Source organism: Rhodococcus sp. Leaf225 (assembly GCF_001426145.1).
Classification (GTDB): domain Bacteria; phylum Actinomycetota; class Actinomycetes; order Mycobacteriales; family Mycobacteriaceae; genus Rhodococcoides.
In genome coordinates this window covers 225368-282470 of record NZ_LMRN01000007.1, presented here as the reverse complement: position 1 = coordinate 282470, position 57103 = coordinate 225368, and the positions used below count along the sequence as shown (strand labels likewise).

Below are 57103 nucleotides of genomic sequence, written 5' to 3'. Positions count from 1 at the left end.
GGGCCCTGGTGGTTCTGCAGGACGAGCCGGAGGCGACCCCCGAGTACGCGGAACCGTCCGACGAGGGTGCGGACACCTCCGTGTCGGCATGGCACTCGGTCCTGCTGAGTCGCCGCGACGACCGCCCCGGTGTGCGAGAGCTGCTGGCGGCGAACGTCTCTCATCACATCCCGCTGAGCGGGACGGGGCGCGGCGACTTCGACTCCACCGTCACCCTGTCCCTCACCCGGTTCCGCGGACGATCGTGCGTCCTGTTCGGGCAGGATCGCACCGGGCAGACGCCGGAGAACACCATGGGTCCGGGCGCGCTCCGAGAAGCGTTGCGCGGCATGCGCCTCGCGGAGCAACTGGGCCTGCCGCTGGTCCTGGTGATCGACACGCTCGGCGCATCGCTGTCACGCGAGGCCGAGGAGCACGGGTTGGCTCCCGGAATCGCGCGCTGCATCTCGACGCTGATCACCCTCCGCACTCCCACCGTGTCGGTCCTGCTGGGGCAGGGCACCGGCGGCGGCGCGCTCGCACTGCTGCCTGCCGACCGCGTCGTGGCCGCACAGCACGCCTGGCTGGCGCCGCTCCCGCCGGAAGGGGCGAGTGCCATCGTGCACCGCGACACCGCACACGCGCCCGCGATGGCCGAGGCGCAGGGCATCCGGCCCGTCGACCTCCGGGCGGCCCGGATCGTCGACACCATCGTGCCCGAGGACCCGGATGCCGCCGACGAACCGCACCGGTTCATGGGTCGCCTGGGGACCGCGATCGCCCGCGCACTCGACACCGTCACCGCCCTCGACCCGGGCGTCCGGCAGTCCGAGCGACTGCGTCGGTTCAGGACGCTGGGGCAGTAGCCTTCGCGCGGTGCCGCCGGACTGCGTCGCGGTTGGAACAGGCCGTACCGCAGTACCGTTGGCGACCGGTACGGGAGAAGTCGGCGTAGACACGGTCGCAGTCGTCCGCCGAACACCGACCGAGACGGTGCATGCCGCGGCCCACCAGATGCAGCGCGGTACCGACGCTCACCAGCGCGCGCACGACGTCCGCGAGCGGCAGATCCGGATCCCGGTAGTGCAGGTGCCAGCCGTCGTCGGCGTGGTTCGTCAACCGCGGGTATGCCGAGGTCTGCGCGAGCAACGCGTTCAGTGCGAGCGCCCGTTGCTCGTGCGTCGGCGCGTCGACCACGCCGAGCCACTCCTCGAAGAACACCTCCGCGCGGGCCAGATCGGTGTGCATGGCCACCGTGTCGTCGGACATGCCCGCCTCGATGCACCGACTCTCGAACTCCACCGCATCGGTCGGGGGCGAGTTCACGATGTCGACGGCCAGCCGGACCGCATATTCTCCGTAAGGGTTGAGGTGCACAAGACCATTACAGCAGACTCGTCGTCATGAGCACCGTGGAATGTCTGCATCGATGGACGGTCGAGTCCCACCACCGCACCAGCGAGGGCACCGTCGTCTATCACCGGTGCCACTGCGGACGGCACCGCGTCACCCGGGAGACCCCGGTCCAGGAAGCGGTCGGGATCAGCTCCCCGACGTACCGGCCATGACGGGAACCATCACCGCCACGGTGACCGCGGTGTAGACGTCCTGCACCGCCTTGCGCACGGCATCGCTCGCCCACTCCCCCTGCGCGATGTCCTTGGCACGGTTCTTCACCGCGCGCTTGTCCGCATCGGGAAAGACCTTGTGCGTCGCGTCGATCGCCGACAGCAACGCCACCGCCGCGGACGTCCGCGCATCGGGATCGAGACCGTCGATCAGGACGGAGTGCAGCGTCTCGCGGACCCGGTCCTCGTGCGACGAATCGAGCGTCGGCCACGTGGTGGTGGGGAACAGCCCCAGGACCTTGCTCTTCTCCTCACCGACGAACCCACGCTCGACGACGCGGGCGACCACCTGCTCGCGAATGTCCTTGTGCAACTTCTCGACGGCCGATTTCGGCGTCATCGGACGTTTGGCCGTCTCGATCGCCTCAACGGCCCGCTCGAGTATCGGATCCGACACCGTTCGAGCGCCGGACACCGCGAGCCGGCCCTTCTTCGTCGTCTCGTTGTCGCCGGCCACCGACACGGTGCCGTCCATCGCGAGCTCGAGGATCACCGCGCCGGCGAGCACCCGCGGCAGCTTGGTGCTGTCGACGACGGGCTTGCCCGTTCCGTCGTCCAGCAGAAGAAGCAGCAGATCCTCGGCAATCAGGGTCATGTCTCGACCTTACGGAAGTGCGGCCGAGATTACAGTCGGCTCATGACCGAATCGGGCGCCTACCGCCAGGCCTACGACGCCGCTGCCGCCGACCCCGACGCCTTCTGGCTCGAGGCGGCGCGGGCGATCGACTGGGACGTCGCGCCGAACATCGCCCTGGACTCGTCGAACGCACCCTTCCACCGCTGGTTCCCGGACGGTCGACTGAACACGTGCGTCAACGCGCTCGACCGCCACGTCGCGGCCGGTGCCGGCGATCGGACCGCGCTGATCCACGATTCCGCCATGACGGGCGCTCGCGTGTCGTTCACCTACTCCGAACTCCTCGACCGGGTGTCCCGCTTCGCGGGGGCGCTCGCCGCTCGCGGCGTCGGTGCGGGTGATCGCGTCGTGCTCTACATGCCGATGATCCCGGAGGCCGTCGTCGCGATGCTCGCCTGTGCGCGCCTCGGTGCGGTCCACTCGGTGGTGTTCGGCGGGTTCGCCGCGAAGGAACTGGCCGCGCGCATCGACGACGCGGATCCCGTCGCGATCGTGACCGCCACGGGTGGTCTCGAACCCGGACGCACCGTCGACTACGTGACACCCGTCGCCGCGGCCCTCGCCATGTCGACGTCGTCCCCGCGTGCGGTCTTCCTCACGCGCCGACCGGAGATCGACATCGAGGCGCCTGGCGACTGGCTGGACTTCCATCGGGAACTCGACGCCGCGACCCCCGCGGATCCCGTGTCGGTCGCGGCGACCGATCCGCTCTACATCCTCTACGCCTCGGGCACCACCGGGAAGCCGAAGGGCGTCGTCCGGGACAACGGCGGACACGCCGTCGCGCTGCGCTGGTCGATGACCAACATCTACGACGTCGGACCCGGCCAGGTCATGTGGACCGCCTCGGACGTGGGCTGGGTGGTCGGCCACAGCTACATCGTCTACGGCCCGTTGCTGGCCGGAGCGACGACGGTGCTGTACGAGGGCAAGCCCGTCGGCACCCCCGACGCGGGCGCGTTCTGGCGAGTGATCGAGGACTACGGGGTGCGTGCGCTGTTCACGGCGCCCACGGCACTGCGCGCCGTACGCAAGGTCGATCCGGAGGCCGCGCTGCTGCGCGATCACGACGTGTCGTCCCTGGAAACCCTGTTCGTCGCCGGCGAGCGCCTGGATCCGGACACCTTCGCGTGGGCGTCCCGCATCCTGGACCGACCGGTGGTCGATCACTGGTGGCAGACCGAGACGGGGTGGGCGATCTGCGCGAATCTCCGCGGGCTGGAACCGATGCCGCTGAAGTCGGGCTCACCGACGGTGCCGGTGCCCGGGTTCCACGTCGGCATCGTCGACGGCTCGTGGGCCGAGGTACCCGCCGGCACCGAGGGCAACATCGTGCTCGAACTCCCCCTGCCGCCCGGCACACTCGCCGGCCTCTGGCAGGACGACGACCGGTTCCTGTCGTCGTATCTCGCCGCGTTCGACGGGTACTACCTCACCGGCGATTCGGGCTACGTCGACGAGGACGGCTACGTCTACGTCCTGGGGCGCACCGACGACGTCATCAACGTCGCGGGGCACCGATTGTCCACGGGCAGTATCGAAGCCGTCGTCGGCGCCCACCCTGCCGTCGCCGAGTGCGCCGTGATCGGCATCCACGACGAGACGAAGGGTCAACGCCCCAGCGCGTACGTCGTGCTCAAGACCGGCGTGGACATCGACGACGACACCCTGCGCTCCGAACTCGTCGCCGCCGTTCGCGAGGACATCGGCGCCGTTGCCACGTTCCGTGACGTGACCGTCGTGCAGGCGTTGCCCAAGACACGCTCGGGCAAGATCCTGCGCAAGACGATGCGCCAGATGGTCGACGGCGACGAGGTGGTCGTGCCGTCGACCATCGAGGACGCGTCCGTGCTCGACGCCCTGGCGGCCCTCTTCAGGACCTGAACGGGCCGCACAGTCAGGACTTGAGCGCGCCGAAGCGTCGCAGCGCTTCCTCCCGCTCGTGCTTGTGGTCGACGATCGGCTCGGGATAGTCCTCCGGCCGTCCGTTCTTCAGAGCGTGCACGGCTTTACCCTCGACACCGCGGAGCTCGGGAACCCAGCGACGCACGTAGTCGCCGTTCGGGTCGAACTTCTCGCCCTGCGTCGTGGGGTTGAACACCCGGAAGTACGGCGACGCATCGGTTCCCGTGCCCGCGGTCCACTGCCACCCGTGCTGGTTGCTGGCGATGTCGCCGTCCATCAGGTGCTGCAGGAAGAAGCGTGCACCCCGCCACCACGGCAGGTGCAGGTCCTTCACCAGGAAGGATGCGACGATCATCCGCACCCTGTTGTGCATCCAGTTCTCCGAGACCAGTTGGCGCATGCCCGCGTCGACGATGGGGAAGCCCGTCGTGCCGTCGCACCACGCCTGGAAGAGCTCGTCCGCGTGCGGCCCGGAGTCGAGCTCGATCTTGTCGAACCTCTTGTCGTAGTTCTCCCGAGCGCTGTCCGGTCGGCGAAAGAGGATGTCGGCGTAGAAGTCTCGGAAGCACAACTCGCGTCGGTACGCCTCCGAGCCGTCGTTCTTCAGTGAGGCCAGATCGGCCAGCATGGTGCGCGGGTGGATGGTCCCGTACTTCAGGTGCACCGACATCCGGCTGGTGCTGTCCTTGTCAGGACGGTTGCGCTCGTCGTCGTACCCGGTCGCGCGGTCGTCGCGGAAGTCCGCCCACGAGGACAGCGCCGCCTTCTCGCCGGCCTCGACGTCCGCACGGGTCTTCTCCGTCGGAATGGTCACTCGCGTGCGGCCGCCCGACACGTCGTCCGGATCGATCCACGACGCCGACGACGCGGAGGTGTCGGCGGGGCCGCGCCAGCCGTGGTCCTGCCAGCGGCGGTAGAACGGCGTGAAGACCTTGAAACCCTCGCCGTCGTCCTTGACGATGCGGCCGGGCGACACCGCGTACGGCGACCCCGTGCGAACCAGGTCGACCTTCTCGGCGACGGCGTCGTCGCGGCCTCGACCGTACGGACCGTAGTCCTCGCTGACGTGTACGGCGTCCGCTCCCACGGCCTTCGCCACGGCCGGAACCGCGGCCACCGGATCGCCCTTCACCACCATCAGGCGGCCGCCGAGCTGGTCGTCCAGCGCTGTCAACGACCGGAACAGCACGTCGCGGCGCGCGGCACCCGACGGGCCGAGGAGGTGATCGTCGAGCACGAACAGCGCCAGCACGTCCCGGCCGTCCTCGGCGGCGTGGGCCAATGCCGGGTGGTCACCGAGGCGCAGGTCGCGGCGGAACCACAGGACGGAGGGTGCAGAAGAGCTCATGACAGACGTTCGTACCCGTTCCGCGCCCCGGCCGAACGTCAGGGTCCGGTGAAGGCCGGCTCGGCCGGAAGCACCTGCGTCTGCATCTGCGCGTCCACCAGGCCGGCGATGGCGGTGGGCGCGGTACGCAGCGGGCCCAGCGGATCGGTTCCTGGCGGAGTGAGTTGGAGACAACTCTGCGTGCCCACCCTCGACTCGACGGCCGGGCCGTCGTTGTCCAACGCGTCGGCCAGCATCGCGATCGCCGTGGCGTCCGACGGAAGCAGGACGTGGGAGACGTACTTCAGGGGGCAGACGTCCTGGATCACCAGGTTCGACGCCCCGGCCATCGCGCCGGCGGCCGGGGCCGGTCGCACCAGCTCGTCGAACGCCGTCGAGATCGTGGTGGCCGACGTGCCCGCCGGGAACGGCGTCGACGTCAGTGCGGCCATGAAGTCGGACCCCTCGGAGAACTGCCAGATGGGCGCCGCACAGCCGCCCAGCGCCGCGCACACCGCATCGGTGTCCTGCGGAGCACCCACCGGAGCGAGCCCGACCACGTCGTCCACCACCGCGGCGACCTCGGGATCGGACTTCACCGCCCACGCGGCGAGAGTTCCGCCCTGGCTGTGGCCGACCAGATCGACCGGGCCACCGCGGGTGCTCGCGGTGCGCAGCACGGCGTCCACGACGAAGCGGGTGCTGATCTGCACGTCGACCGTCGCGCGCCGAGGCAGTTCCACCGTGCAGAACGGTCGACCGGTCTGCGTGAGCCACGGTTCGAGCACCGCGCCGAAGTCCTCGGCACTGTTCGTCCAGGTGCCGTGCACCAACACCACAGGGTTCTCCGCCGCACCCGCGACGTCGCCGCTGCACGCGTAGGTGGAGCCGACGGCCGGGTCGGCGGGCGCTGCGACCGCCGTGACGGCGCTGACCACCACCGTCGCCGCCACCGCGGTCAGGACCAACCCGACCCGCACCGGTAGCGCGAACAACGACCCTGCATTCCACCCTGACGATCCTGATCCCGACGACCCCATGCCGCATCACCCCCGACGGGGAAGCTACCGCCCGCCGGAGGTGGTGCCGCACGGAAAACGGACATTCGGCACGCCTCGAGTGAATGTCACCAGCGCGCCGCGTGCATCACAGGACGAACAACATCTCCTGGTAGGTCGGCAGCGGCCACAGGTCGTCGGCGACGATGTCCTCGAGCTGATCGGCCGCCGCCCGCACCTCCGCCATGGCCGGAAGGAGTGCGTCCCTGGCGTGGGTGGCCTCGCCGAGCGCGTCGTGCCCGGTGTCGGCGTCCAGCGCGCCCTTCAGCGTCGCCAGCCCGGCCCGCAGAGCCGCGAGCGGCACGGACACGGTGTCCAGCGGTGCCCTGTCGATCTCCACGCCCACCGCCTGCAGCGCGGCCAGGTTCTGGGCGACCTCCGTCTGGTACCGCACTGCCGCCGGCAGCACGATGGTGGTGCCCATCTCGAGCGTCAACCGAGCCTCCACACCGATGGTGAGTGCGTACTGCTCGAGCCCGATCTCGTAGCGGCTGTGCATCTCTCGCGAGTTGAACACGTCGTACTTCGAGAAGAGGGCCAGTGCCTCGTCGGTGATGAGCTCCGGCAACGCGTCCAGCGTCGTGCGCAGGTTGGCGAGACCCCGCGCCTCCGCCTCGATGGGCCAGTTCTCCGAGTACCCGTCACCGTTGAAGACGACGGCGCCGTGGTCGGTGATGATCTGCGTCAACAGGTTCTGAACCGCGGTGTCGAAGTCGACGCCGTCCGCGACGGCCGTCTCGAGCTCGGTGGCCATGTGGTCGAGCGACTCGGCCATGATCGTGTTGATGACGACCATCGGCTCGTTCACCGTCTGCATCGACCCCGGAGCGCGGAACTCGAATCGGTTGCCGGTGAACGCGAACGGGCTCGTACGGTTGCGGTCGCCCGGATCGGTGGGCAGCACGGGCAGCGTGTCCGCCCCGATCATCATGGTGCCCTTGCCCTTCGAGGACGTCGCCGCGCCCTTGGCGATCTGGTCGAAGACGTCGGCGAGCTGGTCACCCAGGAAGATCGAGATGATGGCCGGCGGAGCCTCGTTCGCGCCGAGTCGGTGATCGTTCGTGGCCGACGCCACCGATGCGCGCAGCAGCCCGGCGTACTTGTGCACCGCGCGGATCACCGCAGCACAGAAGACGAGGAACTGTGCGTTGTCGTGCGGGGTGTCCCCCGGGACCAGGAGGCTGCCGAGCTCGGAGTTGCCCAACGAGAAGTTGACGTGCTTACCCGACCCGTTGACGCCCTCGAACGGCTTCTCGTGGAACAGGATCTCCATGCCGTGCTTCTTGGCGATGGTCTTGAACGTCGTCATGAGCAGTTGCTGGTGATCCGCAGCGATGTTGCCGCGTTCGAACATCGGCGCGATCTCGAACTGTCCGGGCGCCACCTCGTTGTGCCGGGTCTTGGCCGGGATGCCGAGCTTGAACAGTTCGCGCTCGGTGTCCATCATGAAGCCCAGGACGCGTTCGGGAATCGCGCCGAAATAGTGGTCGTCGAACTCCTGGCCCTTGGGCGGCTTCGCACCGAACAGGGTGCGCCCCGCGTTGAGCAGATCCGGACGCGCCAGGAAGAAGTGCCGGTCGACCAGGAAGTACTCCTGCTCCGGTCCGCAGAAGGACACGACGTGCTCGGGGTCCTCGTGTCCGAAGAGCGTCAGGATGCGCTCGGCGTGCCGGCCCATCGCCTGCTGGGAGCGCAGCAGACCCGTCTTGTGGTCCAGTGCCTCACCGGTCATCGACACGAACACCGTCGGGATGCACAGCGTGTTGCCGTTCGGATTCTCGAGGACGTACGCCGGGCTGGTGACGTCCCACCCCGTGTAACCACGCGCCTCGAAGGTGTTGCGCAGACCGCCGTTCGGGAAACTCGACGCGTCGGGTTCGCCCTGGATCAGCGTCTTGCCGGCGAACTCCGCCAACGCGGAACCGTCCGACACCGGCTCGAGGAAACTGTCGTGCTTCTCCGCCGTCAGACCCGTCAGCGGGTAGAACACGTGCGCGTAGTGCGTCGCCCCCTTCTCGATGGCCCAGTCCTTCATCGCGGACGCCACCGCGTCGGCCACCATCGGATCGAGCGGCGCACCGTGCTCGATCGTCTTCATCACCGACTTGTAGACCGATTTCGGCAGGCGCTTCTGCATCACCACACGGTTGAACACGTTCTCGCCGAAGACCTGACCCGGAGTCTCCGTGTCGGTGTAGCTGACGGCGGGAGGCTGGTACGCCTCGACCGCTCGCAGAGCCTGGAGACGGACCGTGTTCGCGCTCATCGTGATACCCCTTGCATGCTCGACCCCGACCGCGCTGGATGCACCGACGGCTTCGAGAGACGATAGAGACGCTCTGTTCCGGGAAGATTGCGCAGACGTGACCACCGCGATCGTTCCCGGCCCGGCCGGTTGTGTGCAATGATCCGCGGTGAGCGCGGATCACTGCACACAGGTCGACTCCCGCGGCGCGGGGCGCATCCGCACACCACGGGCGTTCCGGCACAATCGACGGATGACCGCTCCGGACCAGCCCACCGTCCTCGTGGTGGACGACGACGTCGACGTGCTGGCCTCGATCGAGCGCGGACTGCGGCTGTCCGGGTTCACCGTGCTCACCGCTCGCGACGGCGCCGCCGCTCTCGACCTCGTCGGTGCGCAGGATCCGGACGTCGTGGTGCTGGACATGAACATGCCCGTCCTCGACGGCAACGGCGTGGTCACCGCATTGCGCGCCCGCGGCAACGACGTCCCGGTGTGCGTCCTGAGCGCGCGCAGTTCCGTCGACGACCGCATCGCGGGCCTCGAGTCCGGCGCCGACGACTACCTGACCAAGCCGTTCGTCCTCGCCGAACTGGTGGCACGCATCAACGCGATGCTGCGCCGCCGCGGCACCATCGGTACCAGCGTCCCGGCCACTGCCGCCGTGGTGGTCGGGCCGCTGAGCCTCGACGAGCCGGGCCACCGCGCCACCATCGACGGGCGGCCCCTCGACCTCACGAAGCGCGAGTTCGAACTCCTCGCCGTCCTCGCGCACAACGCCGGAGTGGTGCTCAGCCGGGAGCGGCTCCTGGAACTGGTGTGGGGGTACGACTTCGTGGCCGACACCAACGTCGTCGACGTCTTCGTCGGGTACCTGCGCCGGAAGATGGAGAGCGGTGGGGTGCCACGGATCCTGCACACCGTCCGCGGCGTCGGCTTCGTCCTGCGCACGGCTTCATGACGACCGGCCTCCGGCCTTCCCGGCGCATGACGACCGGCCTCCGGCCTTCCCGGGTCTTCTCGCTGCGCGCCCGCGTGGCCGCCGCCACCGCCCTGGGCGCCCTCATCATCGTCTCGCTCGTCGGTTGGTACGTCGCAGCGGCCATCTCCCGCAACAACATCCTGCAGCTCGACCGTCGGCTCGAGACAGCGTCGGAGGTGGTGGTACCGCGTGCGCAGACGTTCGAGATGTTCCTCGGGAGCCTGAGCAGGTCCGAGGCCTTCGCCATCACGATCAGGCAGACCGATCAGGTGCGGGCCAGTACTCAGCCGCAGCTCCCCGCGATGCCGCTCGGTTCGGCGACCGCCGACGTCGACGGCACCCCGTTCCGCGTCTACACCGCCGCGGTGCCGGACCGGACGGACGTCACCGTGTCCATCGCGGTGCCGTTGTCGGAGGCGCAGGACATCACGGACGACCAGCAGCGGCAGGTGCTGCAGGCCGGCGCTCTGGCGGTCGGCGCGTCGACGGCACTCGGCTGGATCCTCGGCGGACGGGCCGTGCGCCCGTTGATGAGGCTCACGCACGACGTCGCGAAGGACCCGCCGACACCACCCCGCAAGTCGACGGGTGTGCGGGAGGCGGACGCCCTCGCGGCCGCCGTCGGCGACATGCTGCAGCGAGTGTCGGACGCCCAGGCGCGCACCGAGAGCGCCCTCGAGACGGCCCGCGACTTCGCCGCCGTGTCGGCGCACGAGCTGCGGACGCCGCTGACCGCCATGCGTACCGACATCGAGGTGCTGCGCACGCTCGATCTCTCGGCCGAGCAGCGGCAGGAGATCCTCGACGACCTGCAGCGCACGCAGGGCCGGGTGGAATCGACTCTCGCCGCGCTGGAACGGCTGGCCACCGGAGAGCTGACCACCGACGCGGACCGGGTGAGCGTGGACGTCGTGGAGGTCGCCGACCTCGTCGCACGGGACGCCGCGCGGACGTTGCCGGAGACGCGGGTGCGGGTGGAGGCCGACGGGCCGGTGTCCGCCCTCGGTCATCCCACGGGACTACGGTTGGCGCTCGACAACGCCGTCCTCAATGCCGTGCGTCACGGCGGCGCGACGACCGTGGTGATCAGCGTGGCGCGCACGGCGGCGGGTGCGCGAATCAGCGTGGACGACAACGGGTCCGGCGTCCCGGAGGACGAGCGGGAACGTGTCTTCGGACGCTTCGAGCGCGGATCACGGGCCGCGGCGGGCGGATCCGGACTCGGGCTCGCACTGGTCGCCCAGCAGGCTCACCTGCACGGTGGAACGGTGCATCTGGAGGCGAGCCCGCTGGGCGGCGCGAGGTTGGTGCTCGACGTGGCGTGAGCCCGTCGAATCTGCGGAGCAGAGATCAGGCGTTCAGCAGATCGATGACGAAGACGAGGGTCTTGCCCGACAGCCGATGTCCGGCGCCTGCGGGGCCGTAGGCGAGCTCCGGCGGGATGGTGAGCTGACGGCGTCCGCCGACCTTCATGCCGGGAATGCCGTCCTGCCAGCCCTGGATGAGGCCGCGCAGCGGGAAGGTGATGGACTCGCCGCGGTTCCAGGACGAGTCGAACTCCTCGCCGCTCTCGAACTCGACGCCCACGTAGTGGACCTCGACGGTGCCGCCGGGAACGGCTTCCGCGCCGTCACCGACCGTGATGTCCTGGACCACGAGGTCGGTAGGAGGGGGGCCGGCCTGGAACTCGATCTCGGGCTTGGTCACGATGAACTCCTGTAGTCGACTGATACCGAACGACGATGTCCTGTACCGATCGACTGTAACGTGACTGCGCTCAGCCTATCGGGGACGGCATGGCGACGGTGCGGTAAGCGCAGGTCAGAGTCCGATCGGTCGCCGGGTCGCGCAGCTCGACCTTCCACGCGCTCGCGAACTGGTCCACCCCCGGAACCATCGACACCGTGCCGGACATCAGCACCGTGCCCGCCCGGAAGAGCCCCCGCTCGGTGAGGACGTCGAGCCAGTGATCGGGCGAGAGCAGATCGCCCAGAGTGCCGTCCTGGATCAGGGTCTCGTCGTCTCCGACCCGGGCGCGCAGCGTGATGTCGTCGAGGCGGTCGGCCACCTCCGCGAGCCGCCAGGCCCCGGTGCCGAGCACGTCGGGTGAGGCGTTCTTGCTCCACGCGACGCTGTGCACCTCGAGATCGCGATCGGTGTGGTCGCATGCGACGGTCAGCAGCACGTCGTCGCGGGTGGGACCCGTGATCACCAGTGCCCACTCCGCCTCGCCCGAGGTGTGTCCGTGCTGGACGTGCACCTCGGAGGTCTGCTGAGCCAGGTAGGGCGAGATGGGGTACATCGCCGGAATGGTGGTCGGTGCGGGAACGCCGAGCTCGGCCAGTTCGGCGATGTGGGACGCGACCTCGGCCTGGTCACGGCCCGCGTACCCGGCGTTCAGGAGTGTGGTCACGGTGACCGACTCGGTGGAACCGTCGGGAAGTTCGAAGGTCAGTGTCGTCATCATTTCTCCTGTTACTTCTCTGTTTCGGGAGCGCTCGAGGGGTTGCGCATACGTCTTGTATACAGCAAGTATATGAACCACGACACCCGAAAGGACATCCCATGGACGGCACGACACCCGACGGCCGAGGGGCGGTGCGTCCCGACCGGACTGCGCTGACCAAGGCTTTCGCTGCCAGCCTGACCGGTACGGCACTGGAGTGGTACGACTTCGCGGTCTACTCCGCGTCGGCCGCACTGATCTTCCCCATCATCTTCTTCCCGGAGAGCGACCCGTTGACGGGAACGCTGCTCGCGTTCTCGACCTACGCCGTGGGATACGTCGCGCGGCCGATCGGCGGGTTCGTCTTCGGCCGCCTCGGCGACGTCATCGGACGCAAACAGCTGCTCGTCATCACGTTGTTGCTCATCGGCGTCACGACGTTCCTCATCGGACTGCTGCCGGGCTACGCGACCATCGGCGTCGCGGCGCCGATCATCCTGGTGGCGTTGCGCTTCGCGCAGGGCGTCGCCGTCGGTGGCGAGTGGGGCGGTGCCGTCCTGCTCTCGAGCGAGTACGGCAATCCGCGCAAGCGTGGATTCTGGTCGTCCGCGGCGCAGATCGGCCCGCCCGCCGGCAACCTGATGGCCAACGGCGCTCTCGCGGCCCTGACCTTCGCCCTCACCGAGGAACAGTTCGAGTCGTGGGGCTGGCGCGTGGCGTTCCTGCTGTCGGCCGTGCTGGTCGGCTTCGGGCTGTGGATCCGCCTTAAGCTGGAGGACACCCCGGTGTTCAAGGCGCTGCAGGAGAGCGGCGACCGACCCGAGGCACCGATCACCGAGGTCTTCCGCGAGCAGAGCCGCCCCCTGATCGCCGCGATCCTCTCGCGCATCGCACCCGACGTCATCTACGCGCTCTTCACCGTCTTCTCCATCACCTACGGCGTGCAGAAGCTCGGCTTCGTGCGCAGCGAGGTGCTCACGGCCATCCTCATCGGCTCGGCGTTCCAGCTGGCCACCATCCCGCTGGCGGGCGCACTGTCCGACATCGTGAACCGGCGTCTGCTCTACGCCGTCGCCGCCGTGGGCGGCGTCGTGTGGGTTGCCGTCTTCTTCCTCCTCATCGGCGGCAGCTCGTTCGGCATGCTCGTCCTGGGCGTCGTCGTCGGACTGACGTTCCACTCGTTCATGTACGGGCCGCAGGCCGCGTTCGTGACGGAGCAGTTCTCGCTGCGCCTGCGCTCCACCGGTGCCTCGCTGGCGTACACGATCGCCGGCGTCTTCGGCGGCGCGATCGCTCCGCTCATGTTCACGTTCCTGCTCGACCGCACCGACAGCTGGGTGCCCGTCTTCGTCTACATCATGGCGATGGGTGTGCTCACCGTCCTCGGCCTGGCACTCGGCCGTGGTCCCGATCCTGCGGAGGAGGAGAGCTACGTCGCGCAGAACCTCGGCGCCGAGCAGCTCTCGGCGCGGGAGAGCTAGCCGCGCAGCAGGATTCGCATGGTGACGTCCAGGTGTGCATCGATCTGCGCGGACGCCGCGGCCAGATCCCCGGAGGCCAACGCGTCGACGATCGCGCGATGCTCGGTGCACACCTGGCGCTTGCGGTCGGGAGCGCCGAACAGCGCGGACAACCCGGCACGCAACTGCCGCGCCCGCAGCCCGGCGTACGTCCGGGACAGCAACTCGCTGCCTGCAGAGTCGATCAGTTCCTGGTGGAACGTCCCGTCGAGGTCGATGAAGGTTCGAGCGTGATCCTCGGCGGCACCGGCAGCCAGTGCCTCCTGCGACTCCAGAGTGGCCGTCATCGCCGCGATGGGTACGTTCCCAGCGTCGATCGCCTTCTCCGCGGCGTGCCGTTCGAGCACGCCGCGCAGGTCCATCAGTTCACCGATCTGGCGCCCGGACATCGGCGGCACGTACGCGCCCCGGCCGCGCACCATCTCGATGAGACCCTCGGACACCAACAGCAGCAACGCTTCTCGGACCGGGGTGCGCGACACCCCGATCTGCGACGCCAGCTCGCCCTCGTTCAGGAACGTGCCCGTGAACGCCGGTTCGGACAGCACGCGGTCGCGGAGATAGACATAGGCACGCTCGCGACCGGACTGTTCTTGCATACTGTGTGTATACCAGTCACGACCCTCGACACCCCGCACGCCGACGTCAGGAGCACCGCATGAGAATCAGCCTCGCCCAGATCACCGCGTCCCGCGATCCGAACGAGAACCTCGACCTGGTGCGCTCGTCCGTCCGTGACGCTGTGGACGCGGGCGCCCGGCTGTGCGTCCTTCCCGAGGCAACGATGCGCCGATTCGGCGGATCGATCGCCGACGTCGCCGAGCCGCTCGACGGCCCCTGGGCCACCGCGGTGCGCGAGATCGCCGACGACGCGGGCATCACCGTCGCGGCCGGCATGTTCACCCCGGCCGTCGGCGGTGACGAGCGGGTGCGCAACACCCTGCTGATCACCGGCGGGGGCGTCGAGGCGTCGTACGACAAGATCCACCTGTTCGACGCGTTCGGTTTCGCCGAGTCCGACACCGTCGCACCGGGAACCGAGCCGGTGGTCGTCGACATCGACGGCGTGGGTGTCGGCTTCGCGACGTGCTACGACATTCGCTTCCCCGGCCTCTTCCAGACCCTCGCGGACCGCGGCGCCCTGCTCACCGTCGTCGCCGCGTCGTGGGGCCGCGGCCCCGGCAAGGTGGATCAGTGGACACTGCTCGCCCGCGCCCGCGCACTGGACTCCACGACGTTCCTCGCGGCCTGCGGGCAGGCGGACCCCGCCGAGTCGGGTATCGAGATCTCCGGCTCGGCACCCGTGGGCGTCGGCAACTCGATGGTGGTGTCCCCCACCGGCCACGTGCTCGACCAGCTCGGCGCGGCGCCCGGTCTGCTCACGCTCGACATCGACCCGAACGAGATCGACGCGGTGCGCCAAAACCTGCCGGTGTTGGCCAACCGGAAGTTCTGACGCACCGCGTCGGGGGTGTCGCGAGGGGCGGGGCCGATCAGCGGCCGTCGATGCCCTCGTAGCCGCGCTCGGTGTAGCCCGTGTAGATCTGACGGGGGCGGCCGATCTTGGCGTTCGGGTCCTGGTGCATCTCCTGCCAGTGCGCGATCCACCCGGGCAGGCGGCCGAGCGCGAACAGCACCGTGAACATGCGCTCGGGGAAGCCCATGGCGCGGTAGATGAGACCCGTGTAGAAGTCGACGTTCGGGTACAGCTTGCGCTCGACGAAGTAGTCGTCGGACAGGGCGACCTCTTCGAGCTTCATCGCGATGTCGAGCAGCTCGTCGTTGGTGCCGAGCTTCTCGAGGATCGAGTGCGCCGTCTTGCGCACGATGGCCGCGCGCGGGTCGTAGTTCTTGTAGACACGGTGTCCGAAGCCCATGAGCTTGACACCGTCCTCCTTGTTCTTGACCCGCTTCAAGAAGTCGGCGCTGTCGCCGCCCTCACTCTGGATGCGGTAGAGCATCTCGAGGACGGCCTGGTTGGCGCCGCCGTGCAGCGGACCCCACAGTGCGTTGATACCGCCGGAGATGGACGTGAAGAGGTTGGCGTCGGACGAGCCGACCAGGCGCACCGTCGACGTCGAGCAGTTCTGCTCGTGATCTGCGTGCAGGATGAGCAGCATGTCGAGCGCCTTGACCATCTCGGGATCGGCCTCGTAGGGCTCGGCCGGGAAACCGAAGGTCATGCGCAGGAAGTTCTCGACGTAGCTCTTCGAGTTGTCCGGGTACAGGAACGGCTGGCCCACCGACTTCTTGTACGCGTACGCGGCGATGGTCGGCAGCTTGGCCAGCAGACGGATCGTCGAGAGCTCGACCTGCTCGGGATCGTTCGGGTCGAGCGAGTCCTGGTAGTACGCGGACAGCGCGTTGACCGCGGACGAGACGACGGGCATCGGGTGCGCGTTGCGCGGGAAGCCGTCGAAGAAGCGCTTGAGGTCCTCGTGCAGCAGGGTGTGCCGACGGATGCGGTCGGTGAAGTTCTCCAACTCGACGGTGGTGGGCAGCTCCCCGTAGATCAGCAGGTAGCTGACCTCGAGGAACGACGACTTCTCGGCGAGCTGGTCGATCGGGTATCCGCGGTAGCGCAGGATGCCCTCGGCACCGTCGATGTACGTGATGGCGGACTTGGTGGAGGCCGTGTTGACGAACCCACCGTCCAGCGTCGTGTACCCGGTGTTCGCGAGCAGTTTGCCCAGCTCGATACCGTCGTTGCCTTCGGTCGCTCTCGCAATGGTCATCTCGTGTTCGCCGCCGGGATAGATCAGCTTGGCGGTGGCGGCGTTGTCGGCATTCTCAGCGGGCACGAAGGGTCCCTCTCGAGCTCGGTGTAACGGAACTTGTGGTGTCTCGATAAAACTAGTCGTCGCCGACCTCGTCCGCCCAGGGAGGGTCCGCCCCCGGTCGCGACACGGTGATGGCGGCTGCCTTCGCGGCGAACGTGAGAGCCGCCGTCCAGGCCTGTGAATCGAGTCGCAGAAGGTCCGCCGACGAGCGCACGCCGTGCTCCGTCAGGTGGTGGAGCATCGCCCCGTGGACGGTGTCGCCCGCACCGATGGTGTCCGCGACCTGCACCGACACACCGGGAACGACTGTCTCGCCGGCCGTGGTGACCACCGACAGTCCGTCCCCGCCGCGCGTGACGACGACGGCCGTCACGCCCGCGTCCAACCAGTCTCGGACGGTGGTGCCCTGCGGCCCCTCCCCCAGCCATCCCGCGTCCTCGACCGACACCTTGAGGATGTCGATCGACGGAAGCCAGGTACGGAACCGGGCGCGGTAACCGTCGCCGTCCGTCATCGCGGCCGGGCGGATGTTCGGATCGAGCATCGTCAGGACCCCGGCGTCGTGCACCCTCGCGAGCAGCGCCGCGTACACGCTCGCGCCCGGCTCGTAGAGCAGCGACAGCGTGCCGAACGACGCCGCGGTCACCGACTCGGGGATGGTCGCGGGCGCCTCGACGAGTCGGTCCGCGGTGCCGTCGGCATAGAACGAGTACTCGGCGGCGCCGTGCGCGTCGAGCACGGTCAGGGCGAGCGTGGTCAGCTCCGGCCCACGCTGGAGCAGGTCGAGTCCCACCTTCGACACCTCCAGCCACGCCACCAGGTCGCGGCCGAACGGGTCACGGGAGATGCGAGAGAGGAACTGCACGTCCGCACCGAGGCGGCCGAGCGCGACGGCGACGTTGAACGGGCCGCCGCCCAGCTTCGGCGTCAACGCGGGACCACCGCCCCGGCGATCCGGCACCAGATCGACCAGCGCCTCGCCGCACACGAGGATCGTCACGAGGCGCTCCCGTCGTCCGCCCGGATGCCCCAGCTCCCGGTCCAGGTCTCCCCCGGCTCCAGCACGATCAGCCCCACCCCTGAGTTCAGCGCGTCCGGTGGGCACGTCATCGGTTCGATCGCCAGGGCGCGGCCGCGGTCCGGGTAGGCCTGATCGTGCGCCGGATCCGCCGTGAACACCTGCACCCACGGGAAGTTCGCGTCGGTCCACAGCACGGTGGCTGCGCTGTCCGGCGGCGTCAGGTACTGCCGTGCGATGCCGTCCGCGTCCGGGACGAGGGCACTGAACGGGGTGTCGAGCCAGACTCCGGCGAGGCTCCGCGCCGCAGCGAAGTCGAGGTCCGTGTCCTGCACGGGCACGGGGCCGCCGCTGGGCAGGTTGCGCTCGCCGTCGAGCGGGAGACGCACACCCGCCGAGAGTCGGAGCGTGCACTCGTCCAGGGGCGCATCGCCTGCGCGGACGAACGAGTGGACGCCCATGCCGAACGGCGCCGTGCGATCCCCGACGTTCGTCGCCGTGTGGGTCACGGTCAGACCGTCGTCACCGAGGCTGTGCCGAGCTGTCAGCCGCAGCGCGAAGGGCCATCCCTGCTCGCCACCGATGTCGATGGTGTGGGTGATCGACGAGTCGGACCGCTCCGCGACGTCCCATTCCCGTCGACGGACGAGTCCGTGACTCGCGTTGTTCCGGGCCGGTTCGGTGATCTCGAGCTGATGTGTCTCACCGTCGAACGTGAACCGGCCGTCGCGCGTGCGGTTGGGCCACGGCGCCAACACCAGCCCCGCCGACAACGGGGGCTTGACGGCGACCCGATCCCGACCGGCCTCCGGCCTGCCCGCGTCCCACGTCTCGGTCAACCGGCGGCCGGAGTGCTCGAGGGCACGTAGTCCCGCACCGGTGGCGGCGACGTCGGCTCTGTACGCACCGTGGCGCAGTGAATGGGACAGGGCGGATGGCGCGTCGTCGACCATGGCAGCACGCTACCGCCCTGATGTGACGCGCCGTTCTCTGTACGGTGGATCGGGTGTCCACAGTCGTCGTCGCCACCGAACCGGTGACATCCCGCCGTTGGTTCGACAGGACCCTCGTCGACATCGTCGTGGTCGTCGCCGCCCTCGTGGTCTTCAACCTGACCGCGCACTTCGCGCCCACTCCCATCGCGGTCGCCGCGGTGCCGGTCGGGGCCCTGCTCCTGCTCGCCTTCGCTCGTGCGCGCGGCGTCCAGTGGAGCGACCTCGGACTGAGCAACATCGGGCGCGGAGCCCGTCACGGCGCCGCTGCGGCCGGACTCACGCTGCTGGTGGTGGCCATCGCCGCCTCGATCCCCCTCACCCAGAGCGCTTTCCTCAACGAGCGGTACGGCGTCAACGTCGGCGCCACGCTGTTCGCGGCCCTCGTCATCATCCCGCTCCAGACCGTCATTCCCGAGGAGCTCGCGTTCCGCGGCGTCCTGCACGCGAAGTTGTCGCGGCGCTTCGGCATTCGCGCGGTCGCCGTCATCGGCTCGCTGTTGTTCGGACTGTGGCACGTGGCGTCGTCACTCGGCCTGACAGTGGGCAACGACGGGTTCTCCGCCGTGCTGGGAACCGGACTGTTCGGCCAGATCATCGGGGTGTGCGGCGCGGTCGCCGGGACCACCGTCGCCGGCTTCGTCTTCACCTGGCTGCGCCATCGCGGCGGGAGCATCCTCGCTCCCATCGGTCTGCACTGGGCACTCAACGGCGCCGGCGCGTTGGCCGCACTCGCGGTGTGGCACGTCACCTTCCACTGAGGTCGAGCGTCGCGGCGAGATTCCGCACGATGTCGGCGTAGAACGCGCCGGTGTCCTCGGTGACGCCGACCAGATGGCCGAAACGCTCGAACGACACCGCGCCGAAGACCGTGATCCACGCCGACAACGTGCGGGCCACCAGGTCGGTCGTCATCACGCCGCCGACGTCCTCACCGGTGGCCTGGCGATAGTGCTCCACGACGAAGTCGCGCGCCGGTGAATAGATGTCGTGCTCGATACGGACCGGCGGTGAGGACCGATGCGCATCGACGACGATGCTCACCACCACGAGAGTCGGGCGCGTGGCCGGACCGACGGTCGTCTGCGGCGCTCGATAGCCGGGCACGGGCGAGCCGTACAGCAGCGCGTACTCGTGCGGGTGCGCCGCGGCCCACGATCGCAGTGCGTCACACACCGCGACCCAGCGGTCGACAGGCTTCCCACCCTGCGGATCCGCATCCTCGAGGGCCGCACCCAGCTCGTCGTAGCACTGCACGATCAGTGCCGTGAGCAGCTCGTCCCGACTCGCAACGTAGCGATAGACGGCCGAGGACACCATGCCGATCTCCCGCGCCACGGCGCGCAGGGACAGCGCCGCGGGTCCGATGTCGGCGAGCTGGGTCCGAGCTGCGCCGAGGATCGCGGCCATCGTCTCCGTGCGGGCGGTCTCCCGAGGCGTGGGCATGCCTTCACAGTAACCGAGAGCACCGCTCTTGACTTTCGAGAGCGGTGCTCTCATAGTTGTGGCGAGAGCGGTGCTCTCCACTACGGAAGGTGTTTCCCATGTCCGATCGTCACGTCGTCGTCGGGGCCGGCCCCGTCGGTACCCACGTCGCCCGCCTGCTCGCCGACCGCGGCTCCGAGGTCGTTCTCGTCTCCCGTCGCGGCACTACGGCCCCCGGCGTCACCTCCGCCACGCTCGACGCCTCCGACGCCGACGCTCTCAGCGCCCTCACGGACGGTGCCGTCGCGCTGTACAACTGCGCCAACCCGAGCGACTACACGCAGTGGCATCAGGTGTGGCCCCCTCTGGCGCGGTCGCTGCGCACCGCTGCCGAACGGACAGGCGCCGTCCTGGCTGTCACGGGCACCCTCTACCCGTACGGGCCCGTCGCCGACGGTGTCATGCGCGAGGGAATGCCCGACGCGGCCACCGACCACAAGGGTGTGCTGCGGGCCCAGATGTGGGCGGAGCTCGCGGACGCTCACCGCGCCGGTTCTCTGCGCGCCGTCGAGGTACGCGGATCCGACTACGTGGGAACGGGAGTGGGCGCGAACGGCCACGTCACGCGCCTCCTCCCCGCTGCGCTCGACGGCAAGGCCGTGTGGGCGATCGATGCGGCCGACGTGCCGCACTCGTTCACCGACGTCCTCGACGAGGCGCGGGCACTGATCGCCGCCGTCGACACTCCCGAATCATGGGGTCAGGTGTGGCATGCACCGACCAATCCCGTTGTGACACTGCGGCAGGCGATCACCGACACACTCGCGGCCGTGGGCAGACCCCCGGTGCCCGTACGCGTCGTACCCCGAGTGATCACGCGGGCGGCGGGTCTCGCCGTACCGATGCTGCGGGAGCTGAACCAGCTGTCCTACCAGCGCACCGCGCCCTACGTCCTCGACTCGACGCGGTCACAGCAGATGCTGGGCATCGAGCCCACTCCCTGGGCGGAGGTGTGCCGCCGCACCGCTCAGGTGTGAGCCGTGACGCGGTACTTGACGAAGGCCGGGATGGCGAGGGCCGCGATCATCACGCCGACGATGACCAGCACCCCGCCGCCCGCCGCCGCGGCCGCGGTACCCACCATGAAGGCGGCCGCGCCGTGCAGGACGTCGCCCACCCGCGGGCCGCCCGCGACCACCACGATGAAGACTCCCTGCAACCTGCCACGCATGTCGTCGGTGGCCACGGACTGCAGCATCGAACTCCGGAACGCGGCGGAGATCATGTCGGCGCCGCCGCCGATCGCCAGGAAGCCCAGCGCCAGGTACAGCGCCCACCCGCGCTCCCCGACCGTCGCGAGCGCCACCGAGACACCGAACCCGATCATCGCGCCGCCCCACACCACGATGCACGCGATCACCGCGACACCCTGACGCTGCACGCGCGGCAACCACCCCGAGAAGATTCCGCCCAGCACCGCGCCCGCCGACAGGGACGCGAACAGCAGACCGAGGACGAGTCCACCCTCGGCCGGGTCACCGAACGTCTCGGTGGCCACCTCGGGGAACAGGGCGCGCGGCATCCCGAACACCATCGCGATGATGTCGACGACGAACGAGGCGAGCAGCACCTTCTGCGTCGCCAGGTAGGCGAACCCCTGGAACACCTCGCGCAGACCCGCGCGTCGCGACTCCCCCGTCGGCGGAATCTTCGGCAGTCGCGCGACTGCCCACAGGGTCACCGACAGCGCAATGGTGTCGAGCAGGTACAGCGTCGGCAGCCCGAACGCCGGAATCAACGCACCGGCCAGCATCGGGCCCGCGATGGCACCGAAGTTGAACACCGTCATGTTGAGTGAGTTGGCAGCGGGCAACTGCCGCAACGGAATCAGGCGCGGAATGATGGCGCTGCGCGTCGGCTGATTCACCGCGAAGAAGCCCTGCTGCACGGCGAGCAGCACCAACACGATCCACACGTTGTCCAGTCCCAGGTGCGCCTGCAGCCACAGCATGAACGACGTCGCGCCGATCCCCACCGTGGTGATCATCAGCAGGGTGCGCCGGTCCATCACGTCGGCCAACGCCCCGCCCCACAGCCCGAACACGACGAGAGGAATCAACGCGAACGCACCCGCGAGCCCCACGTACGCCGAGCTCGACGTGATCTGGAAGATCTGTTGCGGCACAGCGACGACCGAGAGCTGGGCGCCGATGACCGTGACGACGCCCGAGGCCCACAGGCGTCGATAATCGGGATTCTGGAGAGGAGTGGTGTCGGCGAGAAGTTTCACGGTTGCAGACGCTCGACGCCGGACGCCGTGACCACCAGCCTGTTGTGCAGACGGTTGTTCCGGCCCTGCCAGAACTCCACGGACTCGGGCGCGATGCGGAGGCCGCCCCAGTTCGGAGGCACCGGCACATCCTGGTTCTCGAACCTGTCGGTCACGTCGGCGAGGTGCCGTTCCAGGTCCTGACGCGATCCGATGGGGCTCGACTGCTGCGACGCCCACGCACCGAGCTGCGACCCCCGTGGCCGGGTGGACCAGTAGGCAGCCGTCTCGTCGGCGCTCACCCGCGTGACCGGTCCGCGCACCGTGAGCTGGCGCTGGATGCCGATCCACGGGAACGTCGCCGATGCGAAGGGCGTCGACTCGAGATGGCGGGCCTTCGCGGATCCGTAGTTCGTGTAGAAGACCACACCCGACTCCGACAACTCCTTGCACAGCACCGTGCGGGTCGCCGGTCGGCCGTCCGCGTCCACCGTCGCGAGTGTGATGGCATTCGGTTCCGGCAGACGCGCGTCGATCGCCTGCTGCAACCACACACGGGCGAGCGCGAGCCAGCCGTCGGCGAGGTCGCTCTCCTCGAGATCGTCGTCCCCGCCATACGCCACCCGCATATCCGCCAGGTCGATGTTCTCGGTCACCGCGCAGACGCTACTCCCGGAGTACGGTGCGGCCCGCGCTACCCACTAGGGTGCGGTGAGGTGCAGGTCCACGCACGAAAGCGGGGTCCGCGGACACAGGAGAACGAGGGATCTTCATGGCCCAGGAAACAGTGGTACCGGAGGGCTTCGTCGCCGGACTCGAGGGCGTCGTCGCCTTCACCACCGACATCGCCGAACCCGACAAGGACGGCGGCGCACTGCGCTACCGCGGCGTCGACATCGAGGACCTCGTCGGCAAGGGCGTCACCTTCGGCAACGTGTGGGCACTGCTCGTCGACGGACGCTTCGGCCCCGGACTACCGCCCGCCGAACCCTTTCCCCTCCCCATCCACACCGGCGACGTCCGCGTCGACGTCCAAGCCGGACTCGCGATGCTCGCACCGATCTGGGGCTACGAACCGCTCCTCGACATCGACGACGACACCGCCCGCGAACACCTCGCCCGCGCCTCTGTCATGGCGCTGTCCTACGTCGCCCAGTCCGCGCGGGGCATCTACCAGCCGGCCGTGCCGCAGACGCGAATCGACCAGTGCTCCACCGTCACAGAACGATTCATGACTCGGTGGAAGGGCGACCCCGATCCCGCCCACACCGAGGCCATCGACGCCTACTGGGTCTCCGCCGCCGAGCACGGCATGAACGCCTCCACCTTCACCGCCCGCGTCATCGCCTCCACCGGAGCCGACGTCGCCGCCGCCCTCTCCGGAGCCATCGGCGCCATGTCCGGACCGCTCCACGGCGGCGCCCCCGCCCGCGTGCTCCCCATGATCGAGGAGGTCGAGAAGTCCGACGACGCACGGGCACTGGTCAAGGGCATCCTCGACCGCAAAGAGAAGCTCATGGGCTTCGGGCACCGCGTCTACCGCGCCGAGGACCCCCGCGCCCGCGTCCTCCGCGCCACCGCGCAGCGCCTGAACGCACCCCGCTTCGAGGTCGCCGCCGCCCTCGAACAGGCCGCACTCGCCGAACTGCGCGAACGCCGCCCCGACCGCGCCATCGAGACCAACGTCGAATTCTGGGCCGCCGTCATCCTCGACTTCGCCGAAGTACCCGCGCACATGATGCCCGCCATGTTCACCTGCGGCCGCACCGCCGGTTGGTGCGCCCACATCCTCGAACAGAAACGCCTCGGCAAGCTCGTGCGTCCCGCCGCCATCTACACCGGTCCCGCACCGCGCTCCCCCGAGAGCGTCGAGGGGTGGGGCACCATCGCGTGAGGTAGGAGGGGTGTTATTTCTCCGCCGCGCGCACCGCACGGTGTTTCGCGCGCCTCTCGTTCTGCGCGCGTAGCCGAGCGGTGCGCGCGAGGCAAGGGGCGGGCGCTCGAACCCGGGGATGACGGCCGACTGTGGACGGCCGCAGCGCGGGCGACCGACTCGTGCGCACACTGCGGCCGTGAACTTCTACGGGGAACTGCTGCTCAGCCGTCGTGACGCACTCGCACGCGGCGCCACCGACGCCGAGATCAAGGCTGCACTGGCGCGTTGCGAGATCGCCGTCGTCCGGCGCGGCATCTACGTTCCGGCGGCGGTCCTCGAATCGCTCGACGCCACCGGCCGGCACCTGCTCGAGGTGCGCGCGACGCTGCTGGCGAGCGCCCCCGCGGCGGCCGCCGCACACGGTTCCGCAGCCTTGGTGCACGGGATGTCGTTGTGGCGAGTCCCGGAACGGGTGCATCTCGGCATCCCGCGATCGTCGGGTGGCCACGTCGGTCGGCATCGCCACGTGCATGCCGACGGTCTGACCGAGCGGGACGTCGACGTCATCGACGGCCTGCGCTGCACGTCCGCTGCGCGCACCGTCGCCGACCTCGCGCGGACCCTCCCGTTCGAGGATGCGGTCTGCGCCGGTGACTCCGCACTGAACCGACATCTCGTGACGCCGGAGTCGGTGCGCGAGTCGCTGAGCCGTACGCCGTCCCATCGCAGACGCACCGCCGCCGAGTGTGTACTCGGCTTCCTGGACGGGCGAAGCGAGAGCGTCGGGGAGTCGCGGAGCCGCGTGTATCTGCACCATCTCGGCGTTCCGTGCCCGGAACTGCAGGTCACGCTGATGCTCTCGGACCGCCGCACCACCTTCCGCCCCGATTTCTTGTGGGAGGACGAGGGTGTGATCGGCGAGTTCGACGGTGTCTCGAAGTACTCGGCTCTCGCACGCCCCGGCGAGTCACCCGCCGACGTCCTGGTGCGGGAGAAGCGTCGCGAGGACCTGCTCCGCGCACACGGATGGACGGTGGTGCGCTGGACGTGGTCCGATCTGACGTCGCCGCAACTCGGCCGCGAACTGCGTCGGGTGCTGGCCGCAGGGTGCGGGGGCGCACGGCCGCGCACCACTCGGGTGGGGTGACCGCGCCCGCCGGCCCACCAGCACCGGGCAACCAGCACCGAGACGCCCAGCGGGGTGCACGACCCCTGTCACGGCTGCACTACCCTGATCTCGCCGGTACCGCCCACACCGAAACTAAGGACGCGAACCCCGTATGGCCGAGAACCTGACCATTCCTTCCGACCTCAAGCCCGGCGACGGACGCTTCGGGTGCGGTCCGTCGAAGGTCCGGCCCGAGCAGCTCCAGTCCCTGGTGGACGTGGGCGCGTCGGTGTTCGGCACCAGCCACCGCCAGAAGCCGGTGAAGGACGTGGTGGGTCGGGTGCGCGACGGTCTGCGCGAGCTGTTCTCGATCCCCGAGGGCTACGAGGTCGTGCTGGGCAACGGCGGCACCACCGCATTCTGGGACGCCGCGGCGTTCGGCCTGATCAAGGAGAAGTCGCTGCACCTCACCAACGGTGAGTTCAGCTCGAAGTTCGCCTCGGTGGCCAAGGCCAACCCGTTCATCGGTGACCCGATCGTCGTCTCCGCGGAGCCGGGCAGTGCTCCTGAGCCCACGTCGGATCCGTCGGTCGACCTGATCGGGTGGGCTCACAACGAGACCTCGACGGGTGTCGCCATTCCCGTCTCGCGTCCGGCGGGCTCGGACAATGCACTCATCGCGATCGACGCGACCTCGGGCGCCGGCGGACTGCCCGTGAACGTGGCCGATTCGGATGTCTACTACTTCGCTCCGCAGAAGAACTTCGCTGCGGACGGCGGCCTCTGGGTCGCGTTGATGAGCCCCGCGGCACTGGCCCGCGTCGACGAGATCGCGGCGAGCAAGCGCTGGGTGCCCGACTTCCTGTCGCTGCCCATCGCCATCGACAACAGCACCAAGAACCAGACGTACAACACCCCCGCGGTGGCGACGCTGCTCCTGTTCGCCGACCAGATCGAGTGGCTGAACGGCAATGGCGGCCTGGACTGGGCGACGTCACGGACCGCCGACTCCTCGTCGCGGCTGTACGACTGGGCGGAGCGCTCCGAGTACGCGACGCCGTTCGTCGTCGACCCGAAGCATCGCTCGCAGGTGGTCGGCACCATCGACTTCGACGAGAAGGTCGACGCTGCAGCCGTCGCGAAGACGTTGCGCGCCAACGGTATCGTCGACACGGAGCCCTACCGCAAGCTCGGCCGCAACCAGCTGCGCGTCGGCATGTTCCCGGCCGTCGAGCCCGACGACGTCACCGCCCTGACCGCCTGCATCGATTACGTGGTCGAACACCTGGCGTGAGAGCGTGCGTGTCCCCCCGACTGCTGCACTGTGGTGCATTACAGTCGGGGGAGGCACCGAACCCGGCCCCGTGCTCGGACAGCGAGCAGCCGAGGGGCAGGGGCCGTCGCGACGCAAAGGAGTGATCGTGCGAGAGATCCACGTGATCGGCCTGGCGTCGGACGGCAAGCACATCGTCTGTGCCGATTCCTCCGGTGAGAAGTTCCGTCTGCCGGCCGACGAGAAGTTGCGTGCCGCCGCCCGTGGTGACGCCGCGCGACTCGGACAGATCGAGATCGAGATGGATTCTCTGATGCGACCGCGCGAGATCCAGGCGCGCATCCGGTCCGGCGCCTCCATCGAGCAGGTGGCCAAGGAGTCGGGTATGCCGGCGAGCAAGGTGGAGCGCTACGCGCACCCCGTTCTGCTGGAACGCTCCCGCGCTGCCGAACTCGCCCAGCTGGGCCACCCCCTGCGTGCCGACGGGCCCGCCGTGCTCACCCTCGTGGAGATCGTGGGACTCGCGTTCCGCGGCCGCGGGCATTCGATGGACCAGGCCGAGTGGGACGCGTGGCGCGACGAGGACAATCACTGGATCGCTCAGCTGACGTGGCCCGCGGGACGCACCACCAACACCGCGCACTGGCGTTTCCAGCCGGATGCCCACGGCGGCAGTGTCACGCCCCTCGACGACGCGGCGTCCGAGCTGATCGACCCCGATTTCGGCCGCCAGCTCCGAGGGCTGGCCCCTGTCGTCGCCGCCGAGGAGGACTCGCCGTCGCAGCAGACCCTCGACGACTACTACGGGGTCGACGCGGACTCGGACTCGGACACGGAGACCACGGCTGAGCAGCCCGAACCCCCGGAGACACCCGCAGCCGAGCCCGAGCCCGAACCGACGCAACCCAAGCCGGCGCCGGGCCATGCGAACGCGAAGGACAAACGGGGAAAGCCGGCCATGCCGTCGTGGGAGGATGTCTTGCTGGGAGTGCGCAGCAACGGCCGCTGAGCCGAGCAGTGTTCACGGCAGAGCGATCTTCACGGCCGAGAAAGTGACCGTCTGAGACCGGACGACGACAAGGGGGCGCCCGGTGGGGCTGGGAACAGCAGCGTTGTGGTTCGTCGACGCACCTGATCCGATCGCGGTACTGCGGTCCGGAGTGCAGTCCGACACCGATGCGGCCGCGGCCGTCGCACGGAAGCTCCACCCCGGTCTCGAGCCCACCCTCGTCGGCATGGCTCCCCTGACGGCGTTCGCCGTGGCGTCGGAGCCGAACCGCGTGCTGGTCGGCTGCTACCCGGGCATCACCGTCGTCTGCGCGTCCGAGCCCGCCGCGGTGCGCCCGTCGACTCTCGAGGAGTCGTGGACGTCGTTGCTGCCGTCCACGCACACCTTTCTCGTCGCTTCCGAACGCGAGCACGCGTGGGGCGCCTTCGCGCAATGGGACTCCGGCACCCTGAAGCGCTCGTTCAGCGCCGGCCCCACCTACATCCACGAGGACGAGGGTCTTCCCTTCCCGTGGGAACGGCCCTTCTGGTCGGGCGACCATCCGCTGCAGTTCGACGGCGAGAAGTTTCCCGATCCCCAGGCGCTGCCGTTCCACCCCCAGGAGTTCGCCGACGCGGCGAGCGCCCACTGGCTCGGCGTCCGCATGATCGGCGGTGCCCGCGACGGGGACACCGACCCCGGGTCGGTGCTGTTGTGCGACTTCGCGATGCGCGATCCGGCGGCGACCCCTCCGCCCGAACCGCCGCGACCGGAGACTCCGGAGCCGCAGCGCAAGCGCGGCCTGTTCCGGCGCCGCTAGACCGACGCGTCGACGGCGAACGCCAGCACACCCACGGCCGCGCCGGCGGTGATGCCCGGAACGACGAAGCGCCACACCGGATATGCACGCCGGCGGGCGACCGACGGCGCAGCGCCGCCCACCATCACGGCCATCACCAGGACAGCGAAGAGGCTGCTGACCCGGAGCAGGGTGAGGCCCAGCGAGATCACCGCGGCGGCGGTGACGAGTGCCGCGGCGACGGCACACGCAATTCCCGGGCCCCACGGTGTCGGTTCGTCCGGATCCCTCATCCCGTGCGCACCCGCTCGTAGAACGCCATGGCGGCCGCGGTGGCGACGTTGAGCGAGTCGGTGCCCGGTGCCATCGGGATCCGCGCCCGGACGTCGGTGGCGCGCATCGCGTGTTCGGTGAGTCCGGGCCCCTCGGCGCCGAGCAGGAGCGCGACCTTCTCCCCCGTCATCGCCTCGGCCAGCGGAACGGCGGTGGGATTCGGAGTCAGCGAGACGAGCTGGAACCCGTTGTCGCGCAGCACGGACAGCCCGCGCGGCCAGTCGGGGACCGTGGCGAACGGCACGCGCAGCACGTGGCCCATCGAGACACGCACCGACCGTCGGTACAGCGGGTCGGCGCAGGCGCCGCCGAAGAGGACGGCGTCGGCACCGAGGCCGGCGGCATTGCGGAACATGGAGCCGAGGTTCTCGTGGTCGTTGACGCCTTCGAGAATCGCCACGGTCCGCGCGTCGGCGACGACGTCCGCGAGGTCCAGCGGTGCGGGGCGCCGGGCGGCCGCGAGCACACCGCGGTTGAGGTGGAACCCGACGGCCTCCGCCATGACGTCCGCCGTGGTGCGGTAGAACGGCACGTCGACGTCCACGAGATCGTCCGCGAGCTCACCGAGCCGCCGCTCGACGCCCAGCAGCGAGAGGGGCTCGAAACGTGACGCGACGAGGCGCTGGACCACCAGAACACCCTCCGCGATCACCAGCCCCTTGCCCTCGGGCAGGTCGGGGCGGCGGTCCGAGGAGTTGAGGTCCCGGAAGTCGTCGAGGCGAGGATCGGCTGGGTCGGTGATGTCGACGACGTGTACCACGGACCCATCTTCTCAGGACGTGTTCCGGCGGTGCATCGGCGCGGCCGATAAGGTCGTCTGCGATGACTACCGACGACACGATCACCATCCGTACCGCCACCGAGGACGACTGGGACGCCATCGCGCTCCTCGACGCCCACGCTTTCGGTGAGCACCAGAACAGCGAGGACATGGAGGAGACCAAGATCCTCACGGCCTCGTCCGAGATCTTCCTGGCGTGCGACGGTGACCTGCCGGTCGGTGTCACGATGCACTTCCCGATGGACGTCACCGTCCCCGGTGGCCGCACCCTGCCCGCGACGGGGGTGTCGTGGGTGTCGGTCGCTCCCACGCATCGCCGACGCGGCATCCTGCGCCGGATGTTCACCGCGCAGCACGAGCGCTTCGAGGAGGCGGGCAAGCCCCTGTCGGTGCTCACGGCGAGCGAGGCGACCATCTACGAGCGGTTCGGGTACGGCGCCGCCACGCAGGGTGTCAACTACACCATCGACCGGCGCTTCACCGCGTTCCGCAAGGATCTGCCGCCGCCCCGGGGCGCCCGTCTGGTGACGTCCGCGGAGGCTCGTGAACTGCTGCCGGAGATCTACGGACGGTGGCAGCGACAGACCGCCGGCGCCCAGCCGATGCCCCAGACCCGGTGGCATCGCTTCTTCGCCGATCGCAAGAACTCCCGCGGTGGTTTCTCCAAGCTCTTCTTCATCGTCCACCCCGACGGATACATCGCGTTCCGCCGCGGCTACCGCGTCGGGACAGCGGGGGCGCAGGAGGCGCGCATCGTCGACATCATCGCCGCGACGGACGAGGCACGCTCCGATCTCTGGCAGGTGATGTGCGGCATCGATCTCGTGGAGACGATCGAGGTGACGCTTCCCGTCGGGGATCCGCTGCTGACACTGCTGACCGATCGCCGTGTCCCGCAGGTCACCGGCGTCAAGGACGGCCTGTGGGTGCGGTTGATGGACGTCCCGGCGGCGCTGTCGGCGCGCACGTACGCCATCGACACCGATCTCGTGATCGGCGTGGAGGATCCGTTCCTGCACGCCGGCGGCGCCTATCGCTTCGTCACCCGCGACGGGCACGCCGAGGTCACCCGCAGTGACGACGACCCCGACGTGACGGTGTCCGCGTCCGTCCTCGGCAGCCTCTACCTCGGCGCGCACCGCGCTCGCCAGTTCGCGGCCGCCGGCCGAGTGGCGTCGACGTCGGAGAAGGCGTTGCACGAGTTCGATCTGGCTTTCGGCACCCCGAGCCAGCCCCAGATCGGCTGGTTCTTCTAGGCGGGTCGGGGTTCGTCGACCCCGACGTCGGGCATCGCGATGTCGGCGACATGGGTGCGGCGCACGACCAGCGCCGCGCCCAGGCCCGCGATCAGGGAGACGATCCCGCCGAGCACCAGCGGTGCGCGAGGATCGACGACGTCGGCCACCCAGCCGAGCAACGGGCTGCCCAGCGGGGTTCCGCCGAGGAAGCACAGCATGTAGATGCCCATGACCCGGCCGCGCATGTCCGACGGGACCGACGCCTGCAGGATGTTCATCGCGATGGTGCTGAACGTGAGTTGGACTGCGCCGGCCGGGATCAGCATGACGGCGACGGCCCAGAACGCGGGCATCACTCCGGCCAGAGTCTCGAAGATGCCGAACACCACCGCGGACAGCACGAAGAGACGGATCCCGGGGGTGCCGCGTCTCCGGGCGGCGAGAGTCGCGCCGATCAAGGTGCCCACCGCGAGCACCGTGGACAGGAATCCGTACGCGTCCGCACCCTTGTCGAAGGTGTTGCGCGCGATCACCGACAGGCTCAGCGGGAAGTTGATGCCGAACGTCGACACGACGAACACGGTCGCCAGGAGCACGCAGAGATCCGGCCGCCCCGCGACGTAGCGGAATCCCTCCCGCACCTGCCCTTTCCGACGCGGTGCACGCTCGACGGTGAACAGTTCGGCGGGCCGCATGGCGGCGAGGGCGCCGAACACCGCGGCGAACGAGGCTGCGTTGACGAGAAAGACCCAGCCGGTGCCGACCAGCGTGATGCCCACGCCGGCGATCGCGGGGCCGACGATGCGGGCGAGGTTGAACGTCATCGAGTTGAGGCCGATGGCGTTGGGAAGCCGTGCGGGACCGACCATCTCGATGGTGAACGACTGCCGGACGGGCGCGTCGATCGCCGACGAACAGCCGAGGAGCAGCGCCAGGACGTAGACGTGCCACAGCGCCACGACACCGCCGACGTCGAGCAGCCCGAGAACGAGCCCGAACACGGCGGCAGCGGCCTGAGTGGCCATGAGGAGACGTCTCTTGTCGTACCGATCCGCGAGCACCCCGCCCCACACGGACAGCACCAGCGTGGGACCGAACTGCAGTGCCATGACGATGCCGACGGCGAGCCCGTTGCCCCCGGACAGTTCGAGAACCAGCCAGTCCTGGGCGATGCGCTGCATCCAGGTGCCGATGAGCGAGACGATCTGACCCGACGCCCACAGTCTGTAGTTGCGCGAGTGCAACGCGTCGAACAGAGAGGGCCGGGCCGCGGACCCGTCCGTCCGCCGATGAAGTAGTTGCACGAAGTACCAATCTACTCCGGTGGCGGAGACCTCGGCCCGAGGTCAGGCGGGGAGCGTCACTCCGACTCGTTGACGATGGCCGACATGATGTCGACCGCGGTACGCATCGCCACGAGCTGGTCCGCGTCGAGCCCGCGCAACTGTTCGGTCAACCACGCCTCGCGGGCGTTGACCTCGTCCTCGATGACCTGACGGCCCGCGTCGGACAGCGACACGATGATCTGACGGCCGTCGGTGGGGTGGGGCATCCGGTCCACGTACCCGAGATCGCCCAGGGACGCGACGACGCGCGTCATGGACGGCGGCTGTACGCGCTCGCGCGCTGCCAGGGTGCCCGGAGTCATCGCGCCTTCGCGTGCGAGGGTCGCGAGAGCGGAGAGCTGCGTGAGCGTCACCTGGCTGGTGCGGCGGCCTCGCAGGTGCCGCGTCATACGGACGACAGCGAGGGAGAGGTCGCCGGCCAACGCACGCAGTTCCTGAGGCATCGCCACAGGATACGGCACGTGCGGGTGCTGAACGACCCGCGCGAGCAGCGGATCTGCGCCGACTACGTGAGCGCGTCCGTGATGGGCCCGAGGGCGAAGTACGCGACGAAGAGCAGGGCCACGATGCCGAGAAGTGGGTGGACGCTGCGGATCTTGCCGCGACCGACGGCGAGGACGACCCAGGTGATGAATCCGACGCCGATGCCGTTCGCGATGGAGTAGGTGAACGGCATGACCACGATGGTGAGGAACGCGGGCAGCGCCACATGGAATTTGGTGAAGTCGATGTCGGCGACCTGCCCGATCATCAACGCCCCCACCACGACGAGGGCCGGTGCGGCCGCCTCGATGGGGACCACCGAGTACAGCGGTGTCAGGAACATCGCGGCGAGGAACAGCACGCCCGTCACCACGTTGGCGAGGCCGGTGCGCGCACCCTCGGCGATTCCCGACGCCGACTCGACGAAGACCGTGTTCGACGACGCCGAGCCCGCGCCGCCCGCGACCGCGCCGACACCCTCGACGACGAGCGCCTTGCCGACGCCCGGCAGCGTGCCGTCCTTGCTCGCGAGCCCGGCCTCCTTGCCGAGCCCGGTCATGGTGCCCATGGCGTCGAAGAAGTTGGCCAGCACCAGCGTGAACACCAGCAGGCTGGCCGCCAGGACGCCGATGCGGGTGAAGGCGCCGAACAGATCGACGTTGCCCACGAGTGACAGGTCGGGGAGGTCGACGACGACGTCGGGCAGCGCCGGCACGCTGAGGTTCCAGCCCTTCGGGTTCACTCCCGCGGAGGCACCGGTGTCGGTGATCGCCTCGATGATCGCGGCCACCACGGTGGTGACGACGATCCCGATCAGCAACCCGCCCCGCACCTTTCGCGCCACGAGGATGCCCATGAGAAGCAGACCGAAGACGAAGGTCACCGTCGGCCACGACGCGATGGACCCGTCGATGCCCAGGCCGACCGGAACGGTGGTGCCGGCGATGTCCGGCACACGACGCACGAAGCCTGCGTCGACGAGACCGATGAGCGCGATGAAGGCGCCGATGCCCGCCGCGATGGCAGCCTTGAGTTCGCTGGGGATGGCCTCGAACACGGCGGTGCGGAATCCGGTGAGCGCCAACACCACGATGATGATGCCGTCGATGACGACCAGCCCCATGGCCTCGGCCCAGGTGACCTGCGGGGCGATGGTGACGGCGAGCAGCGTGTTGATGCCGAGTCCCGCCGCGATGGCGAACGGGTAATTGGCGATGACACCGAAGAGAATGCTCATGACGCCGGCCACGAGCGCCGTGACGGCGGCGACCTGGGGCACCGGGAGGATGTCGCCCAGCACGTCGGTCTTGGCCGCCGCGTCGTCGGGCGAGAAGCTGCCGAGGATCAGCGGATTCAGCACCACGATGTAGGCCATGGCGACGAACGTGACGACGCCTCCCCGCACCTCGGCGGACATGGTCGATCCGCGATCGGTGATCTTGAAGTACGAGTCGAGGAGAGACGTCGCGCGAGACATGAAGTGGAGACTAGGCCATGACCCGGTGAGGGGCGCGGGTAGCGTCGGCGCCGTGCGCCCCACCCCCGCCACCCCGCCCGGACTGCCACCGCGCGTGACCGATCCCGCTCCGGTGCTCGCTGCCGGGACGCTGCTGTTCCTCGTCGCCGCCGTCCTGTGCTCGGTGGTCGACTCCTTCTCGGGCGCAGTCGCGGTCTGCTGGACGGGAACCGCTCTGGGCGCGTTGGGGTTCGGACTGTTCGCACTGCAACGCCGAGCTGCTCGCCGCGGCCGACGCACGGCCCAGAAGGGGCTCGTGCACCCGCCCGAGGTGTGACCCGGGCGACAGGTTCCGGGCGCGAAAACCCCCTCTGACGTGCTGGAACTCACCCTCCAGGAGGTTGAGTAACACGGACGTAACGTGGAGAATCGGTTATGTCAGTTCAGCTACTCGAGCAACGTCCGGAGAGATAGAAGTGAAGTACGTCGAAAGTTTCCTCAACCGCCGCCGCCACGTTCGGGCACTGCGTGATCTCTATGCACGCGCGAACAACGTGGGCAGCCCCGCGATGCGTGACGAGCTTCTCGTCATCGCCCAGCGCGACCGCTGAGTCGCGACACCACCGCGATACCCGCGACACCGACCAGGGCCCCCAGGAGCCAGCCGACGACGACGTCGCTGAGCCAGTGCGCCCCGAGGTAGACGCGGGAGAACCCGATGAGCAGCGTTGCCGCCGTGACCACGGCGGCCGCTGCTCTCGTTCGTTTCCGGGCACTGTCGAACGCGTCGAGCGCGACCAGCAGCGTGATCACCGCCGCCGCGAAGGTCGCCGACACCATGGCGTGACCGGACGGGAACGAGTAGGTCGAGATGTCGACGAGGCGCTCGGGCACCGGCGGCCGGGTCCGGCGGATCGCGTACTTGAGAGCGTTCATGACGAGCCATCCGGTGAACACCGTGGCCACGAGGCCCGGCCCGAGATGGCGGTGCCCCCGGCGCACCAGGATCAGCGCGACCACCACCGTCACGAGTGCGACGCCCGCGGTGTTGCCCACCGTGGTGATCACGGTCATGGCGTCCGTCAGGGCCGCGCTCCGGTGATCCACCATCCAGTCGAGGACATCACGGTCCGCGCTCACGGCAGCACCGTCCGTGACACGTGCGTCTCGCCGTCGTCGCTGACCCAGAAGGGCACCGCTCGCTCCACTCGCACGGTGCCGCGACACCGCACCACCAGGTCGTCGTGCAGGACGACGACGTCCGGGACCGGCCACGACGAGATCGCGCGTGCGGCCGCGAGGGCGGGATGGGTGTCCACCGTCGCCAGCTCCCCCACCGACACGATCTCGACGCTCAGCGCCGTCGACGCCGTCTCCACGTCGAGGAGATCCGCGAGGGTGTCGGCGGACGCCGTCGACCCGAGCACGACTCGGTCGGCGGGTAGCAGGGCGATCCACCGCGGGTGATCGAGGACGACCACCGCGGCGGGATCGGCCACGCTGCCGGCGAGAGTGCGTACCGCCTCGGGCGGATCGATGTCGCGTAGATCCACCCACCCGGAGTCCACCGCCTCGGCGAGGAGCGTGTGGACCCGGATCGCCACCGCGGGAGACACCACACGATCGGGATCGGCCGCCGCGGCGAGCAGATCGGCCGCCGTGTCGGAGTCGTCGATCGCGGAACCCGCCAGCGCCGCGGCGAACTCGGCGGCGCGGGGATGGTCGACGGGGTCCAGCAGTCCACGCAGGGAGTCGTCGCCGGGCAGACGGAGCAACCCCAGCGGTGTCTCGTTCACCCGCGCGTGACGACGCAGCCACCAGGCGGTGTAGCCGGTCCGGTCCCGCACCGCCGCGGCCGTCACCGGATCGTCGACGATCTGGGTGAGCGCGTCCGCCCAGCGCGCCTCGTCCACCAGATCGAGATCACGCACGGCGACCAGGGTGCCGGGCTCACCGGAGAGACTGTCCCACCACGCCTCCTCGTCGTCGAGATCGTGATCGGGACCCGCGGGGGTCTCGTCCACCACGACGCCGAAGCCGTGACCCACGCCCACCACCCGCAGGGCGTCCGCGCCGTACCGGTCGACGACGGACCGATCCACCACGCCGAACGGGCTGTCCCGCTGCAACACTCGCCGTAACGGCGAGTCCGGCAACAGCAGTTCGTCCGCCGCCCGCATCTCGCCGTCCGACGAGAGCAACGGCAACGACCCGACGGAGCCGATCCTCGTCCCACCGCCGACGGCTGCCGCGAGGGTCAGCACGTCGTGCACCAGTTCCTCCGGCACGTCGTCCGGATCCTCGAGCATCGCTGCCAACGCGGGGTCGGCGAGCAGGTCGGCCGGGCGAGCGGTCCGCGCTCCCGCGCGGCGGAGCAACGGATGGGCGGCGTCCGGGTGCACCACACGAGCCCACCCGACCGAGCCGAGACGGTCGCCGTCCACCAGCACCACCGTGCGGGGACCCGTGACGGTGCGGCCGTCCGTCAGCGGAACCGGCAGCGCCGCACACTCGTCGACGTCCGCCGAGTCGTGCACGATGTCGGTCAGTGCGTCGTACAGGCGGTGCCACCAGATCGGCGGTCGCGACACCCCCGACAGGCTCTCGACGATGCCCGCGAGCCCGAGCCGACGCACACCGACCGCCGCCAGAGCCGTCGCCGACGCGCGATCCGATGCCTCGGGTGCCACCAGACCCGGCACGACGTCCACGAGGAGATCGGCCAATTCGGCCGAGATAGAGTCCACCACCGCGGCATTCGCGGGACGTACCGCCCGGCCCGCCGCCGTCGGGACCCACGCGGTCGACTCCAGGTCGCGGACGAGCGCCGCGCGGACCGCCTCGTCGACCTCGGACGCCGGCAGTCCCGGACGCGGTACCGCGGCGGCCCGATGAGACGCCGGCAGGTCGGCGACCAGTGCCGCGTATCCGGTCGCCACGACCGAGAGGTCGGCGCCCGGAAGGACCCGTCGACGGTCGGGCTGGAGGGGGACGTCCGCGATCAGGAGCAGCGGAATAGTCAGCACCTCATCGGATCTGGTGGGCGCACGCAGCACGTCCCGCGTCAGTGGCGCGGGCGAGTCCGGCGTGAGACCGTCGTCCTCGAGCGGCAGAAACCAGCGTGCGGCCGCCGCGTCGCCGCGCCACCATCGTCGGCCGCCGACCCGCACGTCCGTCCACGCTCCCGGGCCCGACGACACCTCACGCACGAGTTCGGTCCCGTCGACGGAGATCGACTGCAGCGCATCGAGTTCGAGCATCAGATCGATCGATTCACGGGCGGCCGCGGTCAGCACTTCGGCGACGTCCACGACGCCGTGCAGCACGACCTCGGTGTCCCAACCCGGGGTCGGCACGTCGTCCGACGCCCACGGCAACCGGAGGACGGGAACGCCCTGCTCCGGCTCACTGAGCCCACGCGCGGCGATCGCTCGGCGCGTCCTCGATCCGTCGAACACGATCGAGCCCGACGTGGATCGGATCTCGATACGCTCGGACACCGCACGGACGGCGGTGAACCCGACTCCGTATCGCCCGACGGACGTGGCGTGCTCGGAAGTCTTGTCGGACGCTCGCAGCGCGGACAGCGCCTGCACCCCGGTGATCGACAGCGGCACACCGACATTCGCGACGTGCAGCGTGTCGCCGACGGACCACACCGCCAGGCGACCGGGAACGTCGGCGCGGGAGGCGGCGTCGGCGGCGTTCTGCGCCAGCTCCGTGATCACGCGATCGCGGTAGCCCCCCACCACCAGATCGGCCTCCGTGGCCGCATCCTCCCGCAGTCGGGTGGGCGACGACGACCAGGCCGCGAGAACGGACTCGCGCAGCGCCTCCGTCCCGAAGGGGTCGGTCAGAGGGTCGACGACGACTCCGTGATGTCGGTGACAGCCTCGGTGTCCCGGGGCTCGGTGTTCTGGGGCTCGGTGTTCTCGGTCGGCGTGGTCTCCAGGGCACCGTCGTCGTAGGCCGCGTACGCGGGCGATCCGGCGCCGGTCGGTCCCTCGGTGTCCGAGTGCGCACCGCAGCCGTACGCCGCGTGCACCACGTGTCCGTCCGCGGCCAACTCGTTTCCGCACACGCCGAACGCAGCGCTCAGCGAACCCTGCAGAGCGAGATAGAAACCACACGTGACGCACGTGCCCGGCGCCGCCTTGGCCATCGGGGAATCGGGACCGAAGTCGCTCTCGGCCCACCGCTCGGCGGCCTCGAGCCGACCCTCGCGGCTCATGACCTGCTTGCGACCGAGACCGAGTTCGAGGGCGACGTCGTCGACGGCGGGATCGCCGGTGGCCAGGTACCCCGGCACCAGTCGGACGTCCTCGTGGCGTGGCGGCAGCAGGTCACCCGGAGCCAGATCGCCGGGACGGATGCGCTCGTCCCACGGAACCCACGTCGGCGCCACCAGGGCGTCCGGACCGGGAAGCAGGGCGAGTTCGCTGACGGTGACGGTCTCGGAGCCGGGGGGCGCTGCGACGACGACCGCCCACTGCCAGCCGCCGTATCCGGGCAGGTCGGCCGCGAAGCGGTGGATCGCGGAGGCCTCGTCGACGGCCTCGACCCCGAGGTGGGCTCCGACCGGGCCTTCGCCCGACTCCACGACGGCGGCCTGCGCCACGGACACGGCGTCGGCGAGGAGCGGGGGGATCTCGGTCACGACAGGGGCACTCACACCCCCTATTTTGCAGCATCGGCTCGCGTCGTGCGCCCACCGGGCCTGACAGGATGGCCGCATGCGTTCGGGTCTCTTGCGTTCAGGTTCGGGAGTCGGCCGCGCGATCGGGTCCGGAACCGTCGCCGCCGCGGTGGTGCTCGGTGGATGCGCGCCGGACCCCGCACCGCCGGCCGCGGACGTGCCCCGCTTCGGCGTCGAGATCGTCGGCACGTCGCCGCACGACACCGACGCCTTCACCCAGGGTCTCGAGATCGACGGTGACCGATTGCTCGAGGGGACGGGCCGCGAGGGCCGCTCCCGCGTCACGGCGTCCGATCGGGAGACGGGTGACGTGCTCGCGGAGGTGGACCTTCCCGCACCGCTGTTCGGCGAGGGCCTCACCGTCGCCGGCGACACGGTGTGGCAGCTGACCTGGCAGGACGGGATCGCGGTGGCCCGAGATCGCGAGACTCTGCTGGAGCGGCGACGCGTCGACTACGACGGCGAGGGCTGGGGTCTGTGCCTCGACGAGTCGAGTGCGGGATCGAGCGGCCGCCTCGTGATGAGCGACGGCACCGACACCCTCACCTTCCGAGATCCGGTCACCTTCGAGCCCACCGGCAGCGTGCGCGTGACTCGGGGCGAGCGGCCGGTGACGTCGATCAACGAGCTGGAGTGCACCGCGGACGGGATCTACGCCAACATCTGGAAGACCGACGACATCGTGCGGATCGATCCGTCGACCGGCGCCGTGACGGCGATCGTCGACGCCTCGCCGTTGCGTGCCGCACTCGAGGACACGTCCGGAATCGACGTCCTCAACGGCATCGCGGCCGTCCCCGGCACGTCCCGCTTCCTCGTGACCGGCAAATTGTGGCCCACTCTGTTCGAGGTCGAGTTCCGACCACGGTGACCGAGGGACGCCGCCCCCGCCGAGCGAGTCGCCCACACTCCCCGACCCGAGGTGGGGGACAATGACGGGGTGACAGGTCCCGACGATCCGCGCCCCGGTTCGCGACATCCGGGATGGGACAACTACTCGCCGTCCGAGCGACTCCCACCCCGTCGATCGCCGCTGCCTCCGCTGCATCCACCGACGGCCGGACCGGGCGAGACGATCCCGGGCGACCCGACCACGGCGCCCGACCCGACGACACGCATGCCGAACCAGGACACCGGTCCCCGCCGTCCCCGCGTACCGCGCAAACTGACGGTCACCCGCGTCGCGGCGATGCGTGGTCGTGAGATCACGGGCAAGGGCATCGCGACGTTCCGACGCGCCGCCACCGCCGACGGAGCCGACAAGTCCGGTCTCACGGCGCTCACCTACGCGACGATGGCCAACTTCGCCTCGGACGCGGCGATGGCGGTGGCGCTGGCCAACACGCTGTTCTTCTCCGCCGCGACGGGCGAGGACAAGACCAAGGTCGCCCTGTATCTGCTCATCACCATCGCCCCGTTCGCGATCATCGCGCCCCTGATCGGCCCCATGCTCGACCGCCTGCAGCAGGGTCGCCGCATCGCGCTGGCCACCTCGTTCGTCCTGCGTGCCGTCCTCGCCGTGGTGCTGGTCTTCAATTTCGACACCTGGCTCCTCTATCCCGCCGCGCTCGGGATGATGGTGCTGAGCAAGTCGTTCTCGGTGCTCAAGTCAGCCGTCACCCCTCGGGTGCTGCCACCGGACATCGACCTCGTCCGGGTGAACTCCCGCCTGACCGTGTTCGGGTTGCTGGGCGGCACCATCTCGGCGGGAGCGGTCGCGGGTGCCATCGCGTTCGCACTGGGTTCCGCCGGGGCACTGTGGTTCACGTTCGCCGTGACGGTGTTCGGCGCGTATCTCTCCATGCGCATCCCGTCCTGGGTGGAGGTCACCGAGGGTGAGGTGCCCGCGACGCTCGGGTACCACGCCGAGGCGACCACCGGCGCGATCGGCATCGTCCCGGCGCCCAGCAAACGCCGGCAGCCCCTCGGCCGCGACGTCCTCACCGGACTGTGGGGCAACGGCACCATCCGCGTGCTCACCGGCTTCCTCACGCTGTACGTCGCGTTCGTGGCGAAGTCCCGCACCGAGCACGAGCCACTCCAGCAGGCACTCATGTTGGCGTTGGTGGGCGCGGCGGCCGGTCTCGGCAACTTCGGCGGCAACGCCGCCGGCGCCCGGGTCAAGCTCGGTCGCCCGTCGGTGCTGGTGGTGCGCTGCACCGCGGCCGTCACTGCGGTCGCGATCGTCGCGGCTCTGACGAACAGCCTGCTGACTGCCGCGCTCGCGGCTCTCGTCGCGTCGGGCGCGAGCGCGCTGGCGAAGGTGTCGCTCGACGCGTCGTTGCAGAACGACCTGCCTCCCGAGTCGATCGCGTCCGGCTTCGGGCGCAGCGAGACGGTGCTGCAGCTGAGCTGGGTCATCGGCGGCACGTTCGGCGTGCTGCTCCCCACCGAGTACTGGCTGGGTTTCAGCGTGGTGTCGGTGGTCCTTACGATCGGCCTGGTGCAGACATTCGTGACCCACCGGGGCGGCTCGCTGCTTCCCGGCTTCGGCGGCAAGAGACCGGTACGAGCGGACCAGGAGGTGGCGGGCAGCGAACTGCGCCACGCCACCGGCCGAATTCCCCGAGTGGATCAGGACGCGGGCCGCGCACCCGCGGGCGAGGACGCTCCCCGATGACGACACGCAAGATCCTGTACGGACTGTCCGCACTGGTCGCCGTCGTCGGCGTCGCCTTCGTGCTGGTGGTCGGCAAGGCGATCCTCGACGCCCCCGAGGAGTCCCCGCGGGTGTCCGCGTACGCCGACGGCCGGTACGAGGAAGTGGAACCGTTCCGGTACTGCCCGGTGCAGGAGCCGCTCTGCGACTACGAGGGCACGACCGCGACGATGCCCGTGCGCGAGGGCCATCCGCTGCAGTTGTCCCTGCCGGGCGCCATCTCGGAGAACCCGTGGGGCTTCGCCAGCGTCTACGGAGACCCGAACTCCGGCGACGTCGTGGAAGCAGACGAGTACTTCGCCCCCGGGACGCGGAACACGCTCACCGTGCCGCCAGTGAACGAGGACGGACTCGTGCTCATCGGCGTCGAGGTTCGCCTGCCGTCCGGTGTCATCGACGTCGACACCGACCAGGAGGAGATCGTCAGCCACGCCATCTGGTCGATCGCCACCACGACGGCCCTCTAGGACACTGCCGGCTCGCGTGACGGATTCACCACCCAGTTCGAGCACTGGCGCACGCACGGCCGCTGGGAGTGAGCGCCCGGGTCAGCTGTCCAGTTCGCGGGCGACGGCCCGGACCACCTCGGAGATCTTCTGGGCGGTCTTGCGGTCGGGGTACTTGCCCTTGCGCAACTCTGGCTGCACGGTGGCCTCCAGAAGCGTGATCATGTCCTCGACCATGCCGTGCAACTCGTCGGGCGTGTGCTTGCGAGCGGTCGGCTGATCGCGGCGGGCGGCGGCACCCGCCTGACGCAGTGAGGGCGCCGGGTCGAGAACCTTCAGCGACAACGCCTGGGGTCCGCGGCGTCCGGCGGCCATGCCGAACTCGACGCGCTGGCCGGCCTTCAGGCCCTCGACTCCCTGCGGGAGCGCGGACGACCGGACGTACACGTCCTCACCCTCGTCCTGCGAGAGGAAGCCGAAACCCTTGTCGACGTCGTACCACTTCACCTTGCCGGTCGGCACCGATCTCACCCATTCGTCTCGTTGATCGCGTCACATGAATAATCGCGCCCGTTGCCGCCGCCCATGACGGGCCCTGGCGCTCGGGACGCGATGAGTCGATGGTACTCCGCTGCGCGAACGACGAGCACCTCGATATCGCGGGGCAGGCGCCGGGAAGGCCGGAGGCCGGTCGGGGCATCAGGGCGGGAAGGCCGGAGGCCGGTCGGGGCATCAGGGCGGGAAGGCCGGAGAGATAGTGTGCTCTCTCGTGACCGACTCCCCCCGTACCGGAACCCCGGCGCTCCTGGTCGCCGCCCTCCTCTGTTTCGGGTTGGGCCTGCTGGCGATCGTCGTCATGTTCGTGGCGCTGCTCGTCTGGGACGATCCGCCCGGACTGTGGATCTATCTCTCGGCGATGCTGTGCCCGCTGGGGTTCCTGCTCGGGCTGATCCACGCGCTGCGGTCGGGCCGCCGAGCCCGGCGCTGACACGGCGGAACCGGGCATACTGGTCGCATGCGCTTGCTGCTGAACGTCATCTGGTTGATCTTCGGCGGCCTGTGGCTCGCTCTCGGCTACTTCGTGGCCGGCATCGTCTGCTGCATTCTCATCGTCACCATCCCGTTCGGTATCGCGGCGTTCCGCATCGGGGTGTACGCCCTGTGGCCCTTCGGCCGGACCGTGGTGGACAAGCCCACGGCGGGCGTCGCCTCGGTGATCGGCAACGTGATCTGGATCGTCGTGGCAGGAATCTGGCTGGCCATCGGGCACATCCTCACCGCGATCGCCATGGCGATCACCATCATCGGGATCCCGCTGGCGTTGGCGAACCTCAAGCTGATCCCGGTGTCGCTCATGCCGCTGGGCAAGGACATCGTCGACTCGGACGCACCGTTCGTGGCCACGCGTTACTGACGTCGGGGCGCGCACTCAACAGAACGAACGGTTCCTTCTCGGCGTGGCCCGAGGGGTGATACACGTCGGATCGGTCTACCATCCTGTGCGTGATACTGAAGAAATCCGATGACCGCACCTTCGGATCACACAGGATCTTCGTCGCCCTCACCGTGATCGGTGCCGCCGTGGCGCTCGTCGCGCACGATCGGCTCATCCCGTTCGACGTCCCCAAGTTCGGGCTGTTCCGGTTCGGCATCGACGCTCTCGTGTACCGCGCCGGCGGAGCGACGGTGCTCGACTCGTCCCCGCTGTACGCCCACGATCTGGTCGGCGAACTCCCCTTCACGTATCCCCCGTTCGCCGCGCTGGTGTTCGCACCTCTCGGGGCGATGTCCACCGCGACGACCAACATCGTCTTCTGGCTCGGGAACATCGCGCTGCTCTATCTGATCGTCCGGTCCTGCTGGATGGTCCTCGGCTTCCGCGACGACCGCAGTCTCCGCATCGTCAGCGCCGCACTGTCCATCGTCTTCACGTGGCTCGAACCGGTGCGCATGACCATCTGGCTCGGTCAGATCAATCTCGTGCTCCTGGCGCTGGTGCTGTGGGACCTGTCGCGGCCCGAGGGCAGCCGGCTCCGCGGCATCGGGGTCGGCATCGCCACCGGCATCAAGATGACTCCCGGACTGTTCCTCGTCCACCTCGCGCTGACACGGCAGTGGCGGGCACTGGTCGTCGGCGTCGTCACCGCCGCGGCGACCGTGGTGCTCGGCTTCGTCGTGCTCTTCTCCGACGCGGTCACCTACTGGTTCGGCGCCATCTCCGACTCGTCCCGCATCGGCGACATCTCGTCCGGCGCGAACCAGTCGCTGCGCGCGTCGATACCGAGGTGGTTCGGCATGACCGAGGCGCCGACGCTGCTCTGGATCGTCATCGCCGGAGCCGTCTGCGTGGCCGGCCTTCTCGTGGGCGCCGCGGCGCACCGCCGGGGGTTGCCGCTCCTCGGCTTGATCGTCATCGGCCTGACAGCGCCTCTGGTGTCCCCGTTCTCCTGGGGTCACCACTGGGTGTGGCTCCTGCCGCTGGTCATCGTCTGCATGGACGTCGCACTGCGTGCCTCGAACCCGCTCGCCTGGCTCCTGCCGCTCGTCGCGAGCCTGCCGCAGATCGCCTGGTTCTGGGTGGCGCCCGGTGACGTCTACGCGATCGGCACCTTCATGCTCCCGCCGTCGAACCGACTCGAGGGTGTGGTGCTGCAGACCGTCTACCCGACCACGGGTGTCCTGGTGCTCGTCGTCGTGGCTGTGATCCTGCGCACATGTGACGTCGGACACATAACGAAGCGGTCACGAACGGGTGACGAGACGGTGGTCAGCACGCCTTCGCCGTCCTAGCTGCGACGACCCGTTCGAACACCTCACAACGGCGGCGCGACGCGCGCACCAGGGGAAGTTATCGAACAGTGACATGTGTGCCCGTTTCGTAATACTGTCCATCACGGCCGGAAGTTCGGCCGACGTCCGGCCCGCCGCGCCAAACCTCGTCCCGCGGGTACCGGACATCCCTCACAGACATGATCAGGGACGAGGGCGGGGGACCCACACGTCCTTCGTAGATATCCGGCCGGCTCTCGCGGCGCCCCACAGGGCACCGAGCAGTCGACCTAGGGGTGAAGCCTCTCCGCTCCAGCCAGGAGCGCACCGAGGCCGGGCTACCTCTCAGCCCGAATCCGACAGCTGACCTCGCAGGCGCGTGTGGAGAGGATTTCTACCCTTATGAGCGGACGTCATCGCAAGCCGAGCACCACGGGCAAGACCGTCGCCAAGGTCGCCGTCACCGGCGCACTGGTCGGCACCGCAGGTCTCGCATTCAGCGGCACGGCCAACGCAGCCCCCGATTCCGACTGGGACCGTCTCTCGCAGTGCGAGGCCGGCGGCAACTGGGGCATCAACACCGGCAACGGTTTCCAGGGCGGCCTGCAGTTCTCGCCGAGCACCTGGACCGGACACGGCGGCGGAGAGTTCGCGGCCACCGCGAACCAGGCCAGCCGTGAAGAGCAGATCGTCGTCGCCGAGCGCGTGCTCGAGTCGCAGGGTTGGGGCGCCTGGCCGTCCTGCTCCTCGCAGCTCGGACTGAGCAGCGGCCCGACGCAGCGCGACGCACCGGCGACCACGGCGCCCACCGCACCGGCACTCCCCGATCTGACGAGCATCCCGTCGACCGAGCAGGCCGTGCAGGGACTCACCCAGGTCGTCCAGAACTTCACCAACGATCCGGCGATCCTGGGCTTCGTCCAGGCCGCCACCGCGGATCCGCAGGTGGCGAGCTTCATCGCAGCGAACCAGGATCTCCTGCCCCGCTGACCCACTCCACGAGAAAGGCCCCCACCGACTGGTGGGGGCCTTTCTCGTGTCTCGCGCGTCAGCGGTTGATGACCGTGTGGGGATGCGCGTAGGGCAGCGAGTCCACCGGCAGCGGGAACTCCGTCTCCTCACCGAACGGGGACAGGTTTCCGGCGCGCGCCGACATCAGTTCGGTGACGGGATGATCGTCGTCGTCCGCACTGTGCGGCCAGCCCGGGTCGACATATCGCTTCTTCTCTGAGTTCGCCATGGTTCATTTCACCATTCGGAGTAGCGCCTCTGCCAGTCCAGGTCCCTGGACCGGTCTCTACGCTTGACCTCGATGACCGACAACGAGGGCACGCCGGCGGACACACTCACCGAGTGGTTGTCCGCGCGCAGCGACGACGAACTGGCCGAACTGCTGCGGCTCCGCCCCGATCTGACCATCCCGCCGCCGCCCACACTCGAGGTTCTGGCGGGCCGGTCCGAGCAACGTGCCTCGGTACTGCGCGCGGCCGAGGACCTGGACACCACGTGCCTGACCGTCGTGGAGCTGCTCGCGCACGGGGGCGCCGACACCGCCCCGGTCGCCCGCGCCCGACTCGACGAGATCGTCGGCCGCCGAGCGACGAAGAAGGCGGTCGACGCGGCTCTGTCGGTGTTGCGTGCGCGTGCGCTGGTGCGCGGCACGACGTCGCTCACCCTGGTCGCGGCCGCACGCGACGCCGTGCCGTGGCGGGTCGGACGGTTCTTCGACGTCGACGCCTCGCTCACCGCCGAGGTGGTCGGTGCGAAGCTCGCGGAGATCGACGACCGCAGCCGTGAGCTGCTCACCACGCTGACCCGCTCGTCGTCGATCGGCCGGACGCGCGACGCTGCACCCGGTACGCCCGCGGATCGGCCCGTCCAGCGCCTGCTCGCCGCCGGGCTGCTCACCTGGCTCGACGACAACACGGTCGAACTGCCGCCGCAGGTCTCGCAGGTACTCCGCGGCGAGCCCGTCACCGATCCGGTGTCGCTGGCCCCACCGGCGGCGTCGACCACCGCTGTCGGGGTGGCGGACGTCGACGCGGCCGCCGCCGGGGAGGCCCTCGAGCTGCTGCGGCACTGCGAGGACATCGTCGACTCGCTCTCCCGCACACCCGCGCCCGCACTCAAGGCGGGGGGACTCGGCGTCCGGGAGATCCGACGCATCGCGAAGGCAGCCGATCTCGACGAGGCGCGGGTCGGCCTGCTGGTCGAGGTCCTGGCGGGCGCCGGACTCATCGCGGTGGGGCTGCCCGATCCGGGACCGCTCACCGACATCGACGACATGTGGACGCCCACCCCCGCGGTCGACGCGTGGGTCACCGCATCGCCGGCACAGCGCTGGGCCACCCTGGCCGGAGCCTGGCTGGATCTGCCCAGGGTGCCGTGGTTGATCGGCATGCGCGACGCCAACGACAAGCCGATCGCCGCACTGTCCGACGAGGCCCGCTCGGCCGCCGCGCCCCGAGACCGGCGGATCGTGCTGGGCGTGATCGCCGATCTCGCCTCGGGAAAGGCCCTCGCCACCGAGGACGTCGTCCGCATCGCCACCTGGCGCAGGCCTCGCCTCGCCGCTCGCCTGGGCGTCGGCCCGGTCTCCCGCTACCTGGCCGAGGCCGGCGCTCTCGGGGTCGTCGGCCGCGGAGCACTGTCCACCCCCGGACGCGCACTGATCGGTGATCCCTCCTCGGCCGCGGCGGCGATGCACCGCGTCCTGCCCGACCCCATCGACCACGTTCTGGTCCAGGCCGACCTGACCGTCGTCGCCCCCGGGCCGTTGACTCCCGAGCTCGCGCAGCGGATGGCGACGGTCGCGGACATCGAGTCGGCGGGCGCCGCGACGATGTACCGCATCGACGAGCGGACGCTGCGACGTGCTCTGGACGGCGGCACCACCGCCGCGGAGCTCCATGCACTCTTCGCCACCCACTCGCGGACGCCCGTCCCGCAGTCGCTGACCTACCTCATCGACGACGTCGCCCGCCGCCACGGACGCCTTCGTGCCGGGGTGGCGTCGTCCTTCGTCCGCTGCGAGGACCCCGCACTGCTCGCGGAGGTGCTCTCCTCCTCCGCCGCCGAGGCCCTCGCGTTGCGGGCACTGGCCCCGACCGTCGCGATCTCGCAGGCGCCGCTTGCCGACGTGCTGGCCGGGCTGCGCGCCGCCGGGTTCGCACCCGCGGGCGAGGACTCCTCCGGCACCATCGTCGACGTCCGCGATCGCGGTGCGCGCGTCGTCCCCCGTCGCGGTCGCTCGCCCTACCGCACGCCCGCCGTCCCCACGGACGAGCAACTGGGGCGCCTCGTCTCGGAGATGCGGGCCGGCACCCGAGCCGGAGAGGTGCGCCGGACCGAGCGTGAACGGGTGCGGTCCGACGGCACCCGTGCGTCCGGCGCCGCGACGATCGCGCTTCTCCAGCGCGCCGCGTTGTCCCGCTCACCGATCAGCATCGGTTACGTGGACGCTGCCGGTGTCTCGAGCAACCGTGTCGTCGAACCGGTGACCGTCGGCGGCGGCCAACTCGACGCGTGGGACCCCGACGCCGGTGTCATGCGTCACTTCACGTTGCACCGCATCACGTCGGTGGCCCTGCTCGCCTGAACCGCCGCGCCGGTGCAAGGCACAATGGACTGGTTGCGCCCCGGTTCGTCCATGCGGGGCGCGTGAAGGAGAGACCGTGACCGACGGACCGTTGATCGTCCAGTCCGACAAGACCCTGTTGCTCGAGGTCGACCACGAGCTCGCCGGGCAGGCCCGCGCGGCCATCGCTCCGTTCGCCGAGCTGGAACGCGCACCCGAGCACGTCCACACCTACCGCATCACCCCGCTCGCGCTGTGGAACGCGCGCGCCGCGGGCCACGATGCCGAGCAGGTGGTCGACGCCCTCGTGACGTTCTCCCGCTACGCGGTTCCGCAGCCCCTGCTCGTCGACATCGTCGACACCATGGCCCGCTACGGCCGGCTCCAGCTGGTCAAGTCGCCCGTGCACGGGCTGTCCCTGGTGAGCCTCGACCGCGCCGTGCTCACCGAGATCATGCGGCACAAGAAGATCGCGCCGATGCTCGGCGCGCAGGTCGACGACGACACCGTGCTCGTCCACCCCAGTGAGCGCGGGCGCCTCAAGCAGATGCTCCTCAAGGTCGGCTGGCCGGCCGAGGATCTGGCCGGATACGTCGACGGCGAGGCGCACCCCATCGATCTGGACTTCTCCGGTGGCCACTGGGAGCTACGCGACTACCAGCAGATGGCGACCGACTCGTTCTGGGCCGGCGGATCCGGTGTGGTCGTCCTCCCCTGTGGTGCCGGCAAGACGATGGTGGGCGCCGCGGCCATGGCCAAGGCCCGCGCGACCACACTGATCCTCGTCACCAACACCGTCGCCGGTCGGCAGTGGAAGCGCGAGCTCATCGCCCGAACCTCCCTGACCGAGGAGGAGATCGGCGAGTACTCCGGCGAGCGCAAGGAGATCCGCCCGGTCACCATCGCGACCTACCAGGTGATCACGCGCCGCACCAAGGGTGAGTACAAGCACCTCGAGCTCTTCGACTCCCGCGACTGGGGCCTGGTGATCTACGACGAGGTGCACCTCCTCCCCGCTCCCGTGTTCCGCATGACAGCCGACCTGCAGTCGCGACGCCGACTCGGACTCACCGCGACGCTGGTGCGCGAGGACGGCCGCGAGGGCGACGTGTTCTCGCTCATCGGCCCCAAGCGTTACGACGCACCGTGGAAGGACATCGAGGCACAGGGCTGGATCGCGCCGGCCGAGTGCATCGAGGTGCGCGTCACTCTGACCGACGCGGAACGCATGTCGTACGCCGTGGCGGAGCCGGAGGAGCGTTACAAGCTGTGCTCCACGGCGCACACGAAGATCGCCGTGGTGAAGTCGATCCTGGCGCGGCACGAGGACTCACCGACGCTCGTCATCGGCGCGTACCTCGACCAGCTCGACGAGCTGGGTGCGGCCCTGGATGCTCCCGTGATCCAGGGCTCGACCAAGAACAAGGAGCGCGAACTGCTCTTCGACGCGTTCCGCCGCGGCGAGATCAAGACCCTCGTGGTGAGCAAGGTCGCCAACTTCTCCATCGACCTCCCCGAAGCCTCGGTGGCCGTGCAGGTCTCGGGCACCTTCGGATCCCGGCAGGAGGAGGCCCAGCGACTGGGCCGACTGCTGCGCCCCAAGCACGACGGTGGGCAGGCGCACTTCTACTCGGTCGTCTCGCGCGACACCCTCGACGCGGAGTACGCGGCTCACCGCCAGCGCTTCCTCGCCGAGCAGGGCTACGCGTATCGCATCACCGACGCCGACGACCTCCTGGGACCGGCGATCTGACGTGCGCACCTTCGACTTCCCCGTCGACCGCGCGCACGCCCGGTCGGTGAACGAGACCCTCGGCGACGTGCGGCGGTTGCGCATCTCGTCCGTCGTCTTCGCCGTGCTCCTCGCGGGCGGCGCGGCCTGGCTGTTCGTCCTCGACCACGCGTGGTCCTACATTCTGTGTGCGGTGCTGGCCGTGGCCGCCCTGATGTCGCTGTGGGTGTCCGTGTGGGCGCCCCGCAAGGTCGGGTCCATCGACGAGCTGTACGCCTCGAGCGCGTTGGTGCCGGCCATGGTGTCGGAGACGCGACCGCGTGGAGCCACGATCCTCGCGCTGATCGACATCGCCAAGCCGGAGACCACCGTCCCGCACTACGCACTCGTCGTCCGGAACGTGCGGGCGCTGCCGGGACACACGATGACCGAGGGCGAGCGCGTCCCCTCCGTGGCCGTGCTGTCCGACCGGAGCGCCAAATCCATCTCGGAGACGTGGCAGATGGTCAGCCCCATGCCCATCGCCTGGGGTACGCGGGACAGGACCGTGCTGCGGACGGCCATCGAGGCCATCGATCCGGTCGAGTGGAAGCTGCTGCGCAAGAACCTGTCCGTGTCGGAGACCGTGCGGCAGGCCGAGAACGATCAGCTCCTCATCGACCCCCACGACCTGCCCGAGGAACTGCTGCAGAAGCGCGCGGACTGACGCGTCGAGGGACTCGTGACTCGAACGCTAGGCTCCCCCTCATGGCTGTGACGTCGAACGACCGCGCATCGAGTCCGGCCGGCCTCCGGCCTTCCCGCACCGTCGCCCGGCTGCGCCCCTTCGCGTCCACCATCTTCGCGGAGATGACCGCGCTGGCGGCCACGCACGACGCCGTCAATCTCGGACAGGGTTTCCCGGACACCGACGGCCCCGCGCGCATGCTGGAGGTGGCGCGCGAGGCCATCGCGTCCGGCCTCAACCAGTACCCGCCCGGGCCGGGCATGGCGGTGTTGCGCGACGCCGTCGCTCGGGACCGGGCCGGCCGCTACGGCACCGAGTACGACCCGGACTCGGAGATCCTGGTCACCGTCGGGGCCACCGAGGCGATCAGCGCTGCGATGCTCGGCCTCGTCGAGAGCGGTGACGAGGTGCTGCTCGTCGAGCCGTACTACGACTCCTACGCGGCCGCCGTCGCGCTCGCGGGTGCGCAGCGGCGCACCGTTCCCCTCGTCGTCGACGGCGATCGGTTCGCCCTCGACGTCGATGCCCTGCGCTCCGCCGTCGGCCCGCGTACCCGCATGATCGTCGTCAACTCCCCGCACAATCCCACCGGAACCGTGTTCACCGCATCGGAGCCGGCCGCGATCGCCGAGGTCGCGTGCGAGCACGACCTCCTGGTCCTCACCGACGAGGTCTACGAGCGACTGGTGTTCGACGACGCCGTCCACACCCCCATCGCCACACTCCCCGGCATGGCCGAGCGCACCATCACGGTGTCGAGCGCGGCGAAGACGTTCAACGCCACCGGGTGGAAGACGGGGTGGGCCTGCGGACCCGCCGACCTCATCGCCGCGGTGAAGGCGGCCAAGCAGTTCATGACCTTCGTCGGCGGCGCCCCCTTCCAGCCGGCGGTGGCCCACGCCCTCGACCACGAGAGCGCCTGGGTGGACGCCCTGCGATCGGGACTGCAGGCCAAGCGGGACACGCTGTCCGCCGCGCTGTCGCATGCCGGGCTGGACGTCAAGCGCAGTGAGGGCACGTACTTCGTCTGCGCCGACATCGCTCCACTGGGCGAGTCCGACGCCGACAGTTTCTGCCGTGCGTTGCCCGAACGCATCGGCGTCGTCGGCGTACCGGTGGACGCGTTCGTCGATCACCGCGAGGGCTGGGACACCCTGGTGCGCTTCGCCTTCTGCAAACAGGATCACGTGCTCGCCGACGCGGCGTCGCGCTTGGCCCGATTGTCCGCCACCCCATGACGATCGACACTGCGGCGCCGCCGACCATCTCGGTGGAGTTCGTCCGCACGGCGGTGACCCTCGCGCGGGAGACGGGTGTGGACCTGTCCGCCTGCCTGCGCGAGGCCGACATCGACCCGCACGTCCTCACTCGACCCGGCGCCCGCCTCACCACCGACCAGGTCACGCGCCTCACTCGCGCGCTGTGGCAGATGACGGGCGACGAGCTGATGGGTCTCGGATCGGCTCCGGTGCGCCGCGGCACCTTTCGGGCACTCAGTCTGACGATGATCCACCGCCCCGATCTGGGGAGCGCGCTCGAGCGGATGGTGGACGTCGGTCGCGCCTTTCCCGGCGTCCCGCGCGGTGTGCTGATGCGCGGCGGGGGACGCGCCCGGCTCGAACTCGTCGACTCCCCGACGATGATCGCCGATCAGCTCTCCCCGGAGGCGGCCGAGGCGGCGCAGCGCATCCGCATCGAATTCCTGCTCATCCTCTGGCACCGCTTCTCGGCATGGCTCATCGGGCGGCGCGTGAAACTGCTGTCCGTCCAGGTGCCCTTCCCCGAACCGCAGCATCCGTCGCCGCGGGTGTACGACGACATCTTCGGGGTGCACGTGACGTTCGGATCCGACGTCGCGGCACTGGAATTCGACGACGCGATCATGGCGTCACCGCTCGTGCAGACGGAGGAGAGCCTCGAGGAGTACCTCCGCGAGTCGCCCAATCGCCTGTTCTCGGAGCGGGACTACGGCTCCAGCGCGGCGAGTGTGGTGCGGCGCGCCCTCGCACTGGGCGCGATGGGCCGCGCCTCGACCACCACCGACATCGCGACGATGTTGTCCATCAGCGTGCCGCACCTGCGCCGGTTGCTGCGCCAGGAGGGCACGTCACTGGGTCAGCTGCGCGACGAGGTGCTGCGCGACGCGGCGGTCGCCGGGCTCGAACGAGGCGAGACGGCCGAGGAGATCTCCTCGCGTCTCGGCTTCTCCGAACCCAGCGCCTTCCGCCGCGCCTTCAAACGGTGGACCGGGATGACACCGGGGTCGTACCGCTCACACGCGTGAGGCGAGCACGAACTCCGACAGCTTCTCCCCGATGAGCACCGACGGGGCGTGAGTGTGGCCGCGGATGATCGTCGGCATCACGGACGCGTCGGCCACGCGCAGCCCCTCCACCCCGCGCACCCGCAGCTCCGGATCCACCACCGATGCCGCGTCCGAGCCCATCCGGGCGGTGCCCACCGGGTGGTAGAGGGTGTGAGACATGGTCTCCAGCGACTCGCTCAGCGCTTCGTCGAGTGCCTCGCTGTTGCGCAGTACCGGGCGCACCATCTCCCCCAGTCGCGATTTCAGCGGCTCCGTCTGCGCGATGTCGGCGCAGTAGCGCAGCCCGCTGAGCATCGCCGCGCGGTCCACGCCGCCCGGGTCGGACAGGTAGCGCGGATCCACGATAGCCTTGTCCAACGGTGCGGACGACCGCAACGAGATGCGTCCACGGCTCTCCGGCTTGAGCAGGATCGAGGCCAGGATGGCCGCATGAGAGTCCGCCGGGATGAGACCCTCGTCGAAGAAGGGCGCCGGCGCGAAGAGCAGTTCGATGTCCGGGAGGTCGAGCGAGTCGCGGCTGCGGACGAAGCCGTACGCCTCAGCGACGTTGGAGGTCAGCATGCCGCGTCGACGCGCGAGGTAGTTGATCAGCTCCGGGATCTTCTCCGCGGTGAACAGCGTGTCGGACTGCACCCCGTATCCGAGGGCGGACACCAGGTGGTCCATGAGGTTCTCGCCCACCTCGGGGGCGGCGTGCACCACGTCGATGCCGTGCTCGGCGAGATGCTCCGGCGCACCGATCCCCGACAGCATCAACAACTGCGGGGTGTTGATGGCACCGCCGGACAGGATGACCTCCTTCGAGGCCCGAACCGTGTGCAGCGCACCGTCTTTCGAGTACTCGACACCCACTGCGCGGGTTCCCTCGAAGAGCACGCGCGTGGCCTGCGCCTCCGTCACCACGGTGAGGTTGGGCCGTGACATGGCCGGCCGCAGGTACGCGTCGGCGCAGCTCCACCGGGCGCCGCGCTTCTGGTTGACCATCGTCTCGGTCATGCCCTTGGGCGTGGGGAGATTGGCGCGCTCCGTCGACAAGCCCAGTGCCGCGGCCGAATCGAGGTACGCGCCGGTGATCGACCGGGGACTGCGCTGCTTCGACACGTGCAGCGGTCCGCCGCTGCCCTCGTCGGACTCGGTGGCACCCTCGATGTTCTCGATACGGCGGAAGGTGTCCACCACGCTGTCGAACGACCACCCGGGTCCCGCTGCCTCCGCCCAGTCGTCGTAGTCGGCTGCGAACCCGCGCACCCACATCATGGCGTTCATCGACGAGGAGCCGCCGAGCATGCGCCCACGGGGCCAGAAGATCCGTCGGCCGGCGAGTTCGGCCTGCGGCTCGGTGTCGTAGTCCCAGTCCAGTTCCGAACGGAAGAGCTTCGAGAACCCGGCGGGAATGTGGACGAACTTGTCCTTGTCCTCCGGGCCCGCCTCGAGGACGACGACGTCGGTGTTCGACGCGGCACTGAGCCGATTCGCGACGACGCATCCTGCGGATCCTGCGCCGACGACGACGTAGTCGGTGGAAGTCTCGGTCATGTCAACCTCTCAGAGCGGACGCGAAGATGGCGGGCAGAGCTTTCCAGGACGGAGCCGCGGCGAACGCGGTGAACCGCTTCGCGGTGGTGGCCGCGGTGCGGTTGGTGACGAACCACGGCGGCTTCGGCGACAGGGTGAACTCGCCCTTCAGGATCGAGCGCGGCGCGGGTCGGAAGGGCCCGCGGACGATGGTGCGCTCGGGTCGGTCGATCAGCAGTGCGTTGTGCACGACGCCGATTCCGCTCTGGACGTCGTCGAGCGTGTGGCCCGGGAACGCACCCCAGGTCGCCGCCGCCGTGAGGAAGCCGACGCCGGTCCACGCGTTGAGCGCGATGGTGCCGTAGCGCAGGTCCTCGAGCATCTCGTCGACGGCGGTGCCGAGCGACGACAGCGTGTCGGGATGCGCGATCACGTTGACGCCGAGCGTGCCGACGAACTCCTCGTTCGACATGCGGACGGCCTCGTCCACGAAACGTTGCCCGGTGTAGGGGATCTCGATGACACCGAGCACCGGTGCGAAGTACTCGGTGGTGAGCAGAGCGCGGTAGCTGTCCGGATCGAGGTCGCTCACGAGGGTGCGGCCGCCGGACGGGCCGAGCGACTCCGCGCCCGGGTAGTCCGCTCGGGCACCGGCGACGCGGGTGGCGCTGCCGGGGTAGTACGGCTCGCGGTCCGGCGCCTCGTGGAGTGCCGTGCGCAGTGCCGCCAGGAACGCGTCGCGCTGCGGCCACTCGGAGGAGATCACCACGACCTGCGCGGCGACGCAGTTGTAGCCGCCGTTGTGCAGCCGCTGGGTCACCACGTGCTCGGCCTGGAACCGGATGTCCGCGTCGGACCACTCGCCCGGGATCACGATGACCGGCGAGACGCCGCCGAGTTCGCTCGAGATGGGCACGTCGAGCAACGGGGTGTTCGCCTTCCTCCGCTCGGCCCCCTCCTCGCCGGTGCCGAAGACGATGGCGTCGTGCGTGATCGAGCTGCCCGTCATGTGCACGTGCGCCACGGCGTCGTGGTGCACGAGGTACGAGCCGACGTCCGGGCCACCGGTGAGGATGCGCACCGCGCCCAGCTCGACCAAGGGAGCGAAGACGGCGCGGAGCACCGGCTCCATCGGATCCGTCACCGGGTTGAGCTTCAGCGCGACGACGCGGTTGTGCGCGACCAGTTCGTAGAGCGTGTCGAGCGGGGCGATGGACGTGATGTTGCCGGCGCCGAGCACCGCACCGATGCCCCCGGTCTCGGTCGGGTTCCGTTGCGCGAGTCCGGCGTCACGGCGCGCGGTGTCCGCGTCGACACCCGGTTCGAGCCACACCTCGGCGGAGAACCCGTTGAGCAGCAGCGTGTCGAAGATGTTCGACGGCAGCACCTGCACGGTGGTGCGCCCGCCCGGACCCGAGCCGATCCGGGCGTCCGCGAGCGGGCTCTTCCCGACGGCGAGCTGCCGCAGACTCTGCGCGAGCACGTGGCACGCGGTGACGACGGAGTACGGCCCGGAGAGCCATTCCTCGCCGAGGAGTGCGGAGGCCGCGGGCAGCTTCTTGAATCGAGCGGCCGCGTCGACCCACTCCTGCGCCTTCGACGCCGTGATGGCCGCGACCCGGTCGAGAAGGTCCGCGCGGTCGCCGAGCGAGGCACGTGCCCATGCGGCCTCGCCCTGTGCGAGGTCGCGGAGAGCCGCGTCGACGTCGGGAAAGGCGGATGCGCCGGTGGTACTCGGGGTGAGTTCGCCTGTGGTCATACCGTTGATTGTGACCTGTACTACATCGGGTGGCCATAGGCGGACGTCGGCAGCTCACGCGCCCGGTTTGTGCCGAGGCACAGCCGCCCTGTGGTGCCTGTCACCGGACAGCCGTACGGTGGAGTGATGTCGACGCCCGTGGCCGTCCGCCGCTCCGCACCGGAACCGCTCACCTCGCAGGGTCTCGCCGCGCTGCTGGGAGAGCACGTCGGCGAGCTCAGCGAGCGACTCGTCCTCGACATCCTGATCGCCGAACAGTCGTACCTCGAGGCCACGTCGCTCACGCGGGACGAGCTCGCCACGGTGTGCACCGGCAATCTTCGGTCCATGCTCGACGCTCTGACCACGGGCGCGAGCGGCGACCTGGAACCCGCACGCGCGGCCGGCCGGATCAAGGCCGAGAACGCGGTGCCGTTGGCAGCGTTGCTGCACGCGTTCCGCCTCGGTGGTCGTCTGATCTGGGCCGAGCTCACCGCGGCGGCCGCGGGCCGGGCTCCGGAGGTGCTGCTCGCGATGGCCACCGAGGTGTGGGCACTGGTGGACACCTATTCCGACGCGGCCGCGGAGGCGTATCGCGACGCCGCGGACCGGCTCGCCCTCGACGACGCCGATGCGCGCCGCATGGTGCTCCGCGCTCTGTTCGACGAGACCGCCTCGGACCCCGCTGCCGTGCAGGACGCCCTGCGAGCCTTCCGCATCCCGGACGCGGGCCACTTCGCCGTCGTGTCCGCCGAGACCACCGTCGACCGGGGTGCCACTCCGGGCAGCGCGCGCGAGAGCATCCTGCCGCTCGGTGTCGAGTCGGTGTGGGACACCGATGCGGACGGTCACCTGGGACTGCTGGTCGCCTCGGCGCCGGCGGTGCTCGACGACGCGGTGGACACCCTGGGCCGGCTCTACGGCACCCGACTGGGTGTCGGCACGTACTACGAGCGGTCGCTGTCCACCCCGACGGCGGTGGCGCAGGCCCGGACGGCTCGTCGCTGCGCACCGCCGGGGAGCGCG

General features: G+C 69.6%; 55 protein-coding genes and 1 riboswitch (2 of these 56 cut by a window edge). Of the genes, 29 read left to right on the top strand and 26 right to left on the bottom strand.

Annotated features, from left to right (window positions below):
• On the top strand, positions 1-845 hold the 3' portion of the coding sequence (locus ASG69_RS01475) for a carboxyl transferase domain-containing protein (protein WP_056446893.1). The gene continues 643 nt to the left of window position 1, outside the view; only the last 845 of its 1488 coding nucleotides appear in the window; its start codon lies beyond the left edge, outside the window; it ends in the stop codon at positions 843-845.
• Here ASG69_RS01475 and ASG69_RS01470 read toward each other — a convergent pair.
• On the bottom strand, positions 826-1356 hold the full coding sequence (locus tag ASG69_RS01470) for a CGNR zinc finger domain-containing protein (protein WP_056446890.1): 531 nt from the start codon (positions 1354-1356) through the stop codon (positions 826-828). The two genes, ASG69_RS01475 and ASG69_RS01470, sit on opposite strands and share 20 nt — an antisense overlap.
• 165 nt (positions 1357-1521) lie before the next feature.
• Positions 1522-2202 (bottom strand): GOLPH3/VPS74 family protein, encoded by a 681-nt coding sequence (locus ASG69_RS01465; protein WP_056446887.1) that lies wholly within the window; start codon positions 2200-2202, stop codon positions 1522-1524.
• A gap of 42 nt (positions 2203-2244) precedes the next feature.
• On the opposite strand from ASG69_RS01465, the gene ASG69_RS01460 reads away from it, so the two are divergent.
• Positions 2245-4128, top strand: coding sequence for an AMP-binding protein (locus ASG69_RS01460; protein ID WP_056446884.1), 1884 nt, complete (start codon positions 2245-2247; stop codon positions 4126-4128).
• Between the two features lie 13 nt (positions 4129-4141).
• Here ASG69_RS01460 and ASG69_RS01455 read toward each other — a convergent pair whose 3' ends face one another.
• From ASG69_RS01455 to ASG69_RS01445, 3 genes are all read right to left on the bottom strand, one after another.
• Entirely contained in the window at positions 4142-5497 is a 1356-nt protein-coding gene (locus tag ASG69_RS01455) for a cryptochrome/photolyase family protein (protein ID WP_056446882.1), read from the bottom strand.
• Between the two features lie 38 nt (positions 5498-5535).
• Positions 5536-6516 carry an esterase/lipase family protein gene (locus ASG69_RS01450; protein WP_156380404.1) on the bottom strand — a complete coding sequence of 327 codons (981 nt, stop codon included), beginning with the start codon at positions 6514-6516 and terminating at the stop codon, positions 5536-5538.
• A gap of 106 nt (positions 6517-6622) precedes the next feature.
• Positions 6623-8800 carry a glutamine synthetase III family protein gene (locus tag ASG69_RS01445; protein WP_027504203.1) on the bottom strand — a complete coding sequence of 726 codons (2178 nt, stop codon included), beginning with the start codon at positions 8798-8800 and terminating at the stop codon, positions 6623-6625.
• Between the two features lie 232 nt (positions 8801-9032).
• Between ASG69_RS01445 and ASG69_RS01440 the strand changes: the two genes are divergently transcribed.
• Positions 9033-9740 (top strand): response regulator transcription factor, encoded by a 708-nt coding sequence (locus tag ASG69_RS01440; RefSeq protein WP_027504204.1) that lies wholly within the window; start codon positions 9033-9035, stop codon positions 9738-9740.
• A gap of 26 nt (positions 9741-9766) precedes the next feature.
• Positions 9767-11086 carry a sensor histidine kinase gene (locus ASG69_RS01435; RefSeq protein ID WP_200933721.1) on the top strand — a complete coding sequence of 440 codons (1320 nt, stop codon included), beginning with the start codon at positions 9767-9769 and terminating at the stop codon, positions 11084-11086.
• Between the two features lie 25 nt (positions 11087-11111).
• On the opposite strand, the gene ASG69_RS01430 is transcribed toward ASG69_RS01435, so the two are convergent.
• Positions 11112-11468, bottom strand: coding sequence for an FKBP-type peptidyl-prolyl cis-trans isomerase (locus ASG69_RS01430; protein ID WP_027504206.1), 357 nt, complete (start codon positions 11466-11468; stop codon positions 11112-11114).
• A gap of 70 nt (positions 11469-11538) precedes the next feature.
• Positions 11539-12225 (bottom strand): DUF2848 domain-containing protein, encoded by a 687-nt coding sequence (locus ASG69_RS01425; RefSeq protein ID WP_056447514.1) that lies wholly within the window; start codon positions 12223-12225, stop codon positions 11539-11541.
• A 101-nt stretch (positions 12226-12326) separates the two neighbouring features.
• Here ASG69_RS01425 and ASG69_RS01420 point away from each other — a divergent pair, with 101 nt between their 5' ends.
• On the top strand, positions 12327-13688 hold the full coding sequence (locus ASG69_RS01420; protein WP_056446876.1) for an MFS transporter: 1362 nt from the start codon (positions 12327-12329) through the stop codon (positions 13686-13688).
• Here the strand turns inward: ASG69_RS01420 and ASG69_RS01415 are convergent.
• Positions 13685-14326, bottom strand: a complete 642-nt coding sequence (locus ASG69_RS01415) for a GntR family transcriptional regulator (protein WP_027504209.1) — start codon at positions 14324-14326, stop codon at positions 13685-13687. The two genes, ASG69_RS01420 and ASG69_RS01415, sit on opposite strands and share 4 nt — an antisense overlap.
• 59 nt (positions 14327-14385) lie before the next feature.
• On the opposite strand from ASG69_RS01415, the gene ASG69_RS01410 reads away from it, so the two are divergent.
• Entirely contained in the window at positions 14386-15183 is a 798-nt protein-coding gene (locus ASG69_RS01410) for a carbon-nitrogen hydrolase family protein (RefSeq protein ID WP_027504210.1), read from the top strand.
• A 37-nt stretch (positions 15184-15220) separates the two neighbouring features.
• On the opposite strand, the gene ASG69_RS01405 is transcribed toward ASG69_RS01410, so the two are convergent.
• The 3 genes from ASG69_RS01405 to ASG69_RS01395 are packed head-to-tail and all read right to left on the bottom strand — an operon-like array spanning position 15221 to position 18478.
• Entirely contained in the window at positions 15221-16528 is a 1308-nt protein-coding gene (locus tag ASG69_RS01405) for a citrate synthase (protein ID WP_037183979.1), read from the bottom strand.
• Positions 16529-16580: 52 nt separating this feature from the next.
• Entirely contained in the window at positions 16581-17507 is a 927-nt protein-coding gene (locus tag ASG69_RS01400) for a carbohydrate kinase family protein (RefSeq protein WP_056446873.1), read from the bottom strand.
• Positions 17504-18478, bottom strand: a complete 975-nt coding sequence (locus ASG69_RS01395) for an aldose 1-epimerase family protein (protein ID WP_056446870.1) — start codon at positions 18476-18478, stop codon at positions 17504-17506. Before ASG69_RS01395 ends, ASG69_RS01400 begins: the two co-directional genes overlap by 4 nt.
• A gap of 53 nt (positions 18479-18531) precedes the next feature.
• Between ASG69_RS01395 and ASG69_RS01390 the strand changes: the two genes are divergently transcribed.
• Entirely contained in the window at positions 18532-19278 is a 747-nt protein-coding gene (locus ASG69_RS01390; protein WP_235578800.1) for a CPBP family intramembrane glutamic endopeptidase, read from the top strand.
• Here the strand turns inward: ASG69_RS01390 and ASG69_RS01385 are convergent.
• A complete protein-coding gene (locus ASG69_RS01385; protein WP_056446867.1) occupies positions 19265-19963 on the bottom strand; it encodes a TetR/AcrR family transcriptional regulator in 699 nt (232 codons plus the stop codon). The genes ASG69_RS01390 and ASG69_RS01385 overlap by 14 nt on opposite strands.
• A 98-nt stretch (positions 19964-20061) precedes the next feature.
• Between ASG69_RS01385 and ASG69_RS01380 the strand changes: the two genes are divergently transcribed.
• On the top strand, positions 20062-20979 hold the full coding sequence (locus tag ASG69_RS01380) for an NAD-dependent epimerase/dehydratase family protein (RefSeq protein ID WP_056446865.1): 918 nt from the start codon (positions 20062-20064) through the stop codon (positions 20977-20979).
• On the opposite strand, the gene ASG69_RS01375 is transcribed toward ASG69_RS01380, so the two are convergent.
• Both ASG69_RS01375 and pdxH read right to left on the bottom strand, forming a co-directional pair.
• Positions 20970-22232, bottom strand: coding sequence for an MFS transporter (locus ASG69_RS01375; protein WP_056446862.1), 1263 nt, complete (start codon positions 22230-22232; stop codon positions 20970-20972). The genes ASG69_RS01380 and ASG69_RS01375 overlap by 10 nt on opposite strands.
• Complete coding sequence (gene pdxH / locus ASG69_RS01370) at positions 22229-22840, bottom strand: pyridoxamine 5'-phosphate oxidase (RefSeq protein WP_056447512.1); 612 nt, start codon at positions 22838-22840, stop codon at positions 22229-22231. Before pdxH ends, ASG69_RS01375 begins: the two co-directional genes overlap by 4 nt.
• Before the next feature lie 143 nt (positions 22841-22983).
• Here pdxH and ASG69_RS01365 point away from each other — a divergent pair, with 143 nt between their 5' ends.
• From ASG69_RS01365 to ASG69_RS01345, 5 genes are all read left to right on the top strand, one after another.
• Positions 22984-24105 (top strand): citrate synthase 2, encoded by a 1122-nt coding sequence (locus ASG69_RS01365; RefSeq protein WP_027504219.1) that lies wholly within the window; start codon positions 22984-22986, stop codon positions 24103-24105.
• Between the two features lie 178 nt (positions 24106-24283).
• A complete protein-coding gene (locus ASG69_RS01360) occupies positions 24284-25234 on the top strand; it encodes a hypothetical protein (protein WP_082544590.1) in 951 nt (316 codons plus the stop codon).
• Between the two features lie 133 nt (positions 25235-25367).
• Positions 25368-26489: a phosphoserine transaminase gene (serC, locus tag ASG69_RS01355; RefSeq protein ID WP_056446859.1), complete on the top strand. Its 1122-nt coding sequence runs from the start codon at positions 25368-25370 to the stop codon at positions 26487-26489.
• A gap of 127 nt (positions 26490-26616) precedes the next feature.
• Positions 26617-27477, top strand: a complete 861-nt coding sequence (gene sepH / locus ASG69_RS01350; protein ID WP_056447509.1) for a septation protein SepH — start codon at positions 26617-26619, stop codon at positions 27475-27477.
• An 82-nt stretch (positions 27478-27559) separates the two neighbouring features.
• Entirely contained in the window at positions 27560-28276 is a 717-nt protein-coding gene (locus ASG69_RS01345; RefSeq protein WP_056446855.1) for a DUF6928 family protein, read from the top strand.
• Here the strand turns inward: ASG69_RS01345 and ASG69_RS01340 are convergent.
• Both ASG69_RS01340 and ASG69_RS01335 read right to left on the bottom strand, forming a co-directional pair.
• Complete coding sequence (locus tag ASG69_RS01340; RefSeq protein WP_056446851.1) at positions 28273-28548, bottom strand: DUF2537 domain-containing protein; 276 nt, start codon at positions 28546-28548, stop codon at positions 28273-28275. The two genes, ASG69_RS01345 and ASG69_RS01340, sit on opposite strands and share 4 nt — an antisense overlap.
• A complete protein-coding gene (locus tag ASG69_RS01335; RefSeq protein WP_027504223.1) occupies positions 28545-29348 on the bottom strand; it encodes a TrmH family RNA methyltransferase in 804 nt (267 codons plus the stop codon). Before ASG69_RS01335 ends, ASG69_RS01340 begins: the two co-directional genes overlap by 4 nt.
• Positions 29349-29410: 62 nt before the next feature.
• Between ASG69_RS01335 and ASG69_RS01330 the strand changes: the two genes are divergently transcribed.
• Positions 29411-30625 carry a GNAT family N-acetyltransferase gene (locus ASG69_RS01330; protein WP_056446848.1) on the top strand — a complete coding sequence of 405 codons (1215 nt, stop codon included), beginning with the start codon at positions 29411-29413 and terminating at the stop codon, positions 30623-30625.
• Here the strand turns inward: ASG69_RS01330 and ASG69_RS01325 are convergent.
• The 3 genes from ASG69_RS01325 to ASG69_RS01315 form a co-directional block, all read right to left on the bottom strand.
• Entirely contained in the window at positions 30622-31863 is a 1242-nt protein-coding gene (locus tag ASG69_RS01325) for an MFS transporter (protein WP_051613067.1), read from the bottom strand. The genes ASG69_RS01330 and ASG69_RS01325 overlap by 4 nt on opposite strands.
• A 104-nt stretch (positions 31864-31967) precedes the next feature.
• Positions 31968-32396 (bottom strand): MarR family winged helix-turn-helix transcriptional regulator, encoded by a 429-nt coding sequence (locus ASG69_RS01320; protein ID WP_056447507.1) that lies wholly within the window; start codon positions 32394-32396, stop codon positions 31968-31970.
• A gap of 62 nt (positions 32397-32458) precedes the next feature.
• On the bottom strand, positions 32459-33913 hold the full coding sequence (locus ASG69_RS01315) for an NCS2 family permease (RefSeq protein WP_027504226.1): 1455 nt from the start codon (positions 33911-33913) through the stop codon (positions 32459-32461).
• Between the two features lie 52 nt (positions 33914-33965).
• Between ASG69_RS01315 and ASG69_RS01310 the strand changes: the two genes are divergently transcribed.
• Positions 33966-34229 (top strand): DUF2530 domain-containing protein, encoded by a 264-nt coding sequence (locus tag ASG69_RS01310; protein WP_051612979.1) that lies wholly within the window; start codon positions 33966-33968, stop codon positions 34227-34229.
• A gap of 139 nt (positions 34230-34368) precedes the next feature.
• The gene (locus ASG69_RS23235; RefSeq protein WP_261769702.1) at positions 34369-34503 is read left to right on the top strand and encodes a hypothetical protein; all 135 of its coding nucleotides are present in this window, start codon (positions 34369-34371) and stop codon (positions 34501-34503) included.
• Here ASG69_RS23235 and ASG69_RS01305 read toward each other — a convergent pair.
• The 3 genes from ASG69_RS01305 to ASG69_RS01295 form a co-directional block, all read right to left on the bottom strand.
• On the bottom strand, positions 34481-35032 hold the full coding sequence (locus ASG69_RS01305; protein ID WP_056446844.1) for a phosphatase PAP2 family protein: 552 nt from the start codon (positions 35030-35032) through the stop codon (positions 34481-34483). The two genes, ASG69_RS23235 and ASG69_RS01305, sit on opposite strands and share 23 nt — an antisense overlap.
• Positions 35029-37644, bottom strand: coding sequence for a sacsin N-terminal ATP-binding-like domain-containing protein (locus ASG69_RS01300; RefSeq protein ID WP_235578799.1), 2616 nt, complete (start codon positions 37642-37644; stop codon positions 35029-35031). Before ASG69_RS01300 ends, ASG69_RS01305 begins: the two co-directional genes overlap by 4 nt.
• 101 nt (positions 37645-37745) lie before the next feature.
• Positions 37746-38627: a DUF3027 domain-containing protein gene (locus tag ASG69_RS01295; RefSeq protein ID WP_082544589.1), complete on the bottom strand. Its 882-nt coding sequence runs from the start codon at positions 38625-38627 to the stop codon at positions 37746-37748.
• Between ASG69_RS01295 and ASG69_RS01290 the strand changes: the two genes are divergently transcribed.
• From ASG69_RS01290 to ASG69_RS01280, 3 genes are all read left to right on the top strand, one after another.
• Entirely contained in the window at positions 38626-39459 is an 834-nt protein-coding gene (locus ASG69_RS01290) for a glutaminyl-peptide cyclotransferase (RefSeq protein ID WP_056446841.1), read from the top strand. The two genes, ASG69_RS01295 and ASG69_RS01290, sit on opposite strands and share 2 nt — an antisense overlap.
• A 69-nt stretch (positions 39460-39528) precedes the next feature.
• A complete protein-coding gene (locus tag ASG69_RS01285; protein WP_235578798.1) occupies positions 39529-41208 on the top strand; it encodes an MFS transporter in 1680 nt (559 codons plus the stop codon).
• Positions 41205-41714 (top strand): DUF2771 domain-containing protein, encoded by a 510-nt coding sequence (locus ASG69_RS01280; protein WP_056446835.1) that lies wholly within the window; start codon positions 41205-41207, stop codon positions 41712-41714. The genes ASG69_RS01285 and ASG69_RS01280 overlap by 4 nt, the downstream gene beginning before the upstream one ends.
• A gap of 81 nt (positions 41715-41795) precedes the next feature.
• Here ASG69_RS01280 and ASG69_RS01275 read toward each other — a convergent pair whose 3' ends face one another.
• The gene (locus tag ASG69_RS01275; protein ID WP_027504234.1) at positions 41796-42215 is read right to left on the bottom strand and encodes a cold-shock protein; all 420 of its coding nucleotides are present in this window, start codon (positions 42213-42215) and stop codon (positions 41796-41798) included.
• 247 nt (positions 42216-42462) lie between these two features.
• Here ASG69_RS01275 and ASG69_RS01270 point away from each other — a divergent pair, with 247 nt between their 5' ends.
• The 4 genes from ASG69_RS01270 (at position 42463) to ASG69_RS01255 (ending at position 45452) form a co-directional block, all read left to right on the top strand.
• On the top strand, positions 42463-42681 hold the full coding sequence (locus tag ASG69_RS01270) for a hypothetical protein (protein ID WP_056447504.1): 219 nt from the start codon (positions 42463-42465) through the stop codon (positions 42679-42681).
• A gap of 27 nt (positions 42682-42708) precedes the next feature.
• Positions 42709-43107, top strand: a complete 399-nt coding sequence (locus tag ASG69_RS01265) for a YccF domain-containing protein (protein ID WP_056446832.1) — start codon at positions 42709-42711, stop codon at positions 43105-43107.
• An 89-nt stretch (positions 43108-43196) separates the two neighbouring features.
• Positions 43197-44483, top strand: a complete 1287-nt coding sequence (locus ASG69_RS01260; protein ID WP_056446829.1) for a glycosyltransferase 87 family protein — start codon at positions 43197-43199, stop codon at positions 44481-44483.
• Between the two features lie 166 nt (positions 44484-44649).
• A riboswitch (cyclic di-AMP (ydaO/yuaA leader) is annotated at positions 44650-44856 on the top strand.
• A gap of 8 nt (positions 44857-44864) precedes the next feature.
• Positions 44865-45452 carry a transglycosylase family protein gene (locus ASG69_RS01255; RefSeq protein ID WP_027504237.1) on the top strand — a complete coding sequence of 196 codons (588 nt, stop codon included), beginning with the start codon at positions 44865-44867 and terminating at the stop codon, positions 45450-45452.
• A gap of 58 nt (positions 45453-45510) precedes the next feature.
• On the opposite strand, the gene ASG69_RS01250 is transcribed toward ASG69_RS01255, so the two are convergent.
• Entirely contained in the window at positions 45511-45702 is a 192-nt protein-coding gene (locus ASG69_RS01250) for a hypothetical protein (RefSeq protein WP_027504238.1), read from the bottom strand.
• 72 nt (positions 45703-45774) lie between these two features.
• Here ASG69_RS01250 and ASG69_RS01245 point away from each other — a divergent pair, with 72 nt between their 5' ends.
• From ASG69_RS01245 to ASG69_RS01225, 5 genes are all read left to right on the top strand, one after another.
• A complete protein-coding gene (locus tag ASG69_RS01245; RefSeq protein ID WP_056446826.1) occupies positions 45775-48060 on the top strand; it encodes a helicase-associated domain-containing protein in 2286 nt (761 codons plus the stop codon).
• A gap of 76 nt (positions 48061-48136) precedes the next feature.
• Positions 48137-49792 carry a DNA repair helicase XPB gene (locus ASG69_RS01240; RefSeq protein WP_027504240.1) on the top strand — a complete coding sequence of 552 codons (1656 nt, stop codon included), beginning with the start codon at positions 48137-48139 and terminating at the stop codon, positions 49790-49792.
• Position 49793: 1 nt separating this feature from the next.
• Positions 49794-50477, top strand: a complete 684-nt coding sequence (locus tag ASG69_RS01235; protein WP_056446823.1) for a DUF3239 domain-containing protein — start codon at positions 49794-49796, stop codon at positions 50475-50477.
• A 41-nt stretch (positions 50478-50518) separates the two neighbouring features.
• Positions 50519-51736 (top strand): pyridoxal phosphate-dependent aminotransferase, encoded by a 1218-nt coding sequence (locus ASG69_RS01230; RefSeq protein ID WP_056446820.1) that lies wholly within the window; start codon positions 50519-50521, stop codon positions 51734-51736.
• Positions 51733-52782, top strand: coding sequence for an AraC family transcriptional regulator (locus ASG69_RS01225; RefSeq protein ID WP_056446817.1), 1050 nt, complete (start codon positions 51733-51735; stop codon positions 52780-52782). Before ASG69_RS01230 ends, ASG69_RS01225 begins: the two co-directional genes overlap by 4 nt.
• Here ASG69_RS01225 and ASG69_RS01220 read toward each other — a convergent pair.
• Positions 52771-54360 carry a GMC family oxidoreductase gene (locus ASG69_RS01220; RefSeq protein ID WP_027504243.1) on the bottom strand — a complete coding sequence of 530 codons (1590 nt, stop codon included), beginning with the start codon at positions 54358-54360 and terminating at the stop codon, positions 52771-52773. The genes ASG69_RS01225 and ASG69_RS01220 overlap by 12 nt on opposite strands.
• Before the next feature lies 1 nt (position 54361).
• The gene (locus ASG69_RS01215; RefSeq protein ID WP_056446813.1) at positions 54362-56098 is read right to left on the bottom strand and encodes an aldehyde dehydrogenase family protein; all 1737 of its coding nucleotides are present in this window, start codon (positions 56096-56098) and stop codon (positions 54362-54364) included.
• Positions 56099-56224: 126 nt separating this feature from the next.
• Here ASG69_RS01215 and ASG69_RS01210 point away from each other — a divergent pair, with 126 nt between their 5' ends.
• On the top strand, positions 56225-57103 hold the 5' portion of the coding sequence (locus ASG69_RS01210) for a PucR family transcriptional regulator (protein WP_056447502.1). Its footprint extends 339 nt past the window's final position; only the first 879 of its 1218 coding nucleotides appear in the window; the start codon lies at positions 56225-56227; the stop codon falls past the right edge of the window.

Excerpts from the sequence above, each read along its gene's own strand:
- ASG69_RS01465 (WP_056446887.1), bottom strand. The coding sequence starts at position 2,202 with ATGACCCTGATTGCCGAGGATCTGCTGCTTCTTCTGCTGGACGACGGA.
- ASG69_RS01460 (WP_056446884.1), top strand. The coding sequence starts at position 2,245 with ATGACCGAATCGGGCGCCTACCGCCAGGCCTACGACGCCGCTGCCGCC.
- ASG69_RS01455 (WP_056446882.1), bottom strand. The coding sequence starts at position 5,497 with ATGAGCTCTTCTGCACCCTCCGTCCTGTGGTTCCGCCGCGACCTGCGC.
- ASG69_RS01450 (WP_156380404.1), bottom strand. The coding sequence starts at position 6,516 with ATGGGGTCGTCGGGATCAGGATCGTCAGGGTGGAATGCAGGGTCGTTG.
- ASG69_RS01445 (WP_027504203.1), bottom strand. The coding sequence starts at position 8,800 with ATGAGCGCGAACACGGTCCGTCTCCAGGCTCTGCGAGCGGTCGAGGCG.
- ASG69_RS01440 (WP_027504204.1), top strand. The coding sequence starts at position 9,033 with ATGACCGCTCCGGACCAGCCCACCGTCCTCGTGGTGGACGACGACGTC.
- ASG69_RS01435 (WP_200933721.1), top strand. The coding sequence starts at position 9,767 with ATGACGACCGGCCTCCGGCCTTCCCGGGTCTTCTCGCTGCGCGCCCGC.
- ASG69_RS01425 (WP_056447514.1), bottom strand. The coding sequence starts at position 12,225 with ATGACGACACTGACCTTCGAACTTCCCGACGGTTCCACCGAGTCGGTC.
- ASG69_RS01420 (WP_056446876.1), top strand. The coding sequence starts at position 12,327 with ATGGACGGCACGACACCCGACGGCCGAGGGGCGGTGCGTCCCGACCGG.
- ASG69_RS01415 (WP_027504209.1), bottom strand. The coding sequence starts at position 14,326 with ATGCAAGAACAGTCCGGTCGCGAGCGTGCCTATGTCTATCTCCGCGAC.
- ASG69_RS01410 (WP_027504210.1), top strand. The coding sequence starts at position 14,386 with ATGAGAATCAGCCTCGCCCAGATCACCGCGTCCCGCGATCCGAACGAG.
- ASG69_RS01395 (WP_056446870.1), bottom strand. The coding sequence starts at position 18,478 with ATGGTCGACGACGCGCCATCCGCCCTGTCCCATTCACTGCGCCACGGT.
- ASG69_RS01385 (WP_056446867.1), bottom strand. The coding sequence starts at position 19,963 with ATGCCCACGCCTCGGGAGACCGCCCGCACGGAGACGATGGCCGCGATC.
- ASG69_RS01380 (WP_056446865.1), top strand. The coding sequence starts at position 20,062 with ATGTCCGATCGTCACGTCGTCGTCGGGGCCGGCCCCGTCGGTACCCAC.
- pdxH (WP_056447512.1), bottom strand. The coding sequence starts at position 22,840 with ATGCGGGTGGCGTATGGCGGGGACGACGATCTCGAGGAGAGCGACCTC.
- ASG69_RS01365 (WP_027504219.1), top strand. The coding sequence starts at position 22,984 with ATGGCCCAGGAAACAGTGGTACCGGAGGGCTTCGTCGCCGGACTCGAG.
- serC (WP_056446859.1), top strand. The coding sequence starts at position 25,368 with ATGGCCGAGAACCTGACCATTCCTTCCGACCTCAAGCCCGGCGACGGA.
- ASG69_RS01340 (WP_056446851.1), bottom strand. The coding sequence starts at position 28,548 with ATGAGGGATCCGGACGAACCGACACCGTGGGGCCCGGGAATTGCGTGT.
- ASG69_RS01330 (WP_056446848.1), top strand. The coding sequence starts at position 29,411 with ATGACTACCGACGACACGATCACCATCCGTACCGCCACCGAGGACGAC.
- ASG69_RS01320 (WP_056447507.1), bottom strand. The coding sequence starts at position 32,396 with ATGCCTCAGGAACTGCGTGCGTTGGCCGGCGACCTCTCCCTCGCTGTC.
- ASG69_RS01315 (WP_027504226.1), bottom strand. The coding sequence starts at position 33,913 with ATGTCTCGCGCGACGTCTCTCCTCGACTCGTACTTCAAGATCACCGAT.
- ASG69_RS01290 (WP_056446841.1), top strand. The coding sequence starts at position 38,626 with ATGCGTTCGGGTCTCTTGCGTTCAGGTTCGGGAGTCGGCCGCGCGATC.
- ASG69_RS01295 (WP_082544589.1), bottom strand. The coding sequence starts at position 38,627 with ATGCGGCCATCCTGTCAGGCCCGGTGGGCGCACGACGCGAGCCGATGC.
- ASG69_RS01280 (WP_056446835.1), top strand. The coding sequence starts at position 41,205 with ATGACGACACGCAAGATCCTGTACGGACTGTCCGCACTGGTCGCCGTC.
- ASG69_RS01265 (WP_056446832.1), top strand. The coding sequence starts at position 42,709 with ATGCGCTTGCTGCTGAACGTCATCTGGTTGATCTTCGGCGGCCTGTGG.
- ASG69_RS01255 (WP_027504237.1), top strand. The coding sequence starts at position 44,865 with ATGAGCGGACGTCATCGCAAGCCGAGCACCACGGGCAAGACCGTCGCC.
- ASG69_RS01250 (WP_027504238.1), bottom strand. The coding sequence starts at position 45,702 with ATGGCGAACTCAGAGAAGAAGCGATATGTCGACCCGGGCTGGCCGCAC.
- ASG69_RS01245 (WP_056446826.1), top strand. The coding sequence starts at position 45,775 with ATGACCGACAACGAGGGCACGCCGGCGGACACACTCACCGAGTGGTTG.
- ASG69_RS01230 (WP_056446820.1), top strand. The coding sequence starts at position 50,519 with ATGGCTGTGACGTCGAACGACCGCGCATCGAGTCCGGCCGGCCTCCGG.
- ASG69_RS01225 (WP_056446817.1), top strand. The coding sequence starts at position 51,733 with ATGACGATCGACACTGCGGCGCCGCCGACCATCTCGGTGGAGTTCGTC.
- ASG69_RS01220 (WP_027504243.1), bottom strand. The coding sequence starts at position 54,360 with ATGACCGAGACTTCCACCGACTACGTCGTCGTCGGCGCAGGATCCGCA.
- ASG69_RS01215 (WP_056446813.1), bottom strand. The coding sequence starts at position 56,098 with ATGACCACAGGCGAACTCACCCCGAGTACCACCGGCGCATCCGCCTTT.